The organism is Pseudomonas sp. 008 (assembly GCF_016861935.1).
Classification (GTDB): Bacteria; Pseudomonadota; Gammaproteobacteria; order Pseudomonadales; family Pseudomonadaceae; genus Aquipseudomonas.
This window is the reverse complement of the sequence record NZ_BOMA01000001.1, coordinates 230,686-287,406: the sequence shown is the minus strand read 5'-3', so window position 1 is coordinate 287,406 and position 56,721 is coordinate 230,686. Positions and strand designations below refer to the sequence as shown.

At 53.5% G+C, this 56,721-nt stretch carries 56 protein-coding genes and 2 pseudogenes (2 of these 58 cut by a window edge); 35 read left to right on the top strand and 23 right to left on the bottom strand.

The features are described 5' to 3' along the window. The 4 genes from catC to JUI81_RS01205 all read left to right on the top strand — a co-directional run. Positions 1–51, top strand: the 3' portion of a protein-coding gene (gene catC, locus JUI81_RS01220) for a muconolactone Delta-isomerase (protein WP_204123466.1). 228 nt of this gene lie to the left of the window's left edge; the window shows 51 of its 279 coding nt (coding positions 229–279); its start codon lies off the left edge, out of view; the stop codon is at positions 49–51. Between the two features lie 82 nt (positions 52–133). Next, positions 134–1,411 carry an acetyl-CoA hydrolase/transferase family protein gene (locus tag JUI81_RS01215; protein ID WP_204123465.1) on the top strand — a complete coding sequence of 426 codons (1,278 nt, stop codon included), beginning with the start codon at positions 134–136 and terminating at the stop codon, positions 1,409–1,411. A 133-nt stretch (positions 1,412–1,544) separates the two neighbouring features. After that, entirely contained in the window at positions 1,545–2,045 is a 501-nt protein-coding gene (locus tag JUI81_RS01210; RefSeq protein ID WP_204123464.1) for a nuclear transport factor 2 family protein, read from the top strand. A gap of 103 nt (positions 2,046–2,148) precedes the next feature. Continuing rightward, the gene (locus JUI81_RS01205; RefSeq protein WP_204123463.1) at positions 2,149–3,057 is read left to right on the top strand and encodes a LysR family transcriptional regulator; all 909 of its coding nucleotides are present in this window, start codon (positions 2,149–2,151) and stop codon (positions 3,055–3,057) included. A 7-nt stretch (positions 3,058–3,064) separates the two neighbouring features. On the opposite strand, the gene JUI81_RS01200 is transcribed toward JUI81_RS01205, so the two are convergent. Then, positions 3,065–3,994, bottom strand: a complete 930-nt coding sequence (locus JUI81_RS01200) for a LysR substrate-binding domain-containing protein (RefSeq protein ID WP_204123462.1) — start codon at positions 3,992–3,994, stop codon at positions 3,065–3,067. Between the two features lie 472 nt (positions 3,995–4,466). On the opposite strand from JUI81_RS01200, the gene JUI81_RS01195 reads away from it, so the two are divergent. The 9 genes from JUI81_RS01195 (at position 4,467) to JUI81_RS01155 (ending at position 17,540) form a co-directional block, all read left to right on the top strand. Next, positions 4,467–5,231 (top strand): SDR family NAD(P)-dependent oxidoreductase, encoded by a 765-nt coding sequence (locus JUI81_RS01195; RefSeq protein ID WP_204123461.1) that lies wholly within the window; start codon positions 4,467–4,469, stop codon positions 5,229–5,231. 82 nt (positions 5,232–5,313) lie between these two features. Further along, on the top strand, positions 5,314–5,775 hold the full coding sequence (locus tag JUI81_RS01190) for an SRPBCC family protein (protein ID WP_204123460.1): 462 nt from the start codon (positions 5,314–5,316) through the stop codon (positions 5,773–5,775). 239 nt (positions 5,776–6,014) lie between these two features. Beyond that, positions 6,015–6,779, top strand: coding sequence for an SDR family NAD(P)-dependent oxidoreductase (locus JUI81_RS01185; RefSeq protein ID WP_204123459.1), 765 nt, complete (start codon positions 6,015–6,017; stop codon positions 6,777–6,779). Positions 6,780–7,031: 252 nt separating this feature from the next. After that, on the top strand, positions 7,032–8,657 hold the full coding sequence (locus tag JUI81_RS01180; protein WP_204123830.1) for a DUF1302 domain-containing protein: 1,626 nt from the start codon (positions 7,032–7,034) through the stop codon (positions 8,655–8,657). A gap of 33 nt (positions 8,658–8,690) precedes the next feature. Continuing rightward, positions 8,691–10,067 (top strand): DUF1329 domain-containing protein, encoded by a 1,377-nt coding sequence (locus tag JUI81_RS01175; protein WP_204123458.1) that lies wholly within the window; start codon positions 8,691–8,693, stop codon positions 10,065–10,067. Between the two features lie 301 nt (positions 10,068–10,368). Beyond that, positions 10,369–11,466: a YCF48-related protein gene (locus JUI81_RS01170; protein WP_204123457.1), complete on the top strand. Its 1,098-nt coding sequence runs from the start codon at positions 10,369–10,371 to the stop codon at positions 11,464–11,466. Further along, positions 11,463–13,955: an RND family transporter gene (locus JUI81_RS01165; protein WP_204123456.1), complete on the top strand. Its 2,493-nt coding sequence runs from the start codon at positions 11,463–11,465 to the stop codon at positions 13,953–13,955. The genes JUI81_RS01170 and JUI81_RS01165 overlap by 4 nt, the downstream gene beginning before the upstream one ends. A gap of 249 nt (positions 13,956–14,204) precedes the next feature. Next, positions 14,205–15,749, top strand: coding sequence for a hypothetical protein (locus JUI81_RS01160; protein WP_204123455.1), 1,545 nt, complete (start codon positions 14,205–14,207; stop codon positions 15,747–15,749). 342 nt (positions 15,750–16,091) lie between these two features. Further along, positions 16,092–17,540 (top strand): phospholipase effector Tle1 domain-containing protein, encoded by a 1,449-nt coding sequence (locus JUI81_RS01155; protein ID WP_204123454.1) that lies wholly within the window; start codon positions 16,092–16,094, stop codon positions 17,538–17,540. A gap of 204 nt (positions 17,541–17,744) precedes the next feature. On the opposite strand, the gene catA is transcribed toward JUI81_RS01155, so the two are convergent. The 4 genes from catA to salA form a co-directional block, all read right to left on the bottom strand. Further along, positions 17,745–18,680 carry a catechol 1,2-dioxygenase gene (catA, locus tag JUI81_RS01150; protein ID WP_204123453.1) on the bottom strand — a complete coding sequence of 312 codons (936 nt, stop codon included), beginning with the start codon at positions 18,678–18,680 and terminating at the stop codon, positions 17,745–17,747. Positions 18,681–18,774: 94 nt separating this feature from the next. Then, positions 18,775–19,896: a muconate cycloisomerase family protein gene (locus tag JUI81_RS01145; protein ID WP_204123829.1), complete on the bottom strand. Its 1,122-nt coding sequence runs from the start codon at positions 19,894–19,896 to the stop codon at positions 18,775–18,777. A 64-nt stretch (positions 19,897–19,960) separates the two neighbouring features. Further along, on the bottom strand, positions 19,961–21,331 hold the full coding sequence (locus JUI81_RS01140; protein WP_204123452.1) for an aromatic acid/H+ symport family MFS transporter: 1,371 nt from the start codon (positions 21,329–21,331) through the stop codon (positions 19,961–19,963). 70 nt (positions 21,332–21,401) lie between these two features. Continuing rightward, the gene (salA, locus tag JUI81_RS01135) at positions 21,402–22,703 is read right to left on the bottom strand and encodes a salicylate 1-monooxygenase (RefSeq protein ID WP_204123451.1); all 1,302 of its coding nucleotides are present in this window, start codon (positions 22,701–22,703) and stop codon (positions 21,402–21,404) included. 148 nt (positions 22,704–22,851) lie between these two features. Here salA and JUI81_RS01130 point away from each other — a divergent pair, with 148 nt between their 5' ends. Beyond that, positions 22,852–23,757 (top strand): LysR family transcriptional regulator, encoded by a 906-nt coding sequence (locus tag JUI81_RS01130; protein ID WP_204123450.1) that lies wholly within the window; start codon positions 22,852–22,854, stop codon positions 23,755–23,757. Between the two features lie 10 nt (positions 23,758–23,767). Here the strand turns inward: JUI81_RS01130 and JUI81_RS01125 are convergent, their stop codons facing one another. Next, the gene (locus tag JUI81_RS01125) at positions 23,768–24,670 is read right to left on the bottom strand and encodes a LysR family transcriptional regulator (protein WP_204123449.1); all 903 of its coding nucleotides are present in this window, start codon (positions 24,668–24,670) and stop codon (positions 23,768–23,770) included. Between the two features lie 139 nt (positions 24,671–24,809). Here JUI81_RS01125 and JUI81_RS01120 point away from each other — a divergent pair, with 139 nt between their 5' ends. The 8 genes and pseudogenes from JUI81_RS01120 to JUI81_RS32085 all read left to right on the top strand — a co-directional run bounded on the left by JUI81_RS01120 (position 24,810) and on the right by JUI81_RS32085 (position 31,396). After that, positions 24,810–25,703: an NAD(P)-dependent oxidoreductase gene (locus tag JUI81_RS01120; RefSeq protein WP_204123448.1), complete on the top strand. Its 894-nt coding sequence runs from the start codon at positions 24,810–24,812 to the stop codon at positions 25,701–25,703. A 5-nt stretch (positions 25,704–25,708) separates the two neighbouring features. After that, on the top strand, positions 25,709–26,023 hold the full coding sequence (locus JUI81_RS01115; protein WP_204123447.1) for an NIPSNAP family protein: 315 nt from the start codon (positions 25,709–25,711) through the stop codon (positions 26,021–26,023). A 15-nt stretch (positions 26,024–26,038) separates the two neighbouring features. Continuing rightward, positions 26,039–27,010 (top strand): VOC family protein, encoded by a 972-nt coding sequence (locus JUI81_RS01110; protein ID WP_204123446.1) that lies wholly within the window; start codon positions 26,039–26,041, stop codon positions 27,008–27,010. Next, positions 27,003–27,380, top strand: coding sequence for a YciI family protein (locus JUI81_RS01105; protein ID WP_204123445.1), 378 nt, complete (start codon positions 27,003–27,005; stop codon positions 27,378–27,380). The genes JUI81_RS01110 and JUI81_RS01105 overlap by 8 nt, the downstream gene beginning before the upstream one ends. Positions 27,381–27,390: 10 nt before the next feature. Continuing rightward, positions 27,391–28,344 (top strand): fumarylacetoacetate hydrolase family protein, encoded by a 954-nt coding sequence (locus JUI81_RS01100; protein WP_204123444.1) that lies wholly within the window; start codon positions 27,391–27,393, stop codon positions 28,342–28,344. A 153-nt stretch (positions 28,345–28,497) separates the two neighbouring features. Then, on the top strand, positions 28,498–29,448 hold the full coding sequence (locus tag JUI81_RS01095; protein WP_204123443.1) for a transporter: 951 nt from the start codon (positions 28,498–28,500) through the stop codon (positions 29,446–29,448). Between the two features lie 268 nt (positions 29,449–29,716). Beyond that, positions 29,717–30,538 (top strand): annotated as a pseudogene (locus tag JUI81_RS32090) (cache domain-containing protein); the annotation flags it as partial. A gap of 36 nt (positions 30,539–30,574) precedes the next feature. After that, on the top strand, positions 30,575–31,396 hold the full coding sequence (locus JUI81_RS32085) for a methyl-accepting chemotaxis protein (protein WP_374707254.1): 822 nt from the start codon (positions 30,575–30,577) through the stop codon (positions 31,394–31,396). Positions 31,397–31,656: 260 nt separating this feature from the next. Here the strand turns inward: JUI81_RS32085 and JUI81_RS01085 are convergent, their stop codons facing one another. Further along, positions 31,657–32,553, bottom strand: a complete 897-nt coding sequence (locus JUI81_RS01085) for a LysR family transcriptional regulator (RefSeq protein WP_204123441.1) — start codon at positions 32,551–32,553, stop codon at positions 31,657–31,659. Positions 32,554–33,170: 617 nt separating this feature from the next. Here JUI81_RS01085 and wrbA point away from each other — a divergent pair. Next, entirely contained in the window at positions 33,171–33,773 is a 603-nt protein-coding gene (gene wrbA, locus JUI81_RS01080; RefSeq protein ID WP_204123440.1) for an NAD(P)H:quinone oxidoreductase, read from the top strand. Positions 33,774–34,013: 240 nt separating this feature from the next. On the opposite strand, the gene JUI81_RS01075 is transcribed toward wrbA, so the two are convergent. From JUI81_RS01075 to JUI81_RS01065, 3 genes are all read right to left on the bottom strand, one after another. Beyond that, positions 34,014–34,205, bottom strand: a complete 192-nt coding sequence (locus tag JUI81_RS01075) for an MbcA/ParS/Xre antitoxin family protein (protein WP_204123439.1) — start codon at positions 34,203–34,205, stop codon at positions 34,014–34,016. A gap of 198 nt (positions 34,206–34,403) precedes the next feature. Further along, on the bottom strand, positions 34,404–35,927 hold the full coding sequence (locus JUI81_RS01070) for a purine phosphorylase (protein WP_204123438.1): 1,524 nt from the start codon (positions 35,925–35,927) through the stop codon (positions 34,404–34,406). A 52-nt stretch (positions 35,928–35,979) separates the two neighbouring features. Continuing rightward, a complete protein-coding gene (locus tag JUI81_RS01065) occupies positions 35,980–36,888 on the bottom strand; it encodes a YafY family protein (protein ID WP_239077636.1) in 909 nt (302 codons plus the stop codon). Between the two features lie 137 nt (positions 36,889–37,025). On the opposite strand from JUI81_RS01065, the gene JUI81_RS01060 reads away from it, so the two are divergent. From JUI81_RS01060 to JUI81_RS01045, 4 genes are all read left to right on the top strand, one after another. After that, positions 37,026–38,075: a CBASS oligonucleotide cyclase gene (locus tag JUI81_RS01060; protein ID WP_239077635.1), complete on the top strand. Its 1,050-nt coding sequence runs from the start codon at positions 37,026–37,028 to the stop codon at positions 38,073–38,075. Continuing rightward, a complete protein-coding gene (locus JUI81_RS01055; RefSeq protein WP_204123437.1) occupies positions 38,072–38,566 on the top strand; it encodes a hypothetical protein in 495 nt (164 codons plus the stop codon). Before JUI81_RS01060 ends, JUI81_RS01055 begins: the two co-directional genes overlap by 4 nt. Further along, complete coding sequence (locus tag JUI81_RS01050) at positions 38,563–39,459, top strand: ATP-binding protein (RefSeq protein WP_204123436.1); 897 nt, start codon at positions 38,563–38,565, stop codon at positions 39,457–39,459. Before JUI81_RS01055 ends, JUI81_RS01050 begins: the two co-directional genes overlap by 4 nt. A gap of 101 nt (positions 39,460–39,560) precedes the next feature. Further along, positions 39,561–40,112 (top strand): 3'-5' exonuclease, encoded by a 552-nt coding sequence (locus JUI81_RS01045; RefSeq protein WP_204123435.1) that lies wholly within the window; start codon positions 39,561–39,563, stop codon positions 40,110–40,112. Here JUI81_RS01045 and JUI81_RS01040 read toward each other — a convergent pair. The 7 genes and pseudogenes from JUI81_RS01040 to JUI81_RS01015 all read right to left on the bottom strand — a co-directional run bounded on the left by JUI81_RS01040 (position 40,109) and on the right by JUI81_RS01015 (position 44,948). Beyond that, a complete protein-coding gene (locus tag JUI81_RS01040; RefSeq protein ID WP_204123434.1) occupies positions 40,109–40,906 on the bottom strand; it encodes an aldo/keto reductase in 798 nt (265 codons plus the stop codon). The genes JUI81_RS01045 and JUI81_RS01040 overlap by 4 nt on opposite strands. Beyond that, the gene (locus JUI81_RS01035; protein WP_204123433.1) at positions 40,903–41,484 is read right to left on the bottom strand and encodes an AAA family ATPase; all 582 of its coding nucleotides are present in this window, start codon (positions 41,482–41,484) and stop codon (positions 40,903–40,905) included. The genes JUI81_RS01040 and JUI81_RS01035 overlap by 4 nt, the downstream gene beginning before the upstream one ends. Then, the gene (locus tag JUI81_RS01030; RefSeq protein ID WP_204123432.1) at positions 41,481–42,095 is read right to left on the bottom strand and encodes a 3'-5' exonuclease; all 615 of its coding nucleotides are present in this window, start codon (positions 42,093–42,095) and stop codon (positions 41,481–41,483) included. Before JUI81_RS01030 ends, JUI81_RS01035 begins: the two co-directional genes overlap by 4 nt. Beyond that, the gene (locus JUI81_RS01025; protein ID WP_204123431.1) at positions 42,095–43,231 is read right to left on the bottom strand and encodes a radical SAM protein; all 1,137 of its coding nucleotides are present in this window, start codon (positions 43,229–43,231) and stop codon (positions 42,095–42,097) included. Before JUI81_RS01025 ends, JUI81_RS01030 begins: the two co-directional genes overlap by 1 nt. A gap of 141 nt (positions 43,232–43,372) precedes the next feature. Next, positions 43,373–43,594, bottom strand: a pseudogene (locus JUI81_RS31705) (integrase); the annotation flags it as partial. Between the two features lie 45 nt (positions 43,595–43,639). After that, a complete protein-coding gene (locus JUI81_RS01020) occupies positions 43,640–44,023 on the bottom strand; it encodes a DoxX family protein (RefSeq protein WP_204123430.1) in 384 nt (127 codons plus the stop codon). Positions 44,024–44,528: 505 nt separating this feature from the next. After that, positions 44,529–44,948, bottom strand: coding sequence for a helix-turn-helix domain-containing protein (locus JUI81_RS01015; protein ID WP_204123429.1), 420 nt, complete (start codon positions 44,946–44,948; stop codon positions 44,529–44,531). 45 nt (positions 44,949–44,993) lie between these two features. On the opposite strand from JUI81_RS01015, the gene JUI81_RS01010 reads away from it, so the two are divergent. Both JUI81_RS01010 and JUI81_RS01005 read left to right on the top strand, forming a co-directional pair. After that, positions 44,994–45,305, top strand: coding sequence for a nuclear transport factor 2 family protein (locus tag JUI81_RS01010; RefSeq protein WP_204123428.1), 312 nt, complete (start codon positions 44,994–44,996; stop codon positions 45,303–45,305). Beyond that, complete coding sequence (locus JUI81_RS01005) at positions 45,305–46,084, top strand: SDR family oxidoreductase (RefSeq protein WP_204123427.1); 780 nt, start codon at positions 45,305–45,307, stop codon at positions 46,082–46,084. Before JUI81_RS01010 ends, JUI81_RS01005 begins: the two co-directional genes overlap by 1 nt. Before the next feature lie 503 nt (positions 46,085–46,587). Here the strand turns inward: JUI81_RS01005 and JUI81_RS01000 are convergent. Continuing rightward, positions 46,588–47,331 carry a TetR/AcrR family transcriptional regulator gene (locus JUI81_RS01000; protein ID WP_239077634.1) on the bottom strand — a complete coding sequence of 248 codons (744 nt, stop codon included), beginning with the start codon at positions 47,329–47,331 and terminating at the stop codon, positions 46,588–46,590. Between the two features lie 102 nt (positions 47,332–47,433). On the opposite strand from JUI81_RS01000, the gene JUI81_RS00995 reads away from it, so the two are divergent. The 3 genes from JUI81_RS00995 (at position 47,434) to JUI81_RS00985 (ending at position 50,250) form a co-directional block, all read left to right on the top strand. Further along, entirely contained in the window at positions 47,434–48,300 is an 867-nt protein-coding gene (locus JUI81_RS00995; protein ID WP_204123426.1) for a fumarylacetoacetate hydrolase family protein, read from the top strand. Between the two features lie 210 nt (positions 48,301–48,510). Continuing rightward, on the top strand, positions 48,511–49,509 hold the full coding sequence (locus JUI81_RS00990) for a 2,4,5-trihydroxytoluene oxygenase (RefSeq protein WP_204123425.1): 999 nt from the start codon (positions 48,511–48,513) through the stop codon (positions 49,507–49,509). Positions 49,510–49,866: 357 nt separating this feature from the next. Then, the gene (locus tag JUI81_RS00985; RefSeq protein ID WP_204123424.1) at positions 49,867–50,250 is read left to right on the top strand and encodes a nuclear transport factor 2 family protein; all 384 of its coding nucleotides are present in this window, start codon (positions 49,867–49,869) and stop codon (positions 50,248–50,250) included. An 82-nt stretch (positions 50,251–50,332) separates the two neighbouring features. Here JUI81_RS00985 and JUI81_RS00980 read toward each other — a convergent pair whose 3' ends face one another. Further along, positions 50,333–50,641 (bottom strand): hypothetical protein, encoded by a 309-nt coding sequence (locus JUI81_RS00980; protein WP_204123423.1) that lies wholly within the window; start codon positions 50,639–50,641, stop codon positions 50,333–50,335. Between JUI81_RS00980 and JUI81_RS00975 the strand changes: the two genes are divergently transcribed. Then, positions 50,640–51,290, top strand: coding sequence for a hypothetical protein (locus JUI81_RS00975; protein WP_204123422.1), 651 nt, complete (start codon positions 50,640–50,642; stop codon positions 51,288–51,290). The genes JUI81_RS00980 and JUI81_RS00975 overlap by 2 nt on opposite strands. 28 nt (positions 51,291–51,318) lie before the next feature. On the opposite strand, the gene JUI81_RS00970 is transcribed toward JUI81_RS00975, so the two are convergent. Further along, positions 51,319–52,194 (bottom strand): hypothetical protein, encoded by an 876-nt coding sequence (locus JUI81_RS00970; RefSeq protein WP_204123421.1) that lies wholly within the window; start codon positions 52,192–52,194, stop codon positions 51,319–51,321. A gap of 301 nt (positions 52,195–52,495) precedes the next feature. Then, positions 52,496–53,449: a fumarylacetoacetate hydrolase family protein gene (locus JUI81_RS00965; RefSeq protein WP_204123420.1), complete on the bottom strand. Its 954-nt coding sequence runs from the start codon at positions 53,447–53,449 to the stop codon at positions 52,496–52,498. 51 nt (positions 53,450–53,500) lie between these two features. On the opposite strand from JUI81_RS00965, the gene JUI81_RS31970 reads away from it, so the two are divergent. After that, the gene (locus tag JUI81_RS31970; protein ID WP_275406294.1) at positions 53,501–53,629 is read left to right on the top strand and encodes a hypothetical protein; all 129 of its coding nucleotides are present in this window, start codon (positions 53,501–53,503) and stop codon (positions 53,627–53,629) included. A gap of 114 nt (positions 53,630–53,743) precedes the next feature. On the opposite strand, the gene JUI81_RS00960 is transcribed toward JUI81_RS31970, so the two are convergent. Both JUI81_RS00960 and JUI81_RS00955 read right to left on the bottom strand, forming a co-directional pair. Continuing rightward, entirely contained in the window at positions 53,744–54,400 is a 657-nt protein-coding gene (locus JUI81_RS00960; RefSeq protein WP_239077633.1) for an NAD(P)-dependent oxidoreductase, read from the bottom strand. Between the two features lie 400 nt (positions 54,401–54,800). Then, positions 54,801–55,706: a LysR family transcriptional regulator gene (locus tag JUI81_RS00955; protein ID WP_204123419.1), complete on the bottom strand. Its 906-nt coding sequence runs from the start codon at positions 55,704–55,706 to the stop codon at positions 54,801–54,803. A 381-nt stretch (positions 55,707–56,087) separates the two neighbouring features. Between JUI81_RS00955 and JUI81_RS00950 the strand changes: the two genes are divergently transcribed. Next, positions 56,088–56,721, top strand: the 5' portion of a protein-coding gene (locus tag JUI81_RS00950; RefSeq protein WP_204123418.1) for an NADPH-dependent oxidoreductase. It continues 188 nt past the right edge of the window; only the first 634 of its 822 coding nucleotides appear in the window; its start codon is at positions 56,088–56,090; the stop codon falls past the right edge of the window.

Genomic DNA, 56,721 nt, shown 5'->3' with positions numbered 1-56,721 from the left:
ATGACCATCCAGGTCACCCCGTTGGCAAAACACCCGTCTTCGGTTTTCTGATTCCCATGGCGGCCCACCAAGGCCGCCATTTCCCCTGAGCCCTGCGCTCCAGCGGCCGGCTCTTTTTTTGCGGGCTACTTTCATGGCTATCGAACTCAATCCCGATGCACCGGATTTCTCCGACTTGATCCGACCTGGTGACACTGTGTTATGGGGCCAGGCGAACGCGGAGCCGATTATCCTTAGCCGTGCGCTCATGGCTCAACGGCATGACTTCAATCGAGTCCGGGTCTTGCTTGGCATTTCCAACACGAATACATGTCGACCCGAACACGCTGATGCAGTGGATTTTCTTGCCTACTGTGGAGCGGGCGCCAATCGCGCCTTGGCCGATGCAGGCGTGCTGGACATTCTTCCTTGCCACTACTCGCAGATGGCCGAGCTATTGCGCAGTGGCGAATTGCGCATTGATGTGTTGATGCTGCAACTGTCGCCACCTGATGCGCACGGTCGACACAGCCTCAGCCTGGCTAACGAGTACCTGATTAGCGCATTGGAATACGCCGCGGTGGTGATTGGGGAAGTTAATCAGCAAGCTCCCTGGACATACGGGGAGCGCACATTGAAGCTGAGCGATCTTGATGCAGTGGTCTACACCAATCGCAGCCCTCTTGCCAACGATGCCAATGCTGGGGGCATTCGTGATATCGATATCCAGATAGCGCAACATATCGCCGCACTGGTTGAAGATGGTGCAACGCTGCAGACGGGCATCGGTGCCGTTCCTGATGCGGTGCTCAGTGCCTTGACCGATCATAGGGATCTTGGCGTCCACACTGGCAGTATTGGCGACGGCGTCATGCGATTGATGCAAAGCGGTGTGATCAATAATTCACGCAAGTGCCGGGATCCTGGAGTCAGCATTGGTGGCGTTTTAATCGGTAGTCAAGCGCTTCATGAGTTTGCCCACTGCAACCCCTCCATACAGCTGCGCTCTAGCGCTTACACTCATGATCTTCAAGTGCTGGCCAGCCAGGAGCGCCTGGTGGCGATCAATTCGGCGGTGGAGGTGGACCTCACTGGCCAAGTCAATTCTGAAGTGGCTGCAGGCAGTTACCTGGGTGCCATTGGTGGATCATTGGACTTCATTCGCGGGGCACACCTGTCAAAAGGTGGTCTTCCGATCATTGCTCTGCCATCTAGCGCACGGAGCAAGAGTCGAATTGTTGCGCGGCTCAGCGGTCCGGTCACGATTCCGCGCAGTGATGCCGGGCTCATTGTCACTGAGTTTGGTGTGGCTGACTTGCGTGGCCTGACGCTGAAACAGAGGGTGCGCAAAATGCTGGACATCGCGGCGCCGCAGCATCGGGCCGAACTGGAAGAGGTGTGGGCACGCAACGGCCTTGCTTGTGGTTCATAAGCAGTCGCGAGCTTAAAAAGAGGGCCGGCGTGACGATGTTCCATCATCGATACGCACAACGAAAAAGTATCATGACCAGGCTGGGATTTTTGCGGGGCCAGCAACTGGTGTTCTGAAAGGTACGAATCACTTCGTGATTGGTGCGACAGCGCAACAGGCTTTGGTATTTTTGCCGTATTGCCATATCAATGGGCTGAAAATAGAGTCGTGTCATCAAAACAACAATGAGAACGACTCTATGAGCTACGCAATGAAAGAGATGTTTGACTACATCGACAATAAGAATATCGAAGCCTTTTTGACGTTTCTGGCTGACGATGTCGAGTTTCGATTTGGTAACGCTCCTAAATTGGTTGGCAAAGCCGCGATCAAGGCGGCGGTTGACATATTTAACTCGCAGATCGTGTCGATGGAGCACGTTTTAACCGGTGACTGGACCCCGTCAGATGATGTAACCATCCTGGAGTTCGATAGCTATTACACCAAACACAACGGTACTACCGTAGGTGTGCCCTGCTGCGTAGTACTGCGATTTAACGACAAGCATCTCATCGAAGATTATCGAATTAACATTGATCTTTCCCCTGTGTTTGCCAGTGCCCCTGAGACGCATCTGATTCGAGCCACTGCGTAGTCATCCTTCCAAGTAGACGTGCCTTAGCGCTTGCTGGTCGTAGCCGGTAGAGGTTGGTCGGCAGGCGCTCTGTATTTTCGTAATTAGTGGTCAAGGCGCGGCGATGAAAGATTTAAATCTGCTTTATATTTTTGAGGCACTCTGGCGAGATCATTCGACTTCAATCGCGGCGCAGAATCTGGGGGTCACTCAGTCAGCAGTCAGTAGCAGTCTCAAGCGCCTGCGTCAGACCTACGGTGATCGCTTGTTCATGCTGGTTGGGCGGCGCATGGAGCCTACACCTTTCTGCATTCAGATTGCGCCGCGGCTGTTGGAGTCGCTGACCCTGATCAGGGCGGTGGAGAGCCAGATGGTCGAGTTCGATCCAGGGCTGTGTCGAAAGACGTTCACCCTCAGAATGCTCGACGTGGGTGAGGTCGTGTGCCTTCCACCCATATTAAAAAAGCTGTCCAGCGTTGCACCACTCGCACGGATCAACACGGTTGGTGGTGGGATGGATGAAACCCTCAATGGGTTGGCAACCGGCAGGATAGATCTGGCGCTAGGGTTCATGCCCACCCTTCAAACCGATATTCATCGCCTGCCGGTTTTTTCCCAACATTTTGTGTGTGCTATGCGTCGCGAACACCCTTTGGCCGGCAAGCCCTTATCCCTGGAAGACTACATCGCCTGCGATCATTTGCTGGTCGAGGCGGGGAAGACTGGCAATCAGGCAGTGGAGCGTGCCCTGATCGATGCGGGTGGGAAGGACTGCATCAAGATGCGCGTGCCTCAACATTTGTCCAGTCCCCATTTATTGCTGGAAAGCGACATGGTTTGGACACTACCTTGCGCATTGGGCAGGTCGCTCGCGCACTTTTTCCCATTAGCTATCCATCCCTTGCCTTTGCCGATCCCTACCTTTGAGATCGACCTGTACTGGCATGATCGCTTTCACCGTGACCCGCAAAATAAATGGCTGCGTGAGATGGTAAGTCGGGTGCTCAAAAGCCAGCAATCGGCGTGGCAATAACGCAAGCCTACGTTTCGCGATTAATCTTTCCTTCCAGAATTAGCTGGGGCAAATGCAGGCTCAAGTAGTCGATTACACTGCGGACAGAGGGCAGCATGCCTTTGGGCTTGGGGTACACCAAATGAATGAGGTGTGGCGGTCCTACCCATAACGGCAGCACCTCAAGGAGATTGGCATGAACCGAATCGACAGCGATCGGTTCTGGCATCATCGCTATCCCCAGGCCATTGATCGCCGCGTCCAGCTGCATGCTCAAATCATCTGAGATCAGGCAGGGCGTATGAGTGAGAAGAACCTCTTCGTTCGCGGAGTTGTATAGCAGCCAGCGGCCTACGCCATCATGCATGTCAGCTGGCAGGCAAAGTGTCGGAATGGCTGATAGTGCCTTGATCGATATAGGGCGTCCCACGCGATCTAGAAATGCAGGGCTAGCAACCAGTATCCGTCTTACAGTACCCAGGGTTTTAGCCACCAGAGCCGCGGTTTCTTCAATTTGGGTTCGCGCTCGCAACGCGATGTCGAGCCGCTCTTCATAGAGGTCAACCTCTCGGTCAACGGCGCTCAACTCCAAACGTACCTTTGGGTACTTAGCCATATAGATGGGCATAAGAGGGGACAAGTAGGTTCGGGCCATGACTTGCGGGCAGCTCAAGCGCACGAGGCCTACCGGTTCGCGTCGAAGATGCTCCACGCTCTCATAGGCCGTCTGGGCACCGTCTACAACTGCCTGGCTCAGCGCATAGAAATGTTGACCCGCCTCAGTGAGTGAAACTTGGCGAGTAGTGCGGTGCAGCAGACGTGCGCCGATTCGCTTCTCGAGAAAGGCGATATGACGACTGAGCAAGGTTTTCTCAATGCCTGTTGCTCTCGCGGCAGGTGAAAACCCTCCATGCTTGACGACTAGTACGAAGTAATACAGGTCGTTCAGGTCATTCATTCAGCGTCTTCTCCTGTAGAAATCCATGCAGTGAGGTGGCGAGGTGTGCTGATTGATCGTGCCTTGCGCGGATCGACATTTCACCGCGTTAACCAGCACTTTTACTCGTTGCCTGCTTGTGAGCGTTGCCCAGCTTCACCTTTCAATCCGCTGTGTCGGTATCGCAACGGCGCAGCATTTGACCATGGACTTGTTCGGCAGTGGAAGCATTACGCAGGGAAAGACCACATACCGTCAGAGCATAGTCCTTCGATCGCTGATTGGTGCGTTAAAGCAACAGTCTTTAGTGATTTTTTCGTCTAGCCAGTCACCGTCTAGCTCCCTACAGTTGAGTCTCTGGTCAGCCTCTTACAGCTGAGCAGGAGCATAGACAAAGGCAGTCATGGTTGTTGGAAGTCACCAGCGAAACGCAATGTGCGGCACTGGCCAGCAACGAGATGAATAACAAAAAAGTCGCCAATGGAAGATTGCTATGATTGATTTGAAACAGCGCAATATTATTGTCACTGGCGCCTCAGGTGGTATCGGCAGAGCCTCGGTTATTGCGTTTGCCAAGGCTGGCGCCAGAGTCATCATGTTGGATCGGGACGTTGCCGGTCTGAACGATACCGTTGAGATCGTCCAGTCCAATGGCGGTTCGGTTCATGCGATCCCTTGCGATATCACTGATGAGCAGGCCGTAAAGGCTGCTATTGACGAAGTGGTGGAGCGATTTAGCGTCCTGCATGGCGCATTCAATAATGCGGGCATTGAACAGAGTCACTTGCCCCTACATGAAATTTCCGCTGAAGCCTGGGACCGAATCATCAAGGTCGACCTGACCGGGGTCTTCTACTGCATGAAGCATCAAGTGCGCGCAATGCTTGGTGCCGGGGGAGGGTCGATCGTCAACACCGCCTCCGCGCTTGGGGCTGTAGCCATCGCTGCCGCCTCTGACTATGTCGCGGCCAAACATGGTGTCCTGGGTCTCACGAAGGCCGCCGCCGTGGATTATGGCCCTCACGGTATTCGCGTCAACGCCATCCTCCCGGGCATCATCGAAACCCCCATGATTCTTCGCCTGAGCCAGGAAGACAACTTCGCCAATCAATTTCAGGCGTTGCGTGATCGTCATCCGATTGGTCGCTTTGGCAAGCCCGAAGAGGTGGCTGCCGCCGCATTGTGGCTCTTGTCCGATGCCTCCAGTTTCGTGACCGGATCTTCCTTGTCGGTGGATGGCGGATACCTGGCTATCTGAAGTTTTATTCGTATTAAAACAACGCAGTTTGTGGTGTGCGGCCAATCAGCGGCTGCAAATTTTATAATAAAAGGAGAGCAACATGATCAATGTAAGTAAACGCCTGGAAGTCAACCCGGCGGGTGCGGTTCAATTGAATCGCGACCAGGTATGGGCAGGCCTGGAAGAGAAGGCACGCAACCCTATCGGTTACGTCCTGCCAATCAAGAAGTGCACCGTGGTGGAAGAAGCCGAAGGCGGTAACCCTTTCATTCGCGAAGTGTTGTTGAATGGCGAGACGCTGCAAGAGCTGATCACACTGTTCCCACAAGAACGTGTCGAATTCGTGCGTATTTCTGGTAAGGCGCGCGGCATTATCAAGAACATCATCGAAGAAGAAGCAGATGGCACGCTGTTTCTGCGTTTCACCTTCACATTTTCACTTGAAGGTGTAGAAGTTGGAAGCCCAGAAGAGCAGGCCTTTGCCGATGGGATGGAAGCTTCGTACTGCGAGGCGGTTAATACCACACTCAATCGTATCCGCGACAAAAAAAACGCTGCTTAAATTTGGGCGTTAATAAGTGCAGCGCTGACATGTTGATGGAAGATATATCGCAAAGTCTTCACCTTTTTTGGCTATTCGGCGAATGACGTGCAGCTATCACTTATCTAGTGGTCATTCCTACCAGGTAAACAAATATCGGACTCACCCTGTCAGTCGCTCCTAACTCGGTAAGCCATCTTATGGCTATCGAAAAGGGCACGATTTCAACACGTTGACTACCCAATACGTAGGAGAACGTTATGAGTGATCGTCTCAAGGGAAAGGTTTGTATCATCACAGGGACTGGTGGTTCGATGGGGCGAGCTTCGGCAGTGATGTTCGCCAAACAAGGCGCAAAAATCGTCGGCTGTGATATCAATCGGGAAGCAGCAGACGCAACGATTGATGAAGTCAGATCAATGGGTGGGGAGATGGTTTCCCTGAGCGATTGTGATTTGACTGATGTGCGCCAGTGCAAGCAGCTGGTTGACCTTGCCGTTGCGACTTACGGTCGGGTCGATGTTTTATTCAATAACGCCGCAATGGCTTATTTTGGCTGGATCGACGAGATCTCGAATGACGATTGGCACCGTACTATCGATCAGGAGTTGAATCTGGTTTTCCATCTTGTACGCGCCGCCTGGCCCGAACTGATTAAATCTCCGGGCGCTTCCATTATCAATACTGCTTCGGTATCGGCCTGGTCGACTTATCGCATGCTGCCAGGAATTGCGCATTCCGCAGCGAAAGGAGCGGTATTGTCGATGACTCGGCAGCTGGCGATGGAAGGGCGTACTTACGGGTTGCGGGCCAATAGCATCTCTCCTGGCTTGATCGAAACCAAGCAGACACTTCCATTGCTGGAGGATCCTGAGTGGGTCGATGTCATGATCGGAAAGATCATGTTGGGCCGAATTGGGAAGCCAGAGGAAGTAGCGGCGACAGCATTATTTCTTGCATCCGATGAAAGCTCTTTCATCACCGGGGCGGATATAAAAATTGACGGCGGTACTACGGCGTGGTGATGCGACGGATTCGCGATAGAGAGCTTTAAGTAAATCGATTGCCATGCTTTCTGGTCTTTGCTGTTCGTAAATTTTGGTAGGGTGAAATAATAACTGATAACAATTCGCTCGCTTGGATAGCTGTAGAGATCGACGCTTCTTCATGACCAGACGTACTTATAATAACTAAGTGGGTGAAGAGAGATGATGGTTAAAACAACAAAAAAAGTTAGTGCTTCTGCGTGCGCGGAGCGTAAAGGTGTAGAGTATCCGATGTATCAGTATCGGACTGTGGCGTGTGCTGTCATTACGGCCATGGCCACTGTTGCCACTCCGATGGCGCGTGCATTTGAGTTCAATACAGGCGTTGAAGACCTCAAGATACGCTGGGACAACACGTTAAAATACAGCGCTGCCTGGAGAGTAAAAGAGCAGTCATCGAAGTTGACAGGTGATGTCAACCAGGATGATGGTGATCGGAACTTTGAGAGAGGTCTTATTTCGAATCGAATGGACCTTCTGTCAGAATTCGATTTGAGCAAGAATAATATGGGCCTTCGTGTCAGTGGCGCGGGCTGGTACGACAGCGTCTACAATCGAAAAAATGATAACAATTCCCCATTTACGAATAACTCCACCTCCGTCAGCTATGACGAGTTCACATCGGATACCGAAAAACTACACGGGCGCAAGGCTGAACTGCTGGATGCTTTTGTTTTCGGAAAGGCCGACATAGGCGAAATGCCTGCAACTCTGCGAGTGGGTCAACACACTGTCCTCTATGGCGAGAGCTTGTTCTACGGTTCCAATGGCATCGCGGGCGGTCAAGCCCCTGCCGATATCGTCAAGCTGCTATCGGTTCCTGGTACGCAGTTCAAAGAGTTGGTGCGTCCTGTTCCGCAGATCTCAGGCCAGATACAGCTGAGGGACAATCTAGCGTTGGGTGCCTACTATCAGCTCCGTTGGGAGGCTGACCGTTTGCCCGCGGCTGGCAGCTACTTTTCCACGGTCGACCTGTTGGATGAAGGTGGCGAACGAATTCTCGCCGGACCAGGGTCGAGCTTTATCCGAGGAAAAGACAAGGATGCCAAGGACTCTGGCCAAGGCGGTTTGCAGCTTCGCTATCGACCAGAAGACATCGATGGGGAGTTCGGGATCTATGCCATTCAATACAACGCCAAGAGTCCCGTTGTTCATACCAACTTGAGTGAGGCGTTTACGCCGACGACCTATGAGTTGGTGTACCCGGAGAAAATCAAGGCACTCGGTGTAAGTTTCAGCACGACCGTTGGCGACACCAACGTTGCCGGTGAGTTTTCGGTTCGAGACAACATGCCCCTCGTCCCGCGGGCTGGCGCAGTCACTGTGTTGCCTGGCGTTGAAATTAACAACGACAACCACCCTCTCTATCCAGTCGGCAGGACGGCACACGGCCAAGTTTCTTGGATCGGGCTTCTCAATGCCGGGCCGCTATGGGAAGGCGGCAGCTTCATCGGTGAGGTGGCTTGGAACCGGCGTTTAAGCATCACCAAAAATGCCGACGCCCTGGATCCGAATGCCACACGCGACGCAGGTGCCGTGCGCATGATTTTCGAGCCTGCCTACTACCAAGTGATGGATGGGGTGGATCTAACCGTACCCATTGGTGTGGGGTACGGGCTCTTTGGTAAGTCTTCGGTTATTAACCCTGGTTTCAGCGTAAACCACGGTGGAGATTTCAGTGTTGGAGTAAAAGCGGATTACTTGAAAACCTGGAAATTCAGTTTGTCGTATACCGGCTTCTTCGGGGGTGAAGCAACGAGTGTTGAACCCGCTAACACACCGGTTCAATCCTATTCCTATGGCCAGTCTCTGAAAGATCGCGACTTCGTCGCGTTTTCAGTCCAGCGCTCACTCTAATTTATAAAAATAAGCCGAGCAGGAGATGTGAATATGCACGCTAAAAAAACTATCTTATGTGCTGCGATGTGGGGCGTTGTACTCTCCACTTCGCATGTGTTGGCCGCAGTGGCGCCTGATGAAGCCGCTAAACTTAAAACAACGCTCACCCCCATGGGCGCAGAAAAAGCAGGTAATAAGGACGGCACCATACCGGCTTGGGATGGCGGTTACACTACAGTACCTGCCGGCTATAAAAACGGTGAGTCACGTCCGGATCCGTTTGCCAATGAGAAACCATTGTTTTCCATTACTTCAAAGAACATGGATACCTATGGTGACAAGTTAACTGACGGCATCAAAGCCATGCTGAAAAAATATCCAGACAGTTACCGACTGGATGTTTATCCAACTCATCGTACAGCGGCAGCTCCACAGTGGGTGTACGACAATACGTTTGTCAACGCCACTCGCGCCAAGATGGTGGAGGGTAACGTTTGGATTGAGGGTGCTTATGGTGGTATTCCGTTTCCGATCCCGAAAAGCGGCGCGGAGGCCATGTGGAACCACAAGTTGGCATGGGTAGGGGAGGCGACCTCCTTTGCGTTCAACAACTATGTCGGTACGCCTGACGGAAAGCTCGTACTGTCCGTTCGGGGGTACAACAAAGCTTTGTTTCCTTACTACAACAAGAACGGTTCGCTTGACACTTTCAAAGGGCAGACCGAGTTGCTGCGTGTGTGGATGACCGATCCACCCGTTAAATCCGGTGAGCAATTCGCTCTCGTCGACTCGATCAACAAACCGCGTCAAGCCTGGCAATATCTTCCAGGGCAACGTCGAGTGCGTAAAGCCCCGACACTGGGTTATGACACCCCCTCGGATATCAACTCGGGGATGGAGTACTACGACGAATCCTATATTTTCCTGGGTGACCTGGATCGTTACGACTGGAAACTGGTAGGGAAGAAAGAAATTTATATTCCCTATAACAACAATAAGTTCCTGCAAAAAGATGTATCGATTGAGAAGCAACTGCTGCCGCACCATATCAATCCTGATTCGACTCGTTGGGAATTGCACCGCGTCTGGGTGGTAGAAGCCGATTTGGCACCGGGCAAGCGGCACGTAGTACCTAAACGCCGTTATTACCTGGATGAAGATACTTGGGGCGCGATCCTAGCCGACGGCTGGGACGGACAAGGGCAACTTTGGCGTACGCAAATTGCCTTGCCTTTCTTGATGCCAGATGGCCCTTTTGTCTATCCAAACCTGCAGTGGTCAACCCACAACTTGCAGACTGGGGGATGGAGTGGTGTTGGCGCGACTAACTGGACCAACCCATCGTATACCTATCACCTGAAAATGCTCACCGATGCAAAGTCGGCTGATTTCACACCTGAAGCCATGTCGGGCGAGGGTGTGCGTTAAGTCGGATCTGGATGTTGAGGGCCCGAAAGGGCTCTCAACTGGATGAATGCCGAAGTCATCCAGCTAGTTAATAAAAATAATGTCTACGTGCGTAAGTCGGAATACAGCGGTTGGCGAAATGTGCAGTGTTGCAGAGATTGCCAATTAAACCTGTGTGCCAACTTAATTGAATGGATTGAAATTGGCGTGAAATAAATGGACGACTCTAGCAATGATCACGCCGGCGCCTTTTGAAAATCGGCGATGTTCTTCAAAGGCGTAAACGTCAGATAACAATTACAAAAAATGATGGAGAAGGTCTATGCGTTGTAATCGAGCGATTGGTGGATATCTCACTGGCGCGTTGTTGCTGGCCTCTTCCTGGGCTGCTCAGGCGGTCGTGCCTGGGCCATTGGAGCGGCCTGCCCAATTTACGCCGTATGCCGAGCGTGCGGTATTGGTGGCTGTCACCGCGATTGCCAACCGTTTGGTAGCGGTAGGAGAGCGCGGCATCGTACTGCTGTCGGATGACAATGGCGTCTCGTGGCGTCAGGCGAAAGTTCCTGTGAGCGTGACATTGACGTCTGTTCAATTTGTCGACGCGAAAGAGGGATGGGCTGTCGGTCATGGTGGTGTCCTGTTGCACAGCCAGGACGGCGGTGAAACGTGGGATAAGCAACTGGACGGCATTGAGCTAGCCCAGATACTGCTTCGTGCCTCGAAGGATCGATTACAAAGTAAGGACGGTGACCCAGACGACATTGAGCGTCAGGTCAAAGCGGCCGAACTGATGGTCTCCGATGGTCCGGATAAACCATTTCTTGACGTGTATTTCGTCAACAAAAGCACAGGCTACATCATCGGTGCCTACAACCTCCTTCTGCGTACGGATGATGGTGGTCAGACCTGGTTGCCGTGGCAATCCCACATGGACAACCCTACGGGGTTGCATCTCTATTCAATCGGCGGCAGTGGTTCGAACCTCTACATCGCCGGCGAGCAAGGCAGCGTATTCCGCTCTGAAGATGGCGGGGACAAGTTTGTAGGTGTCCAGACACCCTATGAGGGCAGTTACTTCGACGTACTCGTTAATTCCAATGATCACCTGATCGTGAGTGGCTTGCGTGGCAGTGCCTATCGATCAGAGGACAGTGGTGCTGACTGGACCAAGGTTGAAGTCCCATACAGCGCATCGATCACCGGCAGCGTTCAGTTGAAAGACGGGACATTTGTCCTCGTGAACCAATCGGGACAGTTGTTGTTGAGTCGTGACAAGGGCAACAGTTTTCAATTGGCACCGCTGAAGCAATTGCCCCCGTTGGCGGGCATCACACAATCGGCTGATGGAAGCCTGGTAGTGGTCGGTATGCGTGGCGTCACCAAGATCAGCTTGTCCAGCGTTGTCGGGAGCACACAATGAAGATCGATATTTGCGAAGATACCAAACCTGTTATCGGTAGCTTGGAGGAGTTTGACAAGCGATCCGGATCGCTGGTGGAGCGGCTGTTCTTCAACAATCGCTTGTTAGTCATCATTGTTTGTCTATTGATCACATTGGTTCTCGGATTTTATGCAACCAAGCTGCAGATCAACGCTGATTTTGAGAAAACGATTCCGACAGGCAATCCTTACATTGAGCAATACCTCAAGCATAAGGGCGACATGAAGGGGTTTGGCAATGCGGTGCGCATTGCTGTCGAGGTTAAGCAGGGCACCATTTTCGACGCGGCGTATCTGGATACGCTAAAAGCACTGAGCGATGAAGTCTTTCTGATTCCGGGTGTTGATCGAGCGTTCTTGAAGTCATTATGGACATCGAACACGCGTTGGCTGGGCGTCACGGAAGAAGGGCTCGATGGCGGTCCGGTCATTCCAGACAATTACGATCAATCGCCTCAAAGCATCGCGCAGACTCGCACCAACGTAGAGCGCTCCGGCGATGCAGAGCAGTTGGTGGCATCCGACTACAAGTCCAGCATCATATTCGTACCGCTCCTGGATACTAATCCTGAGACCGGCAAAGCTCTCGACTACAAACAGTTCTCCGAGCAACTGGAGGCACTAAGAGACAAGTACCGCGCCAAAGGTGTCGAATTGCACATCACGGGCTTTGCGAAGGTCGTGGGTGATCTGATCGACGGCATCCGCTTGGTATTGGTATTCTTTTGCCTCACGATCGTGATCGCTGGTGCCGCGGTTTATTGGTACACGCGTTGCGTTCGCAGCACGCTGTTGGTGGTTGTCACTTCGCTGGTCGCCGTGACATGGCAGATGGGCATCCTGCCGATTCTCGGTTTTACCCTGGATCCCTATTCAATATTGGTGCCGTTCCTTGTCTTTGCCATTGGTATTAGCCACGGCGCACAGAAGATGAACGGGATCATGCAGGACGTCGGTCGCGGCATGCACAAACTCGTCGCTGCACGATTTACTTTCCGACGCCTCTTCCTTGCCGGGTTGACGGCTTTGTTGTGTGACGCCGTCGGATTTGCGGTCTTGTTGGTCATTAATATCCGCGTGATTCAGGAGCTGGCGATTACCGCGAGCATCGGTGTGGCGGTACTGATTTTCACTAACTTAATATTGCTGCCAGTGCTGTTGAGCTTTACCGGTGTCAGCCAACGTGCGGCCCAGCGCAGCATGAAGGATTGCGAGGCGGCGGGCGTCGAAAAACACGTGGTGTGGCGATTCCTCGACCTGTTTACCGAGCGCAAATGGGCCAGTGTTGCGATCGTGGTGGCTGCTGTTCTCGGAGTGGCAGGTTTCATGGTGAGTCTGCACCTTAAAGTGGGCGACCTTGATCCTGGAGCGCCTGAGCTACGCAGCGATTCGCGATACAACCTCGATAATGCCTTTATGGCCAAGGCCTATTCGGCGAGTAGTGATGTGCTGGTGGTGATGGTCGAGACCCCAAACGACCAATGCACATCCTACAAAACACAGGCGTTGGTGGATGCGCTTGAGTGGGAGATACACGATGTCGCGGGAGTTGAGGGAACCAACTCCCTGGCATTGCTGAGTCGCCGTATCACGGTCGGTATGAATGAAGGCAATCCGAAGTGGTACGAGTTGGTGCCCAACCAATGGACACTCAACACCGTGGCCAACCGCACGCCCCGTGAAATGTTCAATCAGGGTTGCAACCTTCTGTCCCTGTTTGTGTACCTGGCAGACCATAAGGCCGACACGTTGACCCGGGTGGTGGACAAAGTCGAAGCATTTGCTGCCAAAAACAATACCGCTGATGTTAAGTTTTTACTCACCGCGGGTAATGCCGGCATCGAAGCTGCGACCAACATTGTGGTCAAGAAGGCGAGCCATGAAATGCTGTTCTGGGTGTACGGCGCGGTCATCCTGCTGTGCTTCATTTCCTTCCGTTCCTGGCGGGCAGTGGTCTGTGCAATCGTGCCTTTGGCATTGACCTCGATCCTCGCTGAGGCATTGATGGTTTCACTCGGCATGGGCGTCAAAGTGGCTACCTTGCCTGTCATTGCGCTAGGGGTAGGGATTGGCGTGGATTACGCGCTTTACGTGCTGACAATTGTCCTAGGGCAACTTCGCCAAGGTGAAAGCCTGTCAAAAGCCTACTACCGAGCTCTGACGTTTACCGGGAAGGTTGTGATGCTGACCGGGGTGACACTCGCGCTGGGCGTGGCTTCGTGGGCGTTTTCGCCAATTAAATTCCAAGCCGACATGGGGATTTTGCTGGCGTTCATGTTCATCTTTAACATGCTTGGTGCATTGATTCTGCTGCCTGCACTGGCGCATTTTCTGCTGCCACAACAGTCCCAGGTCGTCTCTGAGGTCCCTCGTGAGCAGCAACCCGAGGAGAAGAAAAAACCAACGTTTGTGACGAACCCAGACAGTTGCCCACCTCTTCAGGACTCTGCGCGAGCTATCAGTCTGTAAGGGCAAAAACGAGTGTGCCGATGACAACGCCTGCTGAGGAGATTTTCTTCAGCGGGCGTTTTGATACCGGTCACCCAAGGCTGATTGGAATAACAACAACGGTTCTTGCCTTACCCTCTCCACACCACTGCTAAGAACGTGCTGCCAGGGACAGAGGCTACGGCTGGTGGGCCAGGCGCAGAATCATCGCGAGATACGAACGGGCATGGTTCAATGCGTGCTTTCCAATTGCGTTGACTCTCCGATTCCATGCCGAATACTTCTGCAATAGACACAAGCGTACTGATCACGATTCTGGGGTTGATTGCTGCCGTTTGGGCGGTGGTCCCGTCCAACACCCGACTGCGATTTCGGCTGAGCATGTCATGGGTGGATTGGGGCATCGCACTGAGTGTTTTCCTGATCATTCACTACCTTGTCTTCGAGCCTTTCTTTCGCTCTGTGGGGCTGTTTTACAGTTTTGGTTCCTGGCGATGGGGATTAGACAAGGGCAGCGCGGTTTACCTGCTGTTGCTGGGACTGGGACTGTACATACTTCTGCGCGCGCGAGCGCCGAAACTTGCCGCCGGAAAAATCGGCACCTTTGAGGTATTGGTCAGCAAGCTGTTGTTGACGAGGCGCTACGACGAGCTTTTCACGCTCATAGAACCCCACCTGTTCAAGCTCTTTGAGCTCAGCAACGCTTATACGTCGTTGTTTCGGAAGAAGTGGGGTAGCAGGATCAAGGTTCCAGCCTGTTCATCGCTCACCGGGCTTAAAACGAAGTTTCGCGCGAAAAGCCGTCATGCAGATAGGGCGCGCGACATCCTGAAAAGCATTCTCAACCAACCGCAGTTCGTTGCTTACCTGAGCGTCAGTCATCCTCATTTTTGTTTGAGGATTCTGGCGGTCGAGGAGGTGGTCCGCGAAGATTTTACTGAGCTCTTTGTGGCTGCTCTCATCAACGATACCAACAGCCTGTTGTACAGCGAACTGAAGAACAATCAGAACCTTAATGGCCGTCATCGGCTAGCCTTACCGTCCTCGAATCGCATCCTTCATTTCCTGTTCAACGATGTCACGACTGCCGAGCGCCTGGCGCTGTATCAACCCATCGGGGAAACCGTGTGCAGGCGAATCGATGAGGATCCTAAACTTGCTGAGGCCTACAACCTGCCGATGGGCTACTACAACGAATCAGGAAAGTACCGCTGCCCCATCCATGCGGGAATCAAGCTTTTCGAGATCATGATCCACGAAGCCATCCACCAAGGCATTCAAGACCATCTATGGCTGTTCTATTTCACTCATTTCACCGACAAAATCCTCTGGCAATTACGTGATCAACAACCAACAGACTCCCATCACGAGTGGCCCACACCCTTTCATTTTCTGCTCTACGAGATCGTCACCATCGCCTCAGATTGGGTTGAAGACTTTATCGACGTAAAGCAGAACTCGATCGCTGAGCAGGTCCGTAATCAGGAAGGTTTCGACGGTCAGTACATTTCCAAACAGGCCGCTGATGCATTGGGTCGTATTGTGCAAAGCATCCTTGTCTCCCCCAAAATCGACGACCGCTTCAAGGTGTACATGCTGGAAATCTGCCTGGAAAGGTACAAACGATTTCAGAACCGAAAGGACGCGAATACCGTCGCGCATGTGTTCATCAACTCGATGATTTTTGGCGACGAGTACACCACCAAAAAAGGCTATCGCCGAGAGCTTCATCGTACTTTCCAAGAGCTGGATCATGTGCTTAGGCGTGATGTGGAGAGCTTCGGGTTAGCTCTTGAACACTCTCTCGAGGAATAGCAAAGAACTCATTGTTATGCGGAGGGGAGGGGCCAATCCAGGAACGAACGATCTCAAAGCTGGGCACGTACCAAGCGCAGGATAATGGAAGGCCCACCTATTCTTGGCTAGATCCATCACCCTAAGCACAGGGCAGCGGTTCCCCGATTTCGCCCGTCCGCCACTAGCGTTGCGCAACTGACGCGTGTGTCCCGGAAAGGTTTCCCGATCGGGTCGACAGTTGAGTGTGTCAGGTCACCATCTCGAGGCTGGCAATCGATCAAGGAACGACTGACACCGCCGATATAGAGTCATCAAGACTTCGGCACAGGTGATCGATGTCCGCTAACGGGAAACGTTTGAGTGAGTAAGCTACCAGGAACCTACGCGGTCCTTCTTTTCTGCCTGATGTTATCAGGGTGCTCCAGTTTATTTTCCGGCAGTCGTGAAGTGCCGATTTCCGAAGAGCAGAAAACCAAGCTTCATAACCTCGGGGGAATGTCCTCTGTCATAGTGCCGAGAGTCAACGATGGCAAGCCGGGTGTGTATACCCTGGTCGTGGCGTTTGATGGCACCAACAACGACCTCTTCAATACGCCTGAGTCGGAAAACGCCACGGTGGTGGGGAGGCTATATCAGGACGTCATCGATGAAGTTCACAAGGGGAGTGAAAAGGCATCTATCCCTGTGGATGCATTGTCGGCCAGTTACTATCCAGGCCCGGGCTGTCCTTCATGGGTGGCTTGCCCCTTTGATTCGGCAATTGGCTGGAGTACCCGGTTAACAGCACGTCGCGCCGTGACCGATGTAGAGAAAAAAGTTGCGAATCTGGATTCCGGGATCGGCGAGATCCGTGTTGTTGTGATCGGCTTCAGTCGGGGGGCGGCGACGTCTCGATATTTCCTTAATCTGTTGGCCAGTAAGCCGTTGGTTAACGTGTGGGGTGAGCCACTCAAAATACGTTCCTACGCGTTGCTGTTCGATACGGTGGCTACCGGTATGGCGAATTACCTCGATCTGGCGTTGCCAACGAATCTGGAGTTTGCCTACCACTTTGTGGCTCAGAACGAAACGCGCAAGTTTTTTGGGCTGGTGGTCGATGCCGATGAGGGGTACGAAAATAATCCTCTGGCGGAACTATTCTACTTTCCGAAGCGAATTGTGACGATTGAAGTACCGGGAGCGCATTCGGACTTGGGCGACTCGTACAAAAAAGGTGCCGGAATGGCGGTCACGCAGTTCGCCCGAATGACAATGGCAAGGATGGGGTTGAGGCCAAACTTGAAAGACTACGATTGTGCCTTGCCTGAAAACGGTGAGCAGCCAGGCTGTCGTGTGCTGGATGAAGGGCTCCATGACTCACGGGGTACGATTGATCTCTTGCTGGGCGTGCCATCGCCTTATGGTTGCTTCAATTCCCGTGAAAAAACGGTGAGGCCTAGTCAGATGAAACTCGACGATGCCATGAATCTCACACTCCGGCGCTATGACGGCATTCGGAATTACCCGATGGATAATGGAAATCTCCTACGGTTTCAATGGCTGGAAAACTATCGCTTCACCAGTCTGGGTGGCCCCCATCCGGTTCTATATCCACGAATCAGTAACATCGGCTTCAATGCTGTGGTCGTGCCGGTGGGAGACCGATTAAAAGTGGTGCTCAGAGGCGCGAACAACGATCAGGTGTACACCGTGCCTGAGCGTGTGTTGCAGCGGGTGCGTGAAACATCCGGGCGTTCTCAGCTTGAATTGAATCTGATCAAAGGACAGCCACGCTGGATCGTCAATGGCTGCATGCCGGACGAGGACTGAATCTGCAGGGCGATCAACCCGACATGAAGTGCGTCGATGATTGGCGCTGCTTTTTCGTGTGGTATTCGCCGTCGGACATCCGACATCAGCAATGCATCGTCCTCTAACAACAAAGCCCCGTCATACGAAGGGGCCTTGTAAGGTTCTACTCGCTACGCTGACACCTGTAGCACTCAGCGCTCGGTCATGCTGAGCGCTGATGCGTCATTGGCCAACACGTGGGCGTTGACTGCGATTTTCGGCTTCCGGGCTCGCTGCGGGCTGCAGCACAAAGTCAAATTCGAGTTCGGCAAACTCTCTGCCATCCAGTCCATTCGCTTTGGACGCTTCAACATCGTTGACCAACTTCGCCTCGCCCACCAACCCGTTACGGGTAGCGTAGGCGAAGTCGTCCCAGAGGTACTTGTCACCGGCGAGGTTGATCTGGGTGGTTAAGTGACGATGGTCCGGTGCTGAGACAAACACATGGATATGGGCAGGGCGTTGGCCATGGCGTCCGAGCGCGCTCAAGCATTCTTGAGTCGGCCCTTGCGGATTCACGCCGTAGCCGCTTGGAATGATGCTGCGTGCACGGTATCGACCTTCTGCGTCCGTTTTAATGCGGCGACGCAAGTTGAAGGGCGTTTGGCTCTCGTCGAAGTAGGAGTAGGTACCATTGGTATTGGCTTGCCAGAGATCGACGATTGCACCGGGTACAGGCTTGCCATCGGTGTTGTAAATTGTTCCTTCGATAAACAGCGGCGTCGCCAGGTGGTCTTCGCTGCCGTCGTCCATACGCGCGTAGCCGTCGCTCAGCGGAGAGTTGGCCACGTACAGAGGACCCTCGATGGTCCTTGGGGTACCGCCGGTCAGCCCCACTTGTTCATCTTTGGCATCCTGCAGCAAGTCCATGAAGTGCTCCAGACTCAGCCCCGGAAGCAGCAGGCCGAACTCGGATTGCGCGCCAACCTTGTTCAGACGATCCACCGCCAGCCAGAACTCGTCTTCGGTTACTTCCAGCTCTTCGATGAACTTGTACACGTCGGTAATAAGGCGAAACATCAGCTGCTTCAGACGCGGGCTGCCTTGATCATTGTTGAAGCCAGCGGCTTCTTTGAGCAGTGCCTGTACTTCGGGGGTATGGCTGATTTTTAAGGTCATTTTTAGGTTCCTCATTTTTTGTTGTTGTGGCGACTGAGCGTTAGAGCAGGGCGTTCAGTCGCTGATGACGAGCACGGTGAACGGAACACCAGGGCTACTTGCGGCGGAAAAATGCCAAGCGGTCTTCGTCGAGGCTCAGGCCCAAGCCAGGGGTATTGGGTACGTGCAATTCGAAATTGCGGTACACCGGTGGCTCGTTGACAATCTCTTCGGTGAGCAGCAGCGGCCCGAATAGCTCTGTGCCCCAGCTGAGACTCTTGAGCGTGAGGAACGCGTGGGCCGAGGCTAGCGTGCCGATGCTTCCTTCGAGCATGGTCGCGCCGTACAAGGAGATACCCGCGGCTTCTGCGATCTGTGCGGTGCGTAAGACTGCACGCGGGCCACCGTTCTTGGCGATTTTGAGAGCAAATACACTCGCAGCACCGTCGGCTGCCAGACTGAAGGCGTCCTCGACTGATTCGATGGACTCATCGGCCATGATTGGAGCTGGGCTACGTTGGTTGAGGCGCACTTGACCTGCACGGTTGATTCGAGAAATGGGCTGCTCGATCAGGTCGATACCGTTTTTGCCCAGTACCTGGCATCCACGAATCGCTTGTGACTCATCCCAGTGCTGGTTGACGTCGACACGAACGCTGGCGCGATCGCACAGCGCCCGTTTGATGGCAATGACGTGTTTGAGATCTTCGTCCAGCGAATTGGCGCCGATCTTCACTTTGAAGATACGGTGGCGACGGAAATCAAGCAGCTGTTCGGCCTCAGCAATGTCGCGAGCGGTGTCGCCGCTTGCCAGTACCCAGCCGACTTCCAGCGTATCGCGTACACGGCCCCCCAGCAGTTCGCTGACGGGCAGCCCCAGACGTTTACCTTGGGCATCGAGCAATGCACTTTCGAGCCCGGATTTAGCGAAAGTATTGCCTTTGGCAATCCTGTCCAACTTTTGCATGGCTGCATTGATGTTGTCTGCGGCCATACCGATCAATGCTGGAGCCAGGTGCTTGTCGATATTGATCTTGATACTTTCTGGACTTTCGTAGGCATACGAGAGCCCCCCAACAGTGGTTGACTCTCCGATGCCTTCGATGCCGTCGCAGCAGCGCAGGCGAATGATCACCAGCGTCTGCTGCGAAATGGTGTGCATCGCCAGCTTGTGCGGGCGGATGGTCGGCAGGTCGACGAGGATCGTCTCTATGCTTTCGATGATTGCAGTTGTCATACCGGCTTCCAAATGCAGGTTTTTAATTTACACGCACCGCCAGGCGTCGCAGCGGATCAGCCTGCTATACGTCTGAAGAAGGAGATGTCGACGGAAGAGTATTTATGCCCTGCGGATCAAGGCCCGTGTGCAGACCGCGTTTGACCCGAAATATGAACACACCAATTGCGGAGGCACCAATAAGTCCCGGGATTGCAAAAGCCAAGAAGGAAACCTCCATCGGCAGTTCTGCACCATGGATAGCGGCTCCGAGCATCGGACCAATGATCGCACCGATACGACCGATGCCCATTGCCCAGCCCAGCCCCGTGGAACGAATGTGCGCAGGGTAGTACTGCACCGCAAATGCATTGGCCAGAATTTGAGCGCCGAATGTGCCGCCACCGGCGACGGCGATCAATGCATACAGCACCGGTAGCGGGGCCTTTACCGCCATGAGGCTCAGGACCAGGCTACTGAGAATCAGAAAACACAACAGCACCCGTCCGAGTCCAAGCCGGTCTGCCAGCCAGCCTCCGAAAAGCGAGCCGAAAATGGCGCCGAAATTGAGTACCAACAGAAAACCGATACTCGAGTTGATCCCATAGCCAGCAGTGCTCATCAGCTTCGGAAGCCATGCACTGATGCCGTATATCATCAGCAGACTGCAGCAGAACGCAAGCCAGAGCAGCAGCGTGTTGGTCAGCCTGCCATCCTGAAATATCTGCACGATTGAGACTTTCGGTGCTTGACCTGCTTCAAGATGAAACGTGTCATCCGCTTGCGGGGCATAACCTGGTTCTGCTCTTTGCAGCAGCTGTTGGGCTGAACTGACCTGCCCCTTGCGCAGTAGGAAGTTAATTGATTCCGGCAATTGCCTGACCAGCAGTGGCAACACAAACAAAGGCACTGCGGCCACAAAAAAAACCGATGACCAGCCCCATGTTGGAATTAAAAGCATGCCGAGTGCGGCGGAGATCATTCCTCCGACAGCATAGCCAGCAAAAATAATAGAGATCAGCCTGCTACGCAGCCTATTCGGTGAGTACTCATTCATCAGTGCGATAACGTTGGGCATAACCCCGCCGATACCGATACCGGCAATGAAACGGCACAGCGCGAACTCCTCAGGGGTACGGGCAAAACCGTTGATAACCGTTACGCCGCTGAACAGGACAACGCAAGTGGTGATGGCTTTGCGTCGGCCGATCCGATCAGACAGCGAGCCGAAGGTCAGTGCTCCGACCATCATGCCAAGCAGTGCGCAGCTTCCGAGCAGACCTGCCTGTAAGGCGCTTAAACCCCAATCTTTCATCAAGGAAGGCAGCACGACACCGTAGATGACCAGGTCGTACCCGTCGAAGATGATGATGAGTGCGCTCCAGAGCAGAAGGCTGGTGTGGAATGAATTGAGTTTTGCCCCGTTTAGCAGGGCGGCTACATCGATAGTTCGCATGGCATGGCTCTTTTTATGGTTTTTATTGAGCCGGGACGCTGCGTTGGCGCGTCCCGGGGAACGCCAGGTTTTAGGCTATGGCTGACTGAGGCTCCCAGCCCAGACGCGCGCGCGCCTCGGCCACATCGGATGCCGGGTCATGGTTCCACAACCAGTTGAAGCGGGTTTCCAGTTTGACGGCCAGGATTTGCTCGTTATCACCAGCTTCAGGGTCACGCATCTCGAACAGCTCACCGGTTTCCCACGAGGTGCGTTGAACTTTGCAAGCACGCGGACGGCGCAATTCGTCGTAGGTTGCAAGTACAGCAGGGAGGTTGTCGGCGGTCAGGCGTGGATCACCCAGCATGCGCGCCAGGAAGTAGGCATCTTCCAGCCCTTGACCCGCTCCAGCGCCTTGGTGTGGCAACATGGCATGGGCCGCATCACCAATCAGTACCACGCGGTTATGCACGTAGCCTGGCAGCTCAGCGATGTCATGCAGCGCCCAGTAAGTCGGTTCGGGAATGCACTCGAGCAGCGTACGTGGCGCCTCGCCCCAGTCGGCGAAATCTTTCAGCATGTCGGCTTGTGTGGTCTTGCGAACCCATGGCGCATCAGCGGGCCATTGCGGCGTATCTGTCGAACGGTCAGTAAGGAAAGCCACCATATTGATGACACGACCCTGTTTGACCGGGAATGTCAGGATATGACCGTCTTTGACCAGGTACATCTGCGGTACGTCCACCAGATGGGTATTGAGACCTTTGGCCAGGAAGGCCGCGCGCAGCGTATCGCTGTCGATCATGCCTCGATAGGCACAGGTGCCGGTGAAGCGTGGTTCAGCGGGCGGCGCGTCGATGCCTTCCATAACGTGCGCACGCAGTGCCGATTTGATACCGTCCGCGGCGATCAACAGGTCGCAGACGAAGTCAGTGCCGTCGGCGAAAAAGACGCGAGCTTCTGTGCCGTTCTGCTCAACGCCGACCGCGCGTTTGTTGAACTGAGCAGTGCCTTCAGGAAGATGAGTAGTGAGGACATCGAGAAAGTCGGCACGGTGTACAGTCGATTGGCCCATTCCAGGCATGACCGTGGTGGCCAGATACTTGGCTTCGCCATCGCCGCGGCGCCATTCAAACCAGACTTCCTCCCAAGGCGCAGGAGTACGATCGTCGACTTTGCGGTAATCCTCACCGATACCCAGGCCATCCAGGGCTCGCACTGCGTTTGCACCAAAGGCAATGCCGGCACCCACTTCACCGAAAGCTGGAGCAGCCTCGAACAGTGTGACTTCGACGTCGCTGTTGCGGCAGAGATCAAGGGCAAGGCCGACGCCGGAGATGCCGCCGCCAACGATAGCGATACGCAGGTTTTTTTTAGAGCTGTTGTTATTCATTTGGATACCCATGAGTGTGTTTCTTGTTGTGCGACCATCATGGGTATTGGAGTGACATTGATAAATGCATAGGTCCGTATAAGATCTATTACAGATGTGAATATTACTTTTCGGGCGCGCTCAAGGGGCGATGCTAAAGCGGTGGATCATGGAACTACACGATCTGGATCTGAACCTTTTGGTGGTCTTTAATCAGCTCATGCTGGATCGTCGTGTATCCACTACGGCAGAAAACCTGGGGCTCACCCAGCCAGCCGTCAGCAACGCGCTCAAGCGGTTACGAGCAGTGCTGGGCGATGATCTGTTTGTGCGCACGTATCACGGCATGCAGCCGACACCGTTTGCTGAACAACTGGCCGAACCTGTGCTGCAGGCCATGGATACGCTGCGCGATGCCTTGAGTAGGGCCAACGCCTTTGACCCATCGAGCAGTACCCGGACGTTCAAGGTGTCTATGACTGACATTGGGGAGATCCACCTGATACCCAGGCTAATGGATGCTTTTGCACGCCTCGCGCCTGGATGTGCGATCAGCACCGTGCGCAACAATGTGATCAGTCTCAACGAGGAGCTGCAGAACGGTACCGTGGACCTTGCTGTGGGCCTGATTCCGCAGTTGCAAGCGGGTTTTTTTCAGCGCCGATTGCTGCGTCAACACTATGTTTGTCTGTGCCGCAAAGGACACCCGGCCACTCAGGAACCTCTCACCCTGGAGCGGTTTTGTGAGTATGGGCATGTGCGAGTTGTTGCTGCGAACACCGGTCATGGTGAAGCGGATGCGCTGATGACGCGGCTTGGCATTCGGCGCTCGATACGCCTGGAGGTCCCACATTTTGCGGCGATCGGACATATCCTTCAGCGCACTGACTTGCTCGCCACTGTACCGGAGCGCTTCGCCACCGCCAGCCAGGATCACTTCGGTTTGACGGCGCTACCTCACCCGGTGGCCATTCCAGAGTTCACCGTCAATATGCTGTGGCATGCCAGGTATCACCGAGACCCAGCCAGCCGCTGGCTGAGACAGCTGATGTTCGACCTGTTCTCAGAACCCTGACAGGGCTGGGTCAGGGTTCTAGCGACAGTCGTAGTGCGCTCGCCACCATGTCACGAAACCACTTGTTTTGGGGATCGCGATGAAAGCGGTCATGCCAGTAAAGGGCTACATCGAACTCGGGTAGGGCAAGCGGTACGGGCTTCATTATGAGCGGGAAGAATCGCGCCATTGTCTTGCCCAGGACACTGGGTACGACCCACAGCATGTCAGACTCAATGAGCAGGTGAGGGGCGGAGAGGTACTGAGGGATGCGAACGCCAATATTGTGACGTGCACCTGCTTCGACCAGGGCACGCTCAAGCGCCACGTGGCCGGTGCCCCCTGTTTCCACCAGCAGGTGCTGCTGCGAAAGAAAGCGCTCCAGCGTGAGTTCGGCATCCTCCAGCGGGTGGCCTACGCGCAGAGCACAGACGTAGTGTTGAGAGGACACGATCGTTCGATGAATGTCCGTCTTCAACGTCGGCAGGTAACCAATCGCCAAGTCAATGCGCCCCGTTGAGAGTCCGTTCAAGGTGTCATCGACGGTGCCAGCCACGGTGTACACGCGGCTCATGGGCGCCTGGGCGCGCAGCTCTTTCAGAATCGTTGGCAGGCAGACGGCTTCGCCAATATCGCGTGTACGCACCGTAAAGGTCTTGCGGCAGTGCTGCGGATCAAAATCGAGTGCCCGGCTTTGCGCCTCACGCACCAATTCCAGCGCCTCAAGCAGCGTTGGCGCGATCTGTATTGCGAACGGAGTAGGTTCCATGCGCCGGCCCACAACTGTGAATAACCTGTCGCCATATTCCTGGCGCATACGCTTGAGCGATCCGCTGACTGCACCCTGGGTAACCCCCAGATTCTCTGCTGCAATTGAAACTGAGTGGTCACGCCAAAGCGCTTCGAACGTAAACAGTAGGTTCAGATCCTTCATCGCAGCGCCTCGTATCACTGTAATTACTACTTATAAACAACTCAGGCTATTTGTTCTCGGCATCGGCCGCGCCTAAGTTAGCAGCCGATGACGCCCTGTGGTGTACATAAAAAAAATAACAATGTGAGAGTAGAAAATAATGAGCTCTATCACTATTGGCATGGTGGGACTCGGCCAACTCGGCCTTCCCATCGCAACCAACCTGCTCAAAGCCGGTTTTCGAGTGGTTGGTTATCGTCGCCGCGACCGTGAGGCCTTTACTCAACTTGGTGGCATCGCTGTATCAAGCCCAGCAGAGGTCGCCGCTGAGGCGGACTTCATCCTCCTGTGCTTGCCCGGCGAAGCCGCTGAGCTGGAGGTCATGGATGGGCCAAACGGCTTGTTCAATGCGCTGCGTCCGGAACACACACTGATCGAAATGGGCACGTACAAGCGTGCCTTCAAAGAACAGTTGGCTAAGCGTATCGAAAGCAAGGGAGCTGAGATCCTGGAGGCAGAGATCAGCGGTTCTCCCCCCATGGTCCTTGCGCGCAAAGCATCGATATTCCTCGGCGGCGATGAGCAGCTCATCGAGCACTGCCAGCCGGTGCTCAGCGCCATTGCAGACATTCAATTCCGTATTGGCGAGTTCGGCAGCGCAGTGGCGATGAAACTAATCGCCAACTACCTGTTGACCATCCACACGCTGGCTGCCGCTGAGGCTTTGAATCTGGGTGTACGAGCCGGCTTCAGTGCTGACAAAGTTGTCGAAGTGATCCGCCAGAGTGCGGGGGGGTCGACGATGTTCTCGATTCGAGCGCCAATGATGGCCAGCCGTACCTTCAAGCCAGCACCCGGTGCACTGGTGACGCTGGAAAAATACCTGCAGATGGCCGGCGAACTGTCTGATGACCTGGGCTGCGCATCGCCGCTGTTCAGCGTCGCCGAATCTTATTTCCTTCGTGCGCTAGATATGGGCATGGGTGAAGAAGATATCTCCGCCGTGATCAGGTTGATCGAATCCGATTCCAGCGTACTCCCCCAAGAAGAGTGAGCGACATGTTAATTGAACAACGCACTTACCAGCTCAAGCCTGGTGCCTTGCATGAATTTCTCCGTGTTTATGAAGAAGACGGTCTGAAGCTGCAAAGCGCAGCACTGGGAAACCTCATTGCCTATTTCAAACCTGAAACGGGCGACATCAATCGGGTCATCCACATCTGGGGCTTCGCCAGCTATGAAGACCGGGCGCAACGTCGCGCCGCGCTTTCGAGCAATCTGAAATGGCGCGAATTTCTCGCCAAAGCAGGGCATTTGGTCGTAACGCAGCACGTTGAGCTGCTGACAGGCGCCTCGTTTTCGCCAATCCAATAATAAGGAGATACCGTCATGATCCGTTTTCTTCACCATGTGGGGCTGTCTGTTCCGGACCTGGAAGTGGGGCGCGCATTTTACGAGGCGTTCGGTCTCGAAGCGCGCGTCTCGGGCGAGCATCTGGCCTTCCGCTGTAAAGGGCGAGCTCAAGATCAAGTTCGTCTGATGCCAGGCAACCCAAAGCGTCTGAGCTATGTGGCCTACGGTACTGACGCGGCGGGGTTGGAGCAGGTTCGCAGCAATCTCCAGAAGCACAATGTTCAACTGGAAGCAGCGCCTTTCGAAATCGATACCAAAGGGCTGTGGTTCCGTGATCCAAGCAACGATTGGGTTCATGTCTGTGAGGCTGTTGAACAGCCGTCCGCGCCTACCTCAATCCCTGAGATCAATACCCCTGGACGCTACCGTCGTATTGGTAAACGCGCGTGTGATCTCACCTCTTCGTCACGCACTGCTACGCCGCTGCGCCTGGGGCACCTGATCAAGTTCGATCTGGACGTCGACAAGTCCGTCCAGTTCTACACCGAAGTGCTTGGTATGAAAGTGTCTGACCAAGCTGACGGCATTCTTGCGTTTCTGCGTTTTGGTTGCGGTGGCGATCATCACGCACTGGGCTTGGCCAAAAGCTCTCACACTGGCTTGCATCACTTGAGTTTCGAAGTGATGGACATCGACGAAATTGAACTCGGTGCCCAGAACCTGATTGCCAAGGGGTATACCGACGCCTATGGCCTCGGCCGGCATGTGGGTGGTTCCAATTATTTCCACTACATCCGCGATCCTTGGAACAGCCTGGTGGAGTATTTCTGGGACATCGACCTGATTCCGGAAGACAGCGACTGGGTCCCTTTGAGCGTGTCCGGACCTCATGAACTGCAATCGGTTTGGGCGGTGAGTCCTGCCTCGGAGAGTTTTGCCCAGAACTTCGAGGTTCCAAACGCAGAGGCTCCTTCGGAAGCCCTCACTGAGGCGCTTGCAAATGGCTGATCTGACCGCAGAGCAGGCTTTGCTGGCCGGAATGCTGAACAAGCCTTTGTTTGTAGCTTTTCGCACCCCGCAAGATCTCACTCGCATGTCGGAGTTGCTCGGGGCCCACTTACAGTGGGCCATCGCTGCCCAGAATCGTGGGGAGCTCTTCGCTTCCGGACCTTTTGTATCAGACCAGCACGCTCCCGGTCAGGCTGGAGGGATGAGCATCCTTCGAGCAGCTGACTTGGCCGAGGCCGAGCGCCTGGTCCGCACTGATCCTTTCATCGCCAATGGGGTGTTCGGCGTCGAAGTGCGCAAATGGATGCTCATGGAAGGGGGGCTTACGGTGCACGTGACCTTCTCCGATAAACGCGCTTCGCTTCTTTGATGGTGGCTTTATGAAATACCAATTGTTCGCATACCAGTCCGACACCGCCACGCCTTTAACGGGTTTGTTGGTAGGTGATCAGGCTTATGACCTGAGTCGAGCGGCAAACGCTGTATTTCTTGATCTGCCAGCACTCACCATCGACGGCTTGCTGGAAGATTGGAAGCGCTCCAACGAACAACTTCAGATATTGGCTAATGAGATCGCAGATCATCCGATCAACTTCAAGGCTCAACTGCTAGATTTAGGGGCCCTGGAGTTCGCATCGCCCTTGCAGCACCCGGGTACCATCTATGCGGCCGGGGCTAACTACAGGGACCATGTTGAAGCTATGGCCCGTGCCTTCAATATGAATCTTTCTCTGGACCCGCGCAGTGATGGCATCGCCCCTTGGCATTTCATCAAGGCCGGCCGGGGTAGTCTTGTTGGGCACAAACAGATTGTAGGGATACCTGAAGGGACTAAAAAGCTCGATTGGGAAGCCGAGCTGGCAGTGGTGATTGGCCACCGAGCTTATCGGGTTAGTGCTGACAAAGCCCTGGATTACATAGCGGGTTACACCTGTGCCAACGATCTGTCCGCCCGGGACAGTTTGGTGCGCGACAAAGTGGATGCTAGTTCGCCGTTTCGTTTTGACTGGATCGGTCACAAAATTTTCAACGGAGCGTGTCCATTGGGGCCTTTCCTGACACCGGCCCAGTTTGTCGATGATCCGGAAAACCTCGACATCAAGCTGTGGCGTAACGGTCAATTAGAACAAGACTCCAACACCTCCAATCATCTGTACGGCATAGCGGATCAGATCGAGTACCTGACTCAGCGTATCGAATTGTTCCCAGGAGATGTTTTGTTGACTGGAACTCCCGCTGGCGTAGGCATGGAGAAGGGCGTGTTCCTCGTCCGAGGCGACGTGTTGAAAGTTTGGATTGATGGGCTCGGAGAACTAGAGACCATCATCGCGTAATGTAGTTCTGGAACTTCCGGTCAATCACAGGTCGGTAGATTCTATCCCATACCCGTAACACTCCAAGAACTGGAGATGGGCCTCGCTTTGCTCAAATAATGGCAAAGTTAAAGTGAAACATGCACTAAAAATAAAAAGAAGGTATGTGAGCAGATGAACGTTAAAAGCCGTAGTCACTACGTTGGCACCAAATGCATAGTTGCGACTATTTGCGCTGGCGCTCTACTTCCGATTTCATTGGCTCAGGCAACTGAGGGCGGTGGTAGTGGCTATCCAGTTGGTGTAAATACGGTGTTGTCCGGAAAGATGCCTCCACCAGGGCTGACCGCTTTCCTGTACTTGAGTGACTATAAAGCTGGGGAGACTAAAGATAGCAGTGGTCATAATAAGGCGAATATACATAATTTTGATCTTGACGTTCATGCGATGTCAGTTCGTGTGGATTATGTTTATTCGGATGTTACGTTATTTGGTGCAAAGGTAGAAAGTCGCTTCGCACTTCCGCTGATAGACGGCAAAGTCAGCTTTGATGTAGACACGCCACGTGGTCGTGTTCACAAGACTGATCGTCAGAGTGGTGTTGGTGACCTTACGCTTGTTCCTGTGATCCTTGGCTGGAGCACTCCGCGCTTTTCACAATTGGTCGGCGTAGACATCGTTGCTCCTACGGGTTCTTACGACGAAGATCGACTGCTTAACCCTGGTCGAAATACGTGGTCATATGGGCCTTGGTATGCGTTCACAGCGTATCCTTTTGAGAATTTGGAAGTCAGTTCAAAAATTATTTATCTAATGAATAAGAAGAATGACGCGACCAAATATCAATCGGGTGACGAAATCAACGCGGATTACAATATCGGATATAACGTAACCAAAGAGTTTCAGGTGGGCGTTAACGGGTACATTTATAAGCAGGTCACCGATGATGAGCAATTCGGGCAGACATACGGTGACGGTAACAAAGGTCAGGTGTTCGCGTTTGGTCCATCTATAAAGTACCAGACGCCGGCTTTTGGCATTGTTTTGAAGTGGCAACATGAGACGGAGGTGGAAAATAAATCCAAGGGCGATCGCTTCTGGTTCCAAACCGTATATCATTTCTGACTCTCTCAGCTAGAAAGTCTGAAGTCAAATGTCGGCATGTTTCTTGATAATGGTGTAAACATTTATATTGCCGAGTTTCGGCGATTTCAAGTTTAGACTGGTTTTGGGAAGCGTCCGCGTTGTGAGCGGTGCCTCAATGGTGAGGCTGCGTTCTAACCGTTCATGAATTGGTAGTGCAGTTCGAGCTTGCTTGGCTGGCGGTAGTAATTAATGTGTTACTTCCAGCCAAGCTTGCGAACCTAAACGCTTGGATCCATGGCGCCGCAAAATGAAACTATCTATCCGTACTAAATTTGTGTTGCTATGCATTGTACCGGTCTTGGTACTGGCATGTCTTATTGCTAGCGTAGCCGCTGTTTTACTGCAAAGCGCCACCGATGAGCAGGTTCGTGATACGCGCGAAATGCTGATCAATGGGCGCAAAGAAGAACTTAAGCAAACGCTAGAGATCGCAAAAAGCGCCATTGCTCAAATTTACTCCGCCTCAGGCAATAACGATATGGCCGCTCGTGATAAGGCCGTGGCAATACTGAAACAACTTCACTATGGGGCGGATGGTTATTTTTTTGGTTATGACGGAAATAGTGTCCGAATATTTTGGTCTGATAAAGACATTAAAATAGGAGAAAATTTTAAAGACTTCCGCGATGCTTCCGGGGTTTTGGTGATCAATGAGTTGGTGCGTGTCGCAAAAGACGGCACTCACTATCAGAATTATAACTTTGCTGCGCCTAACAGCGATAGAGTGATACTTAAGCTTGGTTATGCGGTGTACTTTGAAAAGTGGGACCTGATTGTAGGTTCTGCCGTTAATTATGACGATATCGAGCCGCAAGTCGCAGAAGTAACCCACAAAATGAAACTTCATGCTGAGAGGTTGATCAGTTTTATCCTGGCATTTGCTGTGGTTGCAGCGGTGTTGCTCTCATTTATCGTCAAATGGCTTGTTGTGCGGGTGATGTCACCGCTTCGCCAAATCAGGATTCAGTTGAGCGAAGTGGCTGAGGGTGATGGTGATCTTACGCGTCGATTGCCCGTTCTCGGAAAAGATGAACTTGCCCATTTGGCCATTTCTTTCAATCGATTTGTAGACCGAATCCACTCCTTGGTTCGGGACATTGCGGCTATGACCGGGCAGCTTAATGGTTTGGCCACTGATGTCGCCGCGCAAGCCAATCGCTCGGAAAAAGCCATGCACCTCCAACGCCAGGAAACCGATCAAGTGGCTGCGGCTATCAATCAATTGTCCGCCGCTGCACTTCAAGTTGCCCGCAGTGCTCAAGAGGCCGCCGTATCGGCGGGTCAAGCTGAAAGAGAAGGCCTCTCTGCAGGTGAAATCGTCGCAACTAGCGTTGAGAACATTTTCGCACTCGTAAGTGATCTCAAGGCCAGTGGAGCATCACTCGACCATTTGCAGGAGGATGTTCACTCGATCGTCGGTGTGCTGGTGGTCATTCGTTCGATTGCTGAGCAAACCAATTTGCTTGCGCTCAATGCTGCCATTGAAGCTGCGCGTGCTGGCGAAGCCGGCCGGGGCTTTGCAGTGGTGGCTGACGAGGTGCGCGCACTTGCCGGTCGCACGCAAACCAGCACTCAGGAAATTCAGGCAATGATCGAAAGGCTTAAACAGGGCACTGCCGATTCCGTCGACGCCATGAAGCAATCCAGTGATGCCGGTAGCAAAACGAGCGAGCAAGCTGCTCACGCTACTGAATCGTTGCGCGTTATTGCTACACAGATTGGCACCATCAATGCCATGAACACGCAAATTGCTAGCGCTGCGGATCAACAAACGATGGTCTCCGAAGAAGTGAATCGTAGCATTCATCAGATCGCGGTGGCGGTGGAAAGTGTTGCCCAGGAAATCCAGCATGGCGCTGCGACTGCACGTGATCTGGCGAAATTAAGTGAAAATCTGAATGCGGCAGTTAAACAGTTCCGGGTGTGAGTCGGTGCAGGCCAACACGGCGTGGACGACAGCCACTTGTCGACCACGCCGTGTTGGTTATCAGTTCAGCTAGGATTAATTCAGAGGGGAGGGGATCCGTTTTGATTTTGTTTGAACACGCGATCTCAAGGTTATTAAGCTAAACGCTCCAGCGTTTTGCTCGTGTTGCTGCTGATAGTTTTTTTGGTTACCACTCTCTCTTCTACGCAAACCAGCCAGCGGTACCCTTGGGATTCCCCTCGCGCGAACCTAGGCGAGTGTTACTCGAGAAGCTCTCCCTGTAGGTGGGCTATTGCCTCCTTAACAAATTTTCGAACGGCCACAGGAATTTGATTTCGGCTGGGATACACAATGAATAGATCATTGTTTTGCTGGTCGTAATCGGATAACACCTCAACGAGGAGGCCAGCTCTCAAACTTGCCCGCAGAATGGGCTCAGGTAAGAAACAGATACCCAGGCTGTTAATAGCTGCTTTCAATTGAGCCTGAGTAGTGTTTGCACTGAATCTTCCCGTAATCACGATTTTCGCCCCGCCGAGCGGGCCATCCAGATACCAAGTGGACTGACCTTGTGCGTGAGTCGGCAGAATGCAGGTATGTTGACTTAGCGCGTAGATATCTTTTGGAACGCCGTAGCTGTTCAGGTATTTTTGACTGGCTGCAAGAATCCGGCGACCTGTATTGATCTTGCGGGCCACCAGGCTTGAGTCAGGCATTACCCCCGCTCTAAACGCTAGATCCATGCCTTCACCAATGAGATCAACACGCTGATCACTCAAAGCAAAGTCCAGATGGATCTTTGGGTATCGAGAAAGAAAATCTGCGACAAATTCCATTTGGAAAATTTCGAAAAAATCTGATGGCGCCGCAATCCGTATCCTACCGGTTGGCTCTCCACTGCCGCTCGATAGCTGGCGACTGACCTCAGACAGTTCGTTGATCTGAGTAGCGCTTTGCCTATACAAGGACTTGCCCGCATCGGTAAGCGCCAGCTTTCGAGTCGATCGATGAAAGAGCCGAATTCCCATATGTTCTTCTAGCTGCTTTATACGTCTGCTTAAAGTGTTGGCAGGTACGCCTGAGCGGCGTGCTGCACCAGCAAAGCTACCGGCGTCTACGATCTGAATGAAGATCGCAATGTCGTTCAAGTCGAACATTGGATTAGGTCAGAATTGGATGAGTGAAATCCTATTGTAGCCGCCAACTATTGGAATGCCGACGCCTTATTCGAAGTTCACAGTACAGAACACTAAGCATGGGCCTCGCTACTATCGTTCGCCGTATGAACTCTACAGGTGTCGAGCCAGTGACCATGCCCTGCGGCTTTCAAAGCTAATCGATGCACCGAGCGCTTTATATGGGAGCATTGCATTGCGCCAGAACGATGCATGGTGCGCGAAGTATTGTTTTGTCTTGGATGCAGTGTATCAAATTGCACGTATTATGTATTAATAATAACAATACATATGTATTTATATATTAAATTTAATAAGCCTGCCGAAAGTCAAAAGCTATACTACTATGACAACGTTCGCCAGCATGCAGCAAGCACGATGTCCCAATGACCGGCCTCGAAACGTCACGTTCTATCATGGGGGGGAGCTGTATCGTTATGATGCATCGCTGGCTTTTCAATATCTGACGGAGCAGAAAAATCAATGGCTCCATCCGTCTGACGCTCCGGATGAATTTATATACGCTTGAAATTTAAATAGCTTCAACGAACACATAACGGGCAAAGATGCTCATCGATACCATGCTGGGAGAACAATAAATGACGAAAGTACTGGTTCTTTACTATTCGATGTACGGACATATTGAAACATTGGCTCAGGCCGTAGCCGAAGGCGCTAGCAAAGTTCCTGGTGTAGAAGTCACGATTAAGCGGGTCCCGGAAACCATGGACCCTGAAGCGTTCAAGGCGGCTTACGGCAAGACAGATCAACAAGCCGCCATTGCTTCACCTAATGAGCTTGGGGAATACGACGCAATCATCTTCGGCACTCCGACTCGCTTCGGTAACATGGCCGGACAAATGCGTACGTTCCTGGATCAGACGGGTGGGCTGTGGGCTAAAGGCGCGCTAGTCGGTAAGGCAGCCAGTGTTTTCACGTCCACAGGCACAGGTGGTGGCCAGGAGACGACGATCACCTCCACTTGGACGACACTGGCGCACCACGGGTTAGTCATAGTCCCCATCGGCTACGGTGACCCTGCGCTATTCGATATTTCTCAAGCGGGCGGCGGCACACCTTATGGTGCTTCAACCATCGCCGGTGGAGATGGTTCGCGTCAACCAGATGCGCGCGAATTGGGCATTGCTCGATATCAGGGCGAATACGTGGCGAAAATCGCCGCCAAACTCGCTGCGGGCTGATTGCTGATCAACCAAGCACGTCAGTGATCTCGCTGAAAACCGCCCCTTGAGTGGGGCGTTTTCATTCTTGCTGCGGCTACTCAAGGTGGCCAGGCCAACGTAAAGGTGACAAAGCCCTCGGTAGGCAGAGAATTACATCTTCGCCTGGCTTATAACTGATCGGATAAAGCTCTGCAGCTACCGACCACGACGGTTGCGCGGCTAGCGGGTATCAAGATTCCCGCCTATCAAGGGGGCCACCTACGAGGCGTACCCATGACTGATTCTTTCAAGCTCATCCTTGACCGACAGATACTCAGCCTCACTGTTGGCGAACGCCAACGGTGTAGCATTACCGAACGTGGCTTTCGGCTGATTCAGCCAAATTTTTGCTTTAGCTTTGTTGCCAAATACCTGCTCGGCTTGGCGTCGGATCAGCTCAACATAATTCATTTTCGGGTCTCGTTAGTCGCGCGGGCTAGCCGCTTGATCAAGTGGTAGCCCAGTTCTTGGGCTACCACTTCATTGAACGCGGCTGTAGCTGCGAATCAGCTTGGAATCTGCGCTGGGGCATGTCTATTGGCGTTGCGGCAGGGAGGTGGCAGGGTTTGCTTTCCTGGTATCTCAAGCCCGCCGTCAGTACTTCCCCACCTACTTCCGATGCAAGACAAGTCCGTGAGCAATGTAATCGGCAGTCACTACAGCTGCAGCCATCGATGCCACTTCATGAAATACATCGTCCTTGAGGTGGTCACCGTGGTCACTGATCCCTCGGATGACCAGCGCAGGGACTTCATGTCTGGAACAGGCTTCAAATACCCCATGAGCTTCCATTTCAGCGACGCACACCTTGCCATGCAGCTCTTGCATTTTCTTGAAGAGATTCTCGTCGCGTACCAACTTTTCCCCTGCCGCAATCGTAACGGGTGTCGGGTTTAGAGACGCTGTCACTTCGCCTGCAGCTGATGAGTCCGGGAAAACCAGTCCTACGGTCTCGGCGTGACGCGCGAGGCGCGCCAATCGGGAACCTTGCACAAGATAGGCGCCCATGTCCTGTTGAGTACGAAATTCGGGCTTGGTGATGTCGGGCCTGACGACCATGACCCCGCCTGACAGTGCAGCGGCGCCCTCGTAGGCAACGACGCGTTCCGACATGATCACGTCGCCTAGCTTCAGTTTCGATCTCATGCCAGCGGCAATGCCCATCATGAAGACTGCATGAGGGCGGTACTCAGAGATGAGCATCGAGGTCACGGCCGATGCCTGGGCATTGCCGGCACCGTTGAACGATGCCACGAGGCAGGTGAGTGGGCCGTTGCGGCCTTCCACCTTGACCTTCCAGGCATGGATACCATGCTGACTTTGTATCCCGAATTCGTCGTCATCAATGCCTAGCGCATGTTTGGCCGCCGCCAGCTCGACGGGTAATGCGGTCAACACCAACACATCGGGAGTTGCTGCTGCGTCAGCAGCGATGCGCTCTTGGACGAAAAGCTGCACTGTCTTGTCGGCGAGGCCTTGCAGGTCTGCCGGGGCATTTTGCGCTGACAAGCCGAGCAGTTTGCGTCGAACGCTTTCACCGGTGTGTGGGAGATAGGCGGTCGGGTGTTGAGTGAATTGGCGGTGGAGCTGGATAGCACCCGGGCCATCTTCGCTGAACGCGCCGACGTCGATGTCAAACGGAAAAACCGGAAGCTTCAGTTTGAGCGCTCGCTGGGCACGGTCGATGACGCCCTTGCCCCCACCGATGGCGATCATGGCCGTGGCCAGATCCAGTTGGGCATCGCGAATGTTGCCGCCGGTGACAACATCGTCATCGACGTACTCAATCTGAGCGATATCTTGTTCCACAAGGCGACTGATCAACTGGCGGCCTTCGTCATCCATTTTGCTATACAAAGCGCGTTGGGATGTGACGATGTGCAACCGATTTTTAGTGTCCTGTAGCGCCGCCAGCTGCTGAACTTCGCGGGCTATCGTCCAATCGAAAACCATGGGGTCGCCATGATCGTTCTTTGGCTCACTTGTCAGATAGACGACCAGTGACGCCTGCGCATCCAATGCTGCTTTTGTCAGTCCGCGAACCAGATGATGTGCCCGATCGACCAGGGCTCGGTCTGTTGATTTTGAAATGCTCCCTGCGATCAGGAAGCACTGTTTTTCTAAGCTGGCCATCCAGAGGCTCCTACTGCTGATAAGGGGTGGCGCTGGCATCTTGCTCGATGGGTCAACTCATCGGCGGCAGCAGATGCTCTATTTTCTTGCGGTTTTTCAGAGTCAGCTGTTGTCGCAGAGGAGAGTTTTCAGGCCTCTCTTCTTGCAGGTTCAGCTGGTACAGCAGGTAAAAGGTCAAGGCTTGCCGGCACTGAAGCGTGATTTCTCCGTCCTGCATTGCATAGTCCCATTCGATCACCTTCTTCTGATACGGCTTTAATCGCGGATTGGCGCCGATTACAAGGTTAACGATCGTGTGCCATTGACTATCTTCGGACGCCCGATCCTCATCGGGGCCCGCGTCACGGGCAGTGACTACGCGGGACAAAGAAAAGTCGCGAAACTCGTGCTTGGTGTGGCAGAACGCTCGGAAGTGCCAACGAGCGCCATCCTGGACAAGCGCGTGAGGCGTCAATTTCCGATCAGTCGGCTCGGGAGTCGACAAGGAGCGGTAGGTTACGAACAGCGCATGCTTTTGACGAATCGCCCGCAGCACCAGACCTACAGTCTCCGCATCCAGGCGGCGTCCAGGACGGGGTACTGTGGCGACGGGTGCATGCCATCCGAGGAAACTTCCATAGGGAATGTCCGGTTGTATGGCGATCCTCAAGAGGTCATCTAGGTAGCGCTCCAGTGCGCTAGATGCGAAAACCGGTGTAAACGCTGGCGTCGATTTGTAAACCCGAGTCCGATTGTCGTACTCAAGGTTGTGTGAAGCCAGGCGTGCGTACTCGGAGAGGTCGATGGATGCCTGGGGTACGGAAATTCCAAAAAAATCAGTCAGATCGCTGCGGTTGATCTGTCCATCCCACCTGAGTCGGTAATCGATAAATTCTAAACGACGCTCTTGACCCCAGCGCGCGCCTGGGCGTGCGGGTGCTACGGAGTTCTTGCCCTGCACATTGGGTTCATCAGTCATCATGGTTACCTCAGTGCGTATAAAAACTAGACTACATCTAAAAAGTAGTCGTATAGTAAGGCTACGCGAGCAACCTGCAGATGGCAATCGGTCGGCCCCGGGCACCCTACGTCCGGCTCCAATTCCACGCATGCGCCGCCGTGAAATGGGTGCACTCGTGCACCTGCCACCATCTCGCTGGCCGGCTCATCGGGGGTCGTGCGGTAGGGATGATGGTTAGCTCAATCATCGAGGCTAGTGTCATGCCATTGAACAATGCACAGATTCGACGCTACGACAGTAACGTGCTGCGCCTGCCCAAGGACAAGCGGGAGATCTACAACGGCCAGGTCGACCGGCTCATCAAAGCGTTGCGAAGCAAGATCCGCGAGCAACACAAGATCACCATCGAGCGTGTGGTCAAGGCGGGTTCGTTCGCCAAGCACACCATCCTGCGCAAAAGCAGCGATAACCCGGTCGACGTGGATGTGGTGTTTTACATCTCCGGTAAAAGCGTGAGCGAGGAGTCTTATCAGAGCCTGAGTGATCTGATCCACGCCGCGCTGGTTGAGTTGTATCCGAACAAGGCGGTTGAGGATTTCGTGATTCAGCGTAAGGCGGCCACTGTGACCTTCAAAGGTACAGGGCTCGATGTCGACATCGTCCCCGTGATCGCTAACGCGAACAAGGAGGGCTACGGTTGGCAGTTCGATCGCGTGGATGGTTCAAAGGTCGAGACCTGTGCCCCCTGTCAGATCAAATTCGTGGCTGATCGCAAGAACGAGGATGCGGACTTTCGTACCCTGGTGCGCCTGGCCAAGCGGTGGCGCAATTACTCTGAATGCACCCTCAAATCGTTCGCCATCGAACTCATCATGGCCCATGTCCTGGAGGTCAACGGAAAGGAAGGCTCATTGGAAAAACGGTTCCGGGACTTCCTGCTTTACATCGCTCAGTCCCAGCTCAAGGAAGTGATCAAGTTTCCGGAAAATGGGGCGGTTGACCCGGACTTCAACGACCCTGTGGTGATTCTGGATCCTGTGTGCAACACCAACAATGTCGCCAGCCGCATCACCGAGGCTGAGCGCAAAGAAATCGTCGCACTCGCCAAATCATCCTGGGAGACCGCTTACCTTGCATCCGAGGACGATGATTTCGACGTATGGAAAGAGCTGTTCGGCAAGCAATTCAACGTGGAGGATGCGGCATGAGTCAGACGGCTACTCAGACAGAAACGTTCTCGGTTGCGGACATCGAGATCGTCATGCGGCGGGTGAGGATGGACTTGATGATGATCGCTTCCAGCACGGGCGCCGTCACCGAGGAGCGCGCCCGGGAGTGGGCCCATGACATTGAGCTGCTGGCGAAAGACGGGTACCTAAAGTCGGTAGATGTAACCATTCTCTCCAACGATGAAGAGCTGAAGGCTGCACGCTTCACCATTGACGCCGAGTCAGGGGCGCTCAGCAACGAGCGGCCTGGTGATAGCTTGTGGCCCAAATGCCCTGATGGGCATCTGCGCATCGTATTGTCTTATACCAATCGCTACGATGCCGCAGCCCAGCAGAAGTTGACGCCCAAATTCAAACGTCCGTGGTCGCCCTCCAGCGCGGACATCAGTCACAGCAAACTGGCCTCGAAGGTCGGTCGTGAATACTCCAGTAATGGTTACGGCGTGCAGCGCAAGGATTACGGGCAATGAGTAAAGTCAGTGTTTTCGATACCGAAACGGTGCTGCCGGATCGTCAGTTGTCCGCCCGGGAGACCGGACTTCTTGGGTTCTCCAAGCGGTACGACCGTGTCTACAAGCAGCTTCGGCTGTTGTTAGATCTTGGGCACCTTGATGCCTGGAGCAAGGACTACCATCACGGCGTCCTTCCTATCTGCAGCCTGGTCGCTGATCAGTACCCGATGGTCATCTTCCATGGTGACGTGGGCACAGGAAAAACGGCGATGGCCGAATGCATCGCTAACCGCATTGTGCGCGAATCGAGCACGGAAGACTCGGTGCTGCTCAAGCTGAGTAACCGTGTACGGGGTAGTGGTAAAGTTGGCGAAATGGGCACGCTCTTGACGCAAGTTTGGGCGGAGGTAGCCGAGGCAGCTGGCAAAAACCGGCGAGCTATTTTGCTCATCGATGAGGGCGATTCCATTGCTGCGTCCCGCTCTCAAAGCCAGAGCCATCATGAAGACAAGGTTGCCGTGAACACGCTCATTCAAGGTGTGGATGAGATGCGTAAGTACAACGGGCGCGTGGTCGTCTTCCTGTGCACCAATCGCCTATCGGTGCTTGATGCGGCTCTGCAGCGACGAGCAGCCATCGTCGAGGAATTCCGGAGGCCCGATGCAGAGGAGAGGAAGGCTCTTTTTGAGATGGATCTCCAAGGTATGCGGTTGACGGATAACCAGTTTCAGGAGCTCGCGGTGTTGACCGGGGCGCAGGCCGACCGGCCTGGTTGGACGTACTCCGACATCCGTACCCGTCTCTATCCTGCAGCGCTGTCGCTGGCCTACCCCGATCGCGCGCTGACCTTCAAGGACTTGAAAGACACTATAGGCTCACTTCGCCCCTCTCCTGTCATGGAAGATAAGTAGCGATTCATCCATCGTCGCGGCTGGGGCATGTTCTCAGCCGCGCTCAGCAATCGAGTTGCCGGCACGCGGTGCTCGATGCATGTTTACTGAGGAGTGACTTCATGACTGCAACACCCGAAATTTTCATTTCCGTGGATGTAGAGGCCTCAGGGCCAATCCCGGGCGAGTACAGCATGTTGTCAATCGGTGCGTGCCTGGTGTTCGATGAAGCGCAAACTTTCTCCTGCTACTTGAAACCAATCTCGGACCGTTATGTGCCAGAGGCACTGGAGGTTACTGGATTATCACTCGAAGGGCTTCGCTCTGAAGGTTTGGATCCCCGCGAGGCGATGCAGAGTTTTCAGAATTGGATTGAGCAGGTCGCGCCGGAGGGCACCAGGGCAGTCTTTGTAGGCTTCAACGCTTCGTTCGACTGGTCGTTTGTGAATTACTACTTCCACTACTTCCTGGGACAGAACCCATTCGGCATCGCAGCCTTGGACATCAAGTCGATGTATTTCGGCGCCGCGCGAAGCACTTGGGAGCAGACTCGTTCAAGTGCGATTGCCAAGACCGTTAATCCCCGTAAAAAAGGGGATCACGACGCCCTCCACGATGCGGTTTATCAAGCCGAGCTGTTTAGGCTGATTCAGACTCAGTTGATGAACGACTAAACCACCCGCTCATCATCAGCCTTCATGTTCTCTGCCAGGTGCTCGACGCTTGATGTACCTGGTATGGGAAACATGGCGGGCGAGCGCTCAAGCAGCCAGCGCAGCGCTCCGTGGGGTGTCACCGAACGAGCATTATCAGTGTGCTCCCCGTGCTCAAGGCATCGGCCAGCACCCAGCGGGGCATAGGGTACGAAAGCAATCTCGTTCTTCTCACACCATCGCACAACGTCATCAGATTCAGCGTTCAACAGGCTGAAAGAATTCTGGACGGCAGCAATCGGGGCAATCTTCGCTGCCTCGACAATCTGAGCAATAGTGATCTTGGACAATCCCAGTGCTTTGATCTTGCCCTCGGTGCGCAGTTGCTCCAACTCCCCGACCTGGTCGGCGAGCGGTACGTTGGGATCAACCCGGTGCAGGTAGTAAAGATCGATTGCGTCGACGCCGAGCCGGCGCAAGCTCAGTTCCACGCACTGGCGCAGATAGGCAGGAACTCCGCATGGTGTCCATCGACCTGGTCCCTGTCGGGTAAATCCGCCTTTGGTTGCAATGATCAAATCATCCGCATAGGGATGCAGTGCTTTGCGGATCAGCGTTTCGACATCGTGTGGACCGTAGGCGTCAGCAGTATCTATGTGCTGAACGCCTGACACCACTGCTGTCCGCAAGACTTGGATCGCGTTCTTTTCGTCGCCAGGTGGCCCCCAAATGCCAGGACCAGTCAGCCGCATGGTTCCAAAACCCAGGCGACGAACCCTCTTCCCGGCCAGCATTCCGTGCGTTGTTAAAGTCATGCTAACCCCATGCGATGGAATACGTCGGCGGTGAGCTCTTCGAGGAGCGCTTCGCGCACTGCTGGAGAGAGTACTCGGTGGTTTATCGAAAGACGGCCAAGAAGTTCATGCAAGTGGGTGTCAACCGATGCCCTGAAGCGGGTGTCAGTGTCTCGTCCGGGGCCAAGGGCTACCGAGGTGTCGAGTTTCGTCGCAAGAACGGTTGTGTAGTTGGGGCAGTGGTTGAGCATCAGGCTGTCTATCGCTTCCACCTCATGCGCAGCGGCGTAGGTGCCTCGATACTCAACTGCCGCGTTCCAATACGCCACCGCATCGATGATGGGTCGATCAACAAGCACAACCTCAGCATTAGTACGGGCGGCATGCTCCGCTTCAAGCGTCCGGTCGATGAACCACATCGTGGAGTCGTAGGTATGCTGGGTCAGCAGTGGGATGCCTTGCTGAACGGCGAGAGCCCCGAAGGAGGAAATGGTTTCGACGCGAACGCCCTTCAACTCAAGGGAGGCCTTCAGGTCGCTACAGAACGTGGATTTGCCGGTTGAGTGGGTGCCGGCAACCCCGATAACGATTGAACTCACCACAGGCTTCCTTGCTCTGGCGCTGGTGTTTCTTTCTCGGTCTGAGTCTTGAGCTGGGCGATGTTGCACACTTCAATCCAGCTCTTGATGAGCGAGTCTTTGATCAAGCGGCTGAGGAGCAGGGCGGTTACCCGTGCATCTTCTCCGGCGCGGTGCAGCTCACTTGAGATTTCGACGTCCAGGCCAGTCAGCGTCAGCAGTGCCGAAAGGCTATGGCTTTGGGCATTCGGATACACATGGCGCGCAAGCTTCAAGGTGTCAATCACGCCAATGGGGGCCCAGTCGGGTAGATGGCGTTTGATCACCCCATAGTCCACGGAGGCGTTGTGCGCAACAAACCATTTGCCCTGCAAATGTTGTTCGACATCGCCCCGTAATTCTTCCCAGGTAGGTGAGCTCTTCACCTTCGAGTTGCCGATGCCATGCACTCGTTTTGCCTGCCAGGTGATTGGGTTTGGCGGCTTGATGAGCCAGCTCAAAGGATCACTCCCCTCGACGACTGGAAACGAGGCAATGGCGAGCTCCACAAGATCAGGCGGAGTGTGGCCATTTCCTTCAACGTCGACGATTACGATGGGCTCGCAGGGCCACTGGAACTTCGTGTCTGTCATCAGATATTCCTTTGCGCTTCCGCGCGCCCATGGCGATCATAGTGATGCGGTTTGTCGGCATCGTGCACTTGATATCCAAGCGTGTGCTGCATGAAATATCGCCGCTGTTCATCCAGGCCGCGAACAATGATGGATCTGTCTGTGATCACCGGCTCGCCCTCGGCACCCAGGCTCCGACATAGGCTGCTGAGTAGCGTCTCATCAGGTTTCTTCCAGGCGGCTTTGCACGTTGAGTACTGGGCGGACGGACAAGTTTCACAGAGTTCCGTGATGCCGAAATGACCGTTGTAGTCGGGCTGATGATGAGCATAGGCAACACCACAAGAGGTCTTGCGAAAAATGGGCGTATCCGGGGCCAGCGACTGGTAAATCCTGAGCAATCGTTGTTCTTCCTCCAGCGGCAGAAGCTTGCGCCTTGCGGTCGAGGTATAGGGTTCGGGAATGCCCTGGCTTTGGTAATGCTGGGCAATCTCCTTGCGATAGAACAAGCCGCTGAAGACCGTTGCGTGAGCGTGTTTCGCCAACTGCGCAGCCCGAGCAATGTGCTGGTCTGAGTCATTGAGTCCTGGAACGATCGGGCGCCAGTAAAGCACCGTCCGGTACCGCTGCGCATGCTTGAACAGAAGGCGCAGGCTGTTGGCTGCGATCGACGATTTGATCGGCTCGACCTTGGGGTCGTCGATACCCGAGTAGGTGACCAATATCGTCAGCTTGATATTTGTCAGAGCGTTAAAGCGCTTGCAATCTTCAGATGTCACTCGCCAGCGTGTGATGACTAGGACGTTGTTGGTCAGGCCAGCGAGATCGAGCAACCGCAAAAGGTTATGAGTGTGGGGCTTGACCTCCGGAAGCATCGGATCAGTAGCCCGGTTAAACAACTGAATCGGTGTGATGTGAGGCTGGAAGTAGCGATGTGAGATGAACTGCTCAAATGCCTGCTCATCGGTCATCAATGCTTGAGGCTTACGTTGGTCGAAATTCCCGAACAGGTGCCGCACGCAGTAGCTGCAATCCAAAGGGCAGCCGACGATATGGTTGAGGCTGAGGCCGCTTTTTCGGTACTCGACAGGGTCTCTTAGGCTTGGATTAACCTGTGACAGCTGCGTTGCGTCGATGATGGTGACGTTTTTATCCATTGACGCGATCCTTGTGGCTCGATTGAGTCGCGGACATCCCTTCGATTTATACCAATCCATCCTGTAGCGTAAGCCGTCAATAGGCAGTTACTACAAGGTTGGCAAGTTGCTAGGCTATCAATTTGCCATCAATGCGCGCAATGACCTGCGAGCGGATCTCTTTTCAAACTGAAGGGTTTTCTGCTGCATCACGATGGCCCGTGACGACACATGTTCCCCCTGGGCTATGTCTTGGACTTGCAGCTTGCTGTCGATGACCAAGTTGAAGAGCGCCAAATGACGTGTCTTCTCAGCAAGCTGAAGTCTTAAGCGGATGGCCCAGATATCTCTGACTCGGAGCGGGGCTTTCTGCCCGACAAGCATTCCCTTGACCTCGCAAGCTGGGCTAAGAGCAAGGTCGCCAACGTGTTAGCGTAGTGCAAGTAACTGGAATACAGGGCGCAGGCGCCAGGCTACGAAGGCAGACATCAAAGCCAGCATCAACGCTGGTGCAGGGTTGCCACCAATTACAAAGAGATGGGTTGCCACGCCGCAGATCATGGTCACTGCCAGCAGCAGTGCACCGAAAAAGACTGTGGCGGGTAGGAGTACCAACACAGCGCCTGTTATCTCGATGGTACCGGTCATAAAGCGAAACCACTGACCTATGCCGATGGCATCGAACACTTGAACCATCTGTGCCACGCCGGCCATTTTTGCAATGCCAGCCGCAGCAAATGCAAGTGCCAAGAGTGCTCGAACACCCCAAACAATACGGCGATTCGTTGGGGTAAGAGAAGCTGAAATGGTCATGGGGAAAGATATCCTTGCTTGTGGTGCTCAGCGGAGGGTCCACTGCGGCGATGCGAGAAGGATATGCGTTACTTCACTAGATGATTAGGCGGAGTAACTGGATTGAACTGATCCATTTTAGGCTGTAGTTCACTTGGAAATCGTCTCGGGCCTTTCTCAGATATCCCAAGTGCTTCACTTACTCAATATGCCCGACGTACTCACCGATGGGTACGCATTGCTGCGGCGGATACAATGCATCCTGCGCTCCCGGAGTGCGCGCATAACAGCAGAGCGTCTACGGCATGGATGTGATGAAGTGAGCTGGGCCAAGTGCACGAGTGGAAGGGAAGGACTACCAAGCTGTCGTTGATTACGGCGAAGTAAGGTGGCATTGGCCTCGCAATTTTCGACGGTGGGACGATCAGAATATTCAAGCCTGCTGGGTGTGAAAAACATCTGTTGCCCGCCAGCGTTTTCCGCATTGCCTGATGTAAAAAAATCGGCTCGAGACAAAAAGAGATGACTAGTCGTGAGCGATACTTGGCGCTCGCGCAAGAGGGACATCATTTTCGACCTCACGGTGCTCCGCCCATTCCAGCATGCTATCCATCACAGGGCACAGCTTTTGCCCCCATGGTGTGAGCCGGTAATCAACCCTGGGTGGCACTTCCTCGTAGTCGGTTCTCAGAACCAATCCTTCCTTTTCGAAGCTTCGCAGTTGTTGCGCAAGCATCTTCTGCGAGATTCCGCAGATTCGTCGCTCCAGATCGGAAAATCGTTGGACCTTCCCATCGAACAGGTGGAACAGGATCAAGAGTTTCCATCTTCCTCGTAAAAGCTTGAACACTGCTTCGACATCCGCGGCGGCGGTGTCTGCGGTGTAAGTTTTTCTCTGCTTCAAGGGGGTACTTACTATTTTGTGCGTTCTTGTCAATTCCACCATGGCACCTGATCATCTTTTTACAACTAATGTTGAAGGAGAAATACGATGGATCTCACTTTGCATCCGCTGATTGAAGCATATCTTCGAAGCGAATCCGACGATGACACAGGTGCCTTGGACCAGGTGTTTTCTGCCACGGCGGTGGTTAAGGATGAAGGTCGGTCGATTGAGGGCATCGCCGCAATCAAGAAATGGAAACAGGAGTCGAAGCATAAATACCAGTACACCGTCGAACCCTTGGGCAGCCGGGTGGTGATGACTGCTCGTCTGACTGGAAATTTTCCAGGTAGCCCGATCGTAGTGAATTACACCTTCGGTATGCAGGACGGGAAGATTCAAACACTGGAGATCGCCTGATGGATAATCACAACGGTCTGAAAGGGCTTCGTGCCCTTGTAACAGGCGCTACCAAAGGTATTGGCAAAGCGACGTATCAAACGCTTCTTTCAGAAGGAGCCCAAGTGCTTGGTGCGGCCAGGACTTGCCCAGATTGGATGCAGGGAGAGCATTTTGTAGCAGCCGATGTGACGGGTGTTGTTGGTTGCCAGCAGGTCATCGACGCCGTCAAGGATCGTCTAGGCGGAATCGATATTATTGTCCATGTGGTAGGGGGATCTTCCGCCCCGGGTGGTGGTTTTGCGGCCCAGCAAGAAGAGATTTGGGTGTCAGAGTTCGATCTGAACTTCTACCCGGCAGTGAGAATTGATCGTGGCCTCATACCCTTGATGCTTGAGCAAAAGTCCGGCGTGATCGTCCATGTGACTTCCATCCTCAGTAAGCTCCCATTGTTTGACTCCAGCATGCCTTATGCGGCGGCCAAGGCTGCGCTATCCAATTACAGTAAAGGGCTTTCAAAGGAGCTGAGTCCTAAAGGGGTTCGTGTGGTTCGGGTGGCTCCAGGTTGGGTGGAAACTGAAGCTGCCGAGGCGTTGGTCAAACGGATTGCTGAGGCTAATGGTACCGACGAAGACAAAGCCAGGCAGCTGATTATGGACTCTCTGGGTGGCATTCCACTGGGAAGGCCTAATCGCCCCCAAGAGGTCGCTGATCTGATCAGCTTTCTGGTTTCGCCGAAAGCTGGCGCGATCACGGGTGTCGAATATGTCATGGACGGGGGGACTGTTCCGACCGTCTAGATTTAGCATGAGGGAGACTCACTGTTCATCCTGGCTGGACCAAACGACGAGTTGCTTAATCAACTTCGTTGAGTCCTGGGGCGATCTGGGAATGAAACATGATTCTAAAGTCAGCTTGTGCGCTGCTGTCCTGAGTTGTCGCGAACCCTCAAGGTGGAAGGGGAATGGTCATTCAAGCTGCTCGTGAAGCTGACGCCTCGAGCCTAACCACTCTGCTTGTTAAACAGTGACAGAACAGATGTAGTAAATAGCTGCTCAGGCGTCCTGACACGTTGCAATCGAGACCTGCGCACGCAGGTTGATTTGAACGCAAACATACAGCATGGCTCCTATGGGATAGATGCTGGAAGACAGGGCACTTTTGGGTGCCCTCGTCATTGGTACATAGATAACGATCGCGTTACAGCACCACCCAGCCCCAGGCTACAACGACTATTTTTCGCAGAGCCAGCATTGAATGTTCACCGTAACTGAAGGCTCTTTGCACAGTGCAATCGCACGATTTATGCATTCTTGGGAAGTAAGCCGTTTGTGAAGATGGAGATCGCTTCGGTGATCAGGTGCTCGCTTTCTGCCTGCGAAGGCAAGTCACGTAGTCCGAGCAAGCAGCGCAATTGCAGATCACCGGTCAGGGCATCGAGGAATATCACTGCGCGGGTATGGGCGTTTCCTGGCGATATCAGCCCGGCTCCTTCTGCCCAGGTAAAGTACCCTGCCAGGCAGTTATATGCCGTCGAGGGGGCCGCATCGAAGAATGACCGGGCCGCCTTGGGTGTACGCAATGCCTCGGCAACAATCAGCCGATGCAGGGCGATGGTCCGCGGGGATAGGACAACGTCCAGGAAGATCCGAGCGATGGTTGTCAACGCCTCCTGCAGGGGGCTGTGCTTCAGATCAATATGGGTCAGCGGGCTGACGTTTTCTTCACAGAGTTGCTCGATCATGGCGGTGAACAACCCTTCCTTGTCGCCAAAGTAGCTATAGATCGTCCGCTTCGATCCGCCGATGGTTGCAATGATTCCGTCAACGCTGACGCCGGAGTATCCCTCGGCGAGGAACATGTCGGTCGCTACTTTGAGAATGCTTTGACGCTTTGCTACCTGCCGGGGGCTTTCCATGTGACTCGAGTATTCCTGAAAAAATACGATAAGAATTTCGCCACAGCGTACCTCGCTCTGGATATGCCTTCCAGCTACGGTGCCTATCGAGCGCATTTGTAGCCCGATCATTTTTTTAAAAAAACGCAATGAGCACTCTTGACGAGCTTTTGGTTTCGGCGCAACGTTCTCATAACGGTACGGTAACGTACCGTACCTTTTGTAAAAACAAAAACAATAGAGGGACTGATCATGCGTTTTGTACATTTCGTAGAAGGGACTTCCAAAGGACTGGGTGTCGAACAAGCGGGTACCCTGCGAGGTCTGACTGAAAAGGATCACGGGTATCCGGGCTCTCTACTGGATCTTCTCAATGCAGGTGCTGATGCCCTTAAAGCAGCACACGATCGACTGAGCGATGCACGCCTGATTGACCTATCCAAGGTGCGTTATCTGCCGCCTATCGAGCGCCCGGGAAAAATAGTCTGCGTAGGCTTGAACTATGCCGAGCACACCAAGGAAAGTCCGTACGAGCAGCCGTCCTATCCGTCCTTTTTCCCCCGTTTCGCCTCGACCCTTGTCGGGCATGGCGAGCCGATCATTCGTCCCCGTGTCTCCGAGGAACTAGATTTCGAAGGTGAACTGGTCGTGATCATTGGTACCGGTGGCCGGCATATTTCCAAAGAGCGCGCTTTGGAACATGTCGCGGGTTACGCAATTTTCAATGAAGCCTCAGTACGCGATTATCAATTCAAATCGCCGCAATGGACTATTGGCAAGAATTTCGACGCCACTGGTGCATTCGGCCCTACCTTCGTCACTGCTGACGAACTACCACCCGGTGCATCTGGCCTGAAACTGGTGACTCGCCTCAATGGTGCGATCGTGCAGCAGGGCAACACCGCCGACATGATCTTTAATGTCGTCGACCTGATTTCTATCCTCAGCGAAGCAGTGACGCTGGAGCCCGGCGACCTCATCGTCACCGGTACGCCTGCGGGCATCGGCTGGGCCCGTACTCCGAAACTGTTCATGAAGCCGGGCGATCTTTGCACTGTCGAGATCGAGGGGCTTGGCACGCTAAGCAATCTGATTGCCGATGAAAATCCACCAGCCTGATTCTGCTGGTTTGCCGGTTTGAAGCTGTCTTCTTTTTACCGAACTGCACCGCAGTATCGCGTCTGACAGCTTTAGCGTTAGCCGGCTTGCTTTCTGCCCATTGAATGGTGCCCCCGCTAGACCCGTACAGGTTTGGCTAGGTTGCCTTGCCCATTTGTTAATGGCTGCCCATGGAGCGATTGCTCCGGGCACGGCTGAGGAAGAACAATCGTGCTGCAGATTAAAGACATCAATCATGTCGTCTACCACCACCCCGATCTTTCTGCAATTGAACGGTTCCTGACCGATTTTGGTCTGGTCGTCACGCACCGCACTGAGCAGCGGATTTACCTGCGCGGAGCATGCTCTCTGCCTTATATCTACATTGCCGAGAAGTCAGAGCAGGCTAGGTTTGGCGCCATCGCTTTCGCCGTCGAAAGCTTTGACAACCTACAGGAGGCGACCCTGCTGCCTGGCGCGTCGCTCATACAAAATCTGGAAGGGCCCGGAGGCGGACAATGTGTGGTGTTGCACGATCCGTCCGGACGGCGAATTGAGCTGGTACATGGCATCGAGCCGGTTGAGGCATTGACCTTGCGCGCCCCGCTGACCCTCAACTCGGCGCAACAGAAACAGCGCTTTGGCCAATCACAGCGTCCTGGTAAAGGTGCAGCACAAGTGCTGCGGCTCGGTCATGCTGCTATCGGTGTGCAAGACATTGCGGCGCTGCTTGAGTGGTATCAACAAACGCTCGGAATGTTGCCTTCTGATTTGGTGATTAAAGAAAACGAGCCGGACTTCCCGATAGCTGCATTCCTGCGGCTGAATCGAGGTAGTGCATGGACCGACCATCACAGTATTGCGCTGTTCGAGGCGGACAAAGACTTTGTTCACCACGCCTCTTTCGAAGTGCAAGATTTTGACGCGCAGTGTCTGGGTCACGAATGGATGCATAAGCAAGGTTGGTCCCCGTTCTGGGGGGTTGGCCGACATGTGTTGGGCAGTCAGATCTTCGACTATTGGGCGGATCCTTCGGGCAACCTCATCGAGCATTTCACAGATGGGGACTTGTTCAATGAAGGTTCGCCGTTCGGCTACACAGTCGCCAGCGATGCCAGCCTTTACCAATGGGGCCCCAAAATGTCGGTGAAGTATTTCCTCGACGGCAAATGCGAAGTCGAACAGACCCATTCTCGGCCAGCAGAGTCTCGTCAGCGACACATCGGATGAGTCTTCCGGATTAGAAACCAGGAGTGAGGACTGGCAGAGAGGGGGCTAAATCCCAATTTCTGCCAGGCTCCAAGCGATATCGGCTGGTAGAACCAGGTAATAAACGATCACTGATTCAACATGCCGCGGGATGTCGTGGGTGAAGGGCAATTAATGCCGTCAGTTGCTGGGCGTTCAGCTCTGAGAAAGCCTGCTCATTGTTTCAATCGCGCGTTGACTTTAAACGCCAGTAAGTCCCCCCCAGTGTGTAATTAAGCATCGGCCTCTGCGTGTTCAATCACCCGGGCTGGCAAGACAGAAATATAAGCTGGCCCCTAAGTGATGTACCCAACTGACTGCCAACTAAGAGATTAATAAATGTCAGATAAAGACGTAAAAAACATCATTACAGCACTCGAAGCGCTCCGGCGGCGTGCGATGATCGAGCAAGATATGGATTTTCTGGAACGCATCTATTCCAGTGATCTTACCTATAGTCACTCGGACGGCAAAAGCGATAGCAAGGGCTCGTACCTTGCGGGTATGCGTAAAGGTGTTTGGTTTTATAAAAGCCTTCAGAGCGAACAAGAGCAAATTCGGATATTGGGTGACTGCGCTGTTTTTAACGGGTTAATTGAGATGGATGTCATTATTCGAGGTGAGCCTCTGATTTTGAACTCTCGATACATTAGCGTGTGGAGAAATGGCGAGTCGGGGTGGCAAATGATTGCTTGGCAGTCCACTCGATACTCGAAAATATAAGGTTGTTCGCTATGCCGAATGAATATCCGATATTTGTGCGGCTACTTCATCACTAATGATGAAGGCATTGATGCTCCGGGGGTTAAAGACCCTGGGGCACATAGCGGGTCAATCGGCTCGGGAAGTTTGGGTTGTGCGCTGCTAATAGATTGGCGAGGTATTTCATGCGCGATAAACCTTTATGTGCCAGCACGGCCAAGTCATGACAGGAACTCCATTCTGTTATGCTGAATTGGCTGGAATTAAGTTTAAAAAGTATAGGCTGGAGCTGTTTTGTGGGGTGATTTTGTTTTTCATGGTTAATAAAATAGTGATGAATTTTAAAAAGCTTAAATTTGCCAAAGGCATCGTCAATATGCCTAAGTCTGGGTGGTGTCAGGAAGGTGAACATGGTGATTGATCAGCTGTCTTCTCATAACAGTTATTTTGATGGAGACGGTACTCCGTTGCAGCTTTGCTTCGATAAGCGCTCTTTTCAGTATGCTGGGGTGAGGGTTGTACTGAATACACTTCCATATTTGATTAATAGGTGGACAGGCGAGATTTTTTTCCCTGCGCCTTCGGTTGCGATAATTGAAAAAGAAGTGGTGCGTGCCAAGGAAAGCAAGAGAAGCGGAGTAACGGTAAATCAGGTTGGCAGGTTTAGTCGTGGTAAGTTCCCTGTTGCTGTAGGGACGAGATTCAAATATTCTGTGATAGAGCATTTTTTCATTCCTGGGTTACTGAGGGGCATACCTTCGGATGGATACTTAACGCCGACCTATTTCAATAAGGATGTGTTGTTGAAGTACGAGCACAGCGAAAGCTGTAATCTGGATCAGACCACGCCAAGCGCGGGATCAATTCAGGTGAAGGGAGGAGAAACTATTCCATATGGAATTAATCAGAGTGGCAGTGTGGTAATGTGGCTAGGCGATATTGTTAGTCTTTCGGAGCAAGAAAAACAGTATTTGTACTCGGAGAATATCGATCCACAATACGATCTGCATTCAGACTTCTACAATAGCCAAATCTTAGGTGAGTGGTTTGGAGCAATCTGAAAGGTTGAGTGGTCAGCATAACTAATCTTCAGTGAGCGGCACGGGGGAGTCGCGCTAGTTCGGGGATTTCAGTCGTTTTCACTTCGAAATCGCTTGCTCTAAGTCGTAATCCGTCTAGCTCCAAAGGTAGGAGCTTTGAAATGAATTTATTGTGATATACCGCCAGCCACAATATTTTGTCGAGATATCCTTTCGTGTGCCCGCCGTCCGAATAGCGACTGATAATTAAATGCTTGTGCGCATGGATTAGGTTGGGGAGCTTTTCGGGGGTGTCGAGCTGCATGCATATACTTGTAAGGTAGTTGATATACCAGAGCCCATTATCTCCTCGATCGACCAGTTTTCTTATATCTTTGATTTCATCATCACCACTATAACCCTCTCTGCGCAGCGTAGCGTCCTTGCGCACCTCATTTAGCACGCTAGGATCAATCACAATCCGCGGATAAATAGCTAACTTGCTTTCAAGTTCATAAGCCGTGACCATCGCGGGACCGAATATCATTCCTTGATTAAGGTAAATCTCTCCGATGGTCACGGCGCCTCGCAGGATAATGTTCTCCGATATCAATTCGCCTTGGATTAGGCTCAGGTGATTGATCTCACTTAGGACATGTCCTGTCGGGTACAGTAGGTTGTCTCCATCTAAAAAACGTACTCGTACGATACTATCAGAGAAGGCAACAGAGCAGACCGTTGGCTCGTCACCGATCAATTCATCATGGCCTTCAGGAATTGCATATTTCCTAACGGCAGAAAGTACTTGTGCAACTTTGTTAGCCTCTCCGCTCTTCACTAGGTTGGCGAATCCGAGAATATCTAGGAAGGTGACGACTGCACGACGATAGCGTGCAGGCGCTTGAGCGGTGTCAGCGTTAGAGCTAATTTTTGTTTTATTGCTCACTGAGTCGCTCCTAGTCAAATCCGAACACTATATCGAACAGATTGGCAGAGTCCATCCCCACAATTTCGGGGTCGACGGCGCACAAAAGTACAGTGATTTAGGTTCCCAAGGGGGACCTGAACCATGGTCTCGCCAAACTTTCGATTTGATTGGAGTAAGTGAAGTCAGCCTCCACAGGCGCTGCCATTGCTGGGAGCTAACCGGCGACGAATTGTCGCTCGTCTGGTTACTCCATCTCCGATCATCCCGTTTAGTTATCGGACGAGGACAGGCAACCGGTGGAGACAACACCAGGAGAATGTCAGTCGATTGTGGTTTCCAGTTCGCCAAGCCCATCGATCCAGACTCTTAGGACATCACCACGCGCAAGGAAAACGCCTTTCTCCATGCCCACACCCGCCGGCGTCCCCGTCAGCAATACGTCACCTGGAAACAGCTCGATTCGCTGGGTGAGGTAAGCAATTTGCGCGGCAACGCCGTAAAGATGGTTAGAAGTATTGGAGTCCTGCTCCAGGTGGCCGTTGCGCCAGAGTTTGATGTCTAGATTCTCGGGGCTCTCTACAAACTGAGCCGGAGTCACGTACGGCCCCAGCGGGCAGGCCCCGTTGAAGCACTTGTGAGCCGTCCAGTCATAATAGAATGGACTGCTCGGATCTACTTGGCTTCGGCGCACATGGTCTCGTGAGGACAGGTCATTGGCGCAGGTGTAACCGGCAACATAATCCAACGCCTCATCCTCGCTCACTCGGTAAGCTCGGCGACCGATCACTACGGCTAGCTCGGCTTCCCAGTCAAGTTTATGGGTACCCTCGGGAATCTCGACGACCTGCTTGTGCGCTGCCAAACTTCCTCGGCCCGCCTTAATGAAGTGCCAGGGGGCGATGCCCTCACTACGCGGATCCTGGGGTGGTTTGATGTTGATGGCGCGCGCCATTGCTTCTACATGGTCCTTGTAGTTAGCGCCGGCGGCGTAGACGGTGCCCGGGCGCTGCAAAGGGGGGGCAAATTTCAGAGCATTCAAGTCGAGCAGTTGAGCTTGATACTTGGCCGGATTTTCTACAATTTGGTTAACCAATGTCTGAAGGCGATTGTTTGAGTGTTTCCAGTCCTCCAGCAAATCATCGATGGTGACCTTTGTTATATCCAATGAGGCTGCCTTTGCCGCTTGACTCAAGTCATAAGCCCTGTCACCAACCAGTAGACCTGTTGCCGGTAAAGCTGTGTCGGAGTGGAATGCGAAAAGTTGGTATTTCATGATTCACCATCAAGTAAATAACGCGCGTTTAGGGAGGAGGTCGCCTGCATCGTGAGTTCCTTTCTCCCCTGGACCAGCACGGGAGTCAGCTTCGATGAGTTTGATTACGGCCGAGATGTCTTCGTTGCCCATGCCTTCAACGAAGGCGTGGAGGAAATAGGACTGTGCGACGCTGAATAGCGGTGACGCGCAACCAAGCTCTTCAACGAGCTCGCTTGCCAAGCGCAAAGATTTGTCTAAGGTGACGAGCGGGCTAGGCGCCGGCTGGAACGTTCGACTGGCCATCATCGGCGCTCAGATCGAGAACATGGTGGAGCCTCCGGCGCTTTGCCGGATTACCTCGACAACTTTTTCGGCACTGAAACCGGCCTGTACCCCAAGGTTCAAAGCCTCAGCGGCAGCCAGTGTATGGATGGTCAAGAGGTAGTTCGCAATCAGCTTCATCGCCACGGCGCTTCCAAGCTCGCCAATACGGAACTGTATGCCCGTGATTGCGTCGAGAATCGGCTTGCAGTGCTCGATAAGATGTTTATCACCGCCGAGGAACAGCGAAGCTTTGCGTTGACGTACCATGGGAGGAGAGCCACTGACCTCCGCTTCAAGCATCGAGGCTCCTCGTTGCTCAATACGCTCAGCCAGGCGCAGCTTGAAGCAACGCTGATAGGTCCCCGTCTCAATTAACGTATGGCCAGGACTCAAGGCATTCATAAGCCCATGACGTCCATCCATCACTTCGATTTGAGCAACTTCGTTGGGCAGGCAAGTGAGGATGTAATCCGACTGCGCGGCTACTAGCGCCGGGCTCGAGAGGGCGATGCCGCCGAGTTGGATAAATGCTTCAGGGTTTGAACGACGATAGCCAACCACGCGAAATCCAGCAGCGAGCAGATTCGCTGCGATGGGAAGACCGATTTGGCCCAATCCCACGATGCCAATAGTGATCGAACACATCGTTTACTTCTCTTATTATTGTAGTTGCGTGCTTGGCCGCTAACCTAGGCGCAGAAGAATCCGAGAACAAATCACCCGGATTATTCATAGGTAGAAATGGTGGTAATAGGTGCATCGCGATTAGCACCTAGCCTCATCTAAATCTTATGGCGGGCGCAGAAATGGTCTGCTCGGAGTCAAGACCTTATTTGAAAGCAGGGCGCCAAACTCCGGCAGAATTAATACGTGGTTATGCGTGGTGTCAGCCGTAGGGTGGCAAAGTTATTGCGATGATCAATCGATCATGGGTCGACGGCATTCTCAAGATTGATCTCTTCTTGAGGAGAGCGTTGACCGACAGTGACACCGGTCTAGGGCGATGCGTGTGGTTGACTGCGAACTACTGTCGGGATCCGGTCTGTCAAACCTCTGACAACACGCTGAAAATCAGCTTACGCAACCAACTGTTGGCTGGATCTCTATGATATCTCCCATGCCATAGCACATTGACAGTGAACTCGGGCAGCGCAACCGGATGGGGTAGGGCAGTCAAGCCGAAGGGCTCCTTGCAAAAAAAAGCGAAATGCTCGGGCACCGTGGCCAGCAAGTCGGTGTTTTGGAGGATGTGACCGATCGCCGCAAAGTGAGGAACCTCTAGGCGAATTGAGCGCTGGATGCCTTGTCGTGTCATCAAGGCATCCGCTTCGCCATGTCCAGTATTCGCTGCGATCACCCGTACATGTCCGTAGGAACAAAAGCGTTCTAAGGTGAGCGGTTCTCGTGTGGCCGGATGATCCTTGCGGCACATGCAGACATAGCGCTGCTGGAGTAATCGACGTTGGTAAAAACCAGTTTGCAGATGCGGTATTAATCCGATGGCCAAATCCACTTTGCCATTCTGTAGATCCTCGTTGAGGCTCATCGCATTGTCGCGAACGGTGCTGATCACACACCCCGGCGCGAGACGTGCCAAAGCATCCATCAATCTGGGCATGACATAGATCTCACCGATGTCCGTCATCGCCACCGTGAAAGTCCTTACGGTGCTTGCCGGGTCGAATACATTCTGCTGGCTCAGAGCATCCCGCAGGGTAAGCATGGATTGCGCCACCGGCTCAGCTAGTAGCTCGGCGAAAGGCGTCGGGACCATACCCTGATAGGTGCGGACGAAAAGATCGTCCTGAAGCGTGGCTCGCAGGCGCTTGAGCGCGTTGCTGACCGCGGGCTGGGTGAGACCCAGGTTCTGCGCAGCGATTGATACCCGTCGATCCAGCAGCAGCTGATTGAAGACCACGAGTAAGTTCAGATCCAGATCCTGCAGGTCCACTATCCACCGCCTGAAGTTGGAGCCACGGACAACGTGCTCCCTAGAGATATTCACATGAGGAATGAACTCTATACAGATTGGAGCGTTTATCAATATTGGTGCTAGGCGCAGAATGGATGTGCCCGCTCGTGAAGCCAGCGATCAAGAGTCTAGTGGCAGTTGTCGTAAAGGCTTACTAAGAGCGTTACGGAGTTGAATGTTGAGGGGTTAAGCCCACTAAGGAGCACCAGGGACGACGCAAGTCTCCGAGTTCTGAGCTGCCTTTCCCTCGGTATCAGTTCGCTTTCAGCATTCCTTCACCAGTACATGGGCTTTTATCGATGACCCTCGACGCAAGGAATCCCCTTATTTGATAACCACAGCCCCCTTTGGAGGCCTCACATGACAGCCAATGCTCACTTGAAACTAGCCGCCCGCTACGGCGCACCAGACGTTTCGCCGCCCAAACCTTGGAACGACACAATCGACCAGTTGCTCGACCACCGCAGTGTTCGCGCCTTCACTGGTCAGCCTCTGCCCGAGGGCACGATCGAGACCTTGATCGCTGCCGCACAGTCCGCTTCCACGTCCTCGAACCTCCAGGTCTGGAGTGTCGTCGCCGTTCAAGATGCTGGTCGAAAGAGTCGCTTGTCGGCGTTGGCTGGCAACCAGCCCTACATCCGCCAGGCGCCACTGTTTTTTGTCTGGCTTGCCGACATGTCCAGGGTATCGCGGGTTGCGGAGCAGCAAGCAGTAGAGCTGGAGGCACTGCCTTACTTGGAAAGCTTGCTCCTTGGGACAATCGACGCGGCGCTGGCGGCGCAAAACGCTGTTGTTGCTCTGGAGTCGCTGGGACTTGGGAGCGTGTACATCGGCGGCATCCGTAACGACATTGAGGGGGTCGCCAAAGAACTCGGACTACCTCCGCAGGTTTATCCAGTCTTCGGTCTCTGCGTTGGGTACCCGTCAACTGATCAGCCAGCCAAGGTAAAACCACGACTGTCCCAGCGTGCAGTCCTCCACTACGAAGGATACT

Coding starts and splice junctions, on each gene's coding strand:
- JUI81_RS01100 (WP_204123444.1), top strand. CDS start 27,391: ATGAAATACCAATTGTTCGCATACCAGTCCGACACCGCCACGCCTTTA.
- JUI81_RS01030 (WP_204123432.1), bottom strand. CDS start 42,095: ATGACAGACACGAAGTTCCAGTGGCCCTGCGAGCCCATCGTAATCGTC.
- JUI81_RS01180 (WP_204123830.1), top strand. CDS start 7,032: ATGTATCAGTATCGGACTGTGGCGTGTGCTGTCATTACGGCCATGGCC.
- JUI81_RS00980 (WP_204123423.1), bottom strand. CDS start 50,641: ATGTTCACCTTCCTGACACCACCCAGACTTAGGCATATTGACGATGCC.
- JUI81_RS00965 (WP_204123420.1), bottom strand. CDS start 53,449: ATGAAATACCAACTTTTCGCATTCCACTCCGACACAGCTTTACCGGCA.
- JUI81_RS01170 (WP_204123457.1), top strand. CDS start 10,369: ATGCGTTGTAATCGAGCGATTGGTGGATATCTCACTGGCGCGTTGTTG.
- JUI81_RS01125 (WP_204123449.1), bottom strand. CDS start 24,670: ATGAAGGATCTGAACCTACTGTTTACGTTCGAAGCGCTTTGGCGTGAC.
- JUI81_RS01215 (WP_204123465.1), top strand. CDS start 134: ATGGCTATCGAACTCAATCCCGATGCACCGGATTTCTCCGACTTGATC.
- JUI81_RS01140 (WP_204123452.1), bottom strand. CDS start 21,331: ATGCGAACTATCGATGTAGCCGCCCTGCTAAACGGGGCAAAACTCAAT.
- JUI81_RS01085 (WP_204123441.1), bottom strand. CDS start 32,553: ATGTTCGACTTGAACGACATTGCGATCTTCATTCAGATCGTAGACGCC.
- JUI81_RS01095 (WP_204123443.1), top strand. CDS start 28,498: ATGAACGTTAAAAGCCGTAGTCACTACGTTGGCACCAAATGCATAGTT.
- JUI81_RS01025 (WP_204123431.1), bottom strand. CDS start 43,231: ATGGATAAAAACGTCACCATCATCGACGCAACGCAGCTGTCACAGGTT.
- JUI81_RS00995 (WP_204123426.1), top strand. CDS start 47,434: ATGCGTTTTGTACATTTCGTAGAAGGGACTTCCAAAGGACTGGGTGTC.
- JUI81_RS01120 (WP_204123448.1), top strand. CDS start 24,810: ATGAGCTCTATCACTATTGGCATGGTGGGACTCGGCCAACTCGGCCTT.
- JUI81_RS01145 (WP_204123829.1), bottom strand. CDS start 19,896: ATGACAACTGCAATCATCGAAAGCATAGAGACGATCCTCGTCGACCTG.
- JUI81_RS00985 (WP_204123424.1), top strand. CDS start 49,867: ATGTCAGATAAAGACGTAAAAAACATCATTACAGCACTCGAAGCGCTC.
- JUI81_RS01175 (WP_204123458.1), top strand. CDS start 8,691: ATGCACGCTAAAAAAACTATCTTATGTGCTGCGATGTGGGGCGTTGTA.
- JUI81_RS01185 (WP_204123459.1), top strand. CDS start 6,015: ATGAGTGATCGTCTCAAGGGAAAGGTTTGTATCATCACAGGGACTGGT.
- JUI81_RS01205 (WP_204123463.1), top strand. CDS start 2,149: ATGAAAGATTTAAATCTGCTTTATATTTTTGAGGCACTCTGGCGAGAT.
- JUI81_RS01110 (WP_204123446.1), top strand. CDS start 26,039: ATGATCCGTTTTCTTCACCATGTGGGGCTGTCTGTTCCGGACCTGGAA.
- JUI81_RS01105 (WP_204123445.1), top strand. CDS start 27,003: ATGGCTGATCTGACCGCAGAGCAGGCTTTGCTGGCCGGAATGCTGAAC.
- JUI81_RS01165 (WP_204123456.1), top strand. CDS start 11,463: ATGAAGATCGATATTTGCGAAGATACCAAACCTGTTATCGGTAGCTTG.
- JUI81_RS00975 (WP_204123422.1), top strand. CDS start 50,640: ATGGTGATTGATCAGCTGTCTTCTCATAACAGTTATTTTGATGGAGAC.
- JUI81_RS01005 (WP_204123427.1), top strand. CDS start 45,305: ATGGATAATCACAACGGTCTGAAAGGGCTTCGTGCCCTTGTAACAGGC.
- JUI81_RS01190 (WP_204123460.1), top strand. CDS start 5,314: ATGATCAATGTAAGTAAACGCCTGGAAGTCAACCCGGCGGGTGCGGTT.
- JUI81_RS32085 (WP_374707254.1), top strand. CDS start 30,575: ATGACCGGGCAGCTTAATGGTTTGGCCACTGATGTCGCCGCGCAAGCC.
- JUI81_RS01045 (WP_204123435.1), top strand. CDS start 39,561: ATGACTGCAACACCCGAAATTTTCATTTCCGTGGATGTAGAGGCCTCA.
- JUI81_RS01160 (WP_204123455.1), top strand. CDS start 14,205: ATGCCGAATACTTCTGCAATAGACACAAGCGTACTGATCACGATTCTG.
- JUI81_RS01115 (WP_204123447.1), top strand. CDS start 25,709: ATGTTAATTGAACAACGCACTTACCAGCTCAAGCCTGGTGCCTTGCAT.
- wrbA (WP_204123440.1), top strand. CDS start 33,171: ATGACGAAAGTACTGGTTCTTTACTATTCGATGTACGGACATATTGAA.
- JUI81_RS01015 (WP_204123429.1), bottom strand. CDS start 44,948: ATGGTGGAATTGACAAGAACGCACAAAATAGTAAGTACCCCCTTGAAG.
- JUI81_RS01010 (WP_204123428.1), top strand. CDS start 44,994: ATGGATCTCACTTTGCATCCGCTGATTGAAGCATATCTTCGAAGCGAA.
- JUI81_RS01055 (WP_204123437.1), top strand. CDS start 38,072: ATGAGTCAGACGGCTACTCAGACAGAAACGTTCTCGGTTGCGGACATC.
- JUI81_RS01070 (WP_204123438.1), bottom strand. CDS start 35,927: ATGGCCAGCTTAGAAAAACAGTGCTTCCTGATCGCAGGGAGCATTTCA.
- catA (WP_204123453.1), bottom strand. CDS start 18,680: ATGACCTTAAAAATCAGCCATACCCCCGAAGTACAGGCACTGCTCAAA.
- JUI81_RS01200 (WP_204123462.1), bottom strand. CDS start 3,994: ATGAATGACCTGAACGACCTGTATTACTTCGTACTAGTCGTCAAGCAT.
- JUI81_RS01065 (WP_239077636.1), bottom strand. CDS start 36,888: ATGATGACTGATGAACCCAATGTGCAGGGCAAGAACTCCGTAGCACCC.
- JUI81_RS01020 (WP_204123430.1), bottom strand. CDS start 44,023: ATGACCATTTCAGCTTCTCTTACCCCAACGAATCGCCGTATTGTTTGG.
- JUI81_RS01130 (WP_204123450.1), top strand. CDS start 22,852: ATGGAACTACACGATCTGGATCTGAACCTTTTGGTGGTCTTTAATCAG.
- JUI81_RS00960 (WP_239077633.1), bottom strand. CDS start 54,400: ATGTGTTCGATCACTATTGGCATCGTGGGATTGGGCCAAATCGGTCTT.
- JUI81_RS01050 (WP_204123436.1), top strand. CDS start 38,563: ATGAGTAAAGTCAGTGTTTTCGATACCGAAACGGTGCTGCCGGATCGT.
- JUI81_RS01195 (WP_204123461.1), top strand. CDS start 4,467: ATGATTGATTTGAAACAGCGCAATATTATTGTCACTGGCGCCTCAGGT.
- JUI81_RS01075 (WP_204123439.1), bottom strand. CDS start 34,205: ATGAATTATGTTGAGCTGATCCGACGCCAAGCCGAGCAGGTATTTGGC.
- salA (WP_204123451.1), bottom strand. CDS start 22,703: ATGAATAACAACAGCTCTAAAAAAAACCTGCGTATCGCTATCGTTGGC.
- JUI81_RS01040 (WP_204123434.1), bottom strand. CDS start 40,906: ATGACTTTAACAACGCACGGAATGCTGGCCGGGAAGAGGGTTCGTCGC.